We start from the raw sequence: 57,444 nt of genomic DNA on the forward strand, positions 1-57,444 counted from the left end.
GGCGGCGGGCGCCGGGGGCGGCGCGGACGCGCTGCCGCGGGCCCTGCCGCGCGCGAGCCACGCCGGGAGCACGCCCTCGGCGCGCGCGAGCTCCTCGGTGGAGAGGACCTCCGTCTCGACGGACTCTTCCTCGAAGATGTGCTGTTCCGCGGGACGAACCGGCTTCGGCGGCGCGGGCGGAGCAGCCTTCGCCGCGGGAACCGGCGGAGCGAGGGCCGGGGCGGCGGGCTGCGCGGCCGGGGCGGGCGCGGACGTCTTTTGCGGGGCGAGCGCGCGGATCAGCATCTGCACGTCGTCCCAGCCGAGCTTCTGGCGGAGGTTGCCCATCGCCACGAGGACACGCCCGCGCTCGTCGCGCGAGAGCATCGGCATCTGGCCCCGCCAGGTCACGGTGCAGAGGGCGCGATCCGTATCGATCCAGAGCGCGTCGCCGACGAGGTTGAGCTCCTGCGCCCCGCCGCGCGGTCGCTCGACGAACGCCTGCGGGCGGAGGCCCGGCAGGCGGGTCGTGAGGCGCGGATGATCGGGGTGGAGGTGCTCGAGGACGATCTCGAGATCGGGCGTGATCTCGGGGAGGCGCTGATCGGCGGGCGCCGCGTTGAAGTACTCGATCTCGATGTCGTCGGGCAGCGGCCGCGTGTGCCAGCCTTCGTGGGAAAAACTCCCGCGGTGGCGTCGGAGCCGGGTCTCGCGTTGCGGCCACCCGGCGGCGATGGGCCCGAAGCCCACGGGCGAGCCGTCGTCTTTCAGCGTGTGTTGCCGGCGCGCTGGGTGCAGGTTCGGCAAGGGCCCGGGCGCGACGGGGATGCCGACCGGGTTCATGGTCCCGGGCCCGCCCTGCGCGCGCTCGTAGCGCAGGGGCATGTGGGTGAACGCGGGGCCGTCGGTGATCTGCGCCTCGCCGGACCAGGTGCGGTCGGCGTGGACCTCGATGGCCTTGTCGAGCGAGCCCACGACCATCCGCGCGAGCAGCGACCGGCAAGGCTTGTGATGCGCCGCGAACGCGTGCCCGACGAGCGTGACGTCCGCGCCTTTGCGGAAAGGAACGAGGTCGCTCGGCGAGTAGACGCTGCGCCGGGCATCGTCGTCCCAGTGATTGTCGGCGTCGTTGATCGGCTCCTGGCCCGACGAGAGCCGGAGCTCGCCCGGGACCAGCTCGAACGTGGCCTTGCAGACGACGGTGAGCACCCACTCGCGGCTCTGCCTTTGCCAAGGGAGAGAGGCCACGTAGAACGGGCCGAGCGCGACGACCTCCATTCGGCCGACAGTACCACAACGGACGGAAGGGGTGAGGGCGAAGGCGGCGTGGCCCGGTCAACGTGCGGCGCTCGGCTTCGCCTCGGCCTCCGCGAGCGCCGCGCCCCGCTCCCGCGCGAGCAGCGGGTTCTCGCGGAGCGCGGATTCGAGCAGGGCCCTGGCCTCGCCCCTCGCGCGGATCGCGGCCTCCTCGTCGCTCGACGCACGCGCCTGCGCGAGCCTGAGCGCGCCTTTCGTCGCGAGCGCCGTCGCCATGCGAGGGTTTTGGGCGAGCGCCGCGTCGCACAGGGCGATTCCGCTCGCGAGATCTCGATCGGCGGGCTCTTTTCTCGCGGCGAGCCAGGAAGCGCGCATCTCGTGAAGCTCGGCGAGCGTCTGGTAGAGGTGCGGATCGGCGCGCTCTTCTGCGAGGAGGCGCCGGAGGGGCCCGATCACGTCCTCGAATGCAGCCGCGTCTGCCCGGCCCTTCGAGACGGCCCAGCGCAGGTCGAGGCGTTTTACGCGCGCCTCGTTCAGGCGAGCGTCGATGTCCCAGGGCGCCGCCGCGACCAGCGCTCGGAACGACGCGCGCGCCGTTCCGAGCGCCGCCGTCGGATCTTTTCCTTGCCCGAGGAGCCACGAGGCCTCCGTCATGGCGAGCAATCCCTGGATCTCGCGGCTCGCGGACGGCGGCCCGAGCCGCTCCATTTCGCGAACGAACGCCCCGGCGCGCTCGAGCGAAGGGCGCGGATCCCGGCCCGCGCCTTCGGCGTGTGTCGCCTCGATCCAGAGCGCCCACGCCGAGAGGTTCGCCGAATCGAGGGCGTTCGTCTCGTGGACGGCGGCCGCCGACGCGAGCGCGCTCGCCACGGCGTTCTCCGGCGAACGGCCTTGCCACGCGAGATATTGTGCTCGTCGGAAAAACGCGAGCGCCTTGTTGATGGCCGGGTACGTGAAGCTCGGATCCCGCGCGATGGCCTCGTCGCAACGCGCGACGGCGCGCTCGACCGAGGTGCCCGGATCGACGCCGCGTGAGGCCTCGATCCGGGCACGCTCCGCATAGGAAGAACAAACCTCGTTGTAGGGCCAGAGGAAGGCCGGATCGAGCCGGATGGCCTCCTCGTAGGCGGCGATGGCGCGGCCCATGGCTTCACGCGCGTCGAGCCCTCGGCTCATCAGGTAAAGAAACTTCGTCCTGTGCGCCGCGCCCACGAGGTAATGCGCCATGGCGTCGTCCGCACGGACCCGCGCGGCGTCCTCGGCGCGCGCGATCGCCTCCCGGATGATGGGCTCCGGCTCCGCCGTCTCCGGCCCGTACACGGTGCGGAATGCGAGGATGCTGTGCAGGAGCGCCATCTCGAGCCGCGCCGACGAACGCTGCGCGTCGGCCGAAATGGCCCGGTCGCAGGCGCGCCTCGCTTTCTCGAAGCTCGGACGGAGGAGCGCGGGCCGCGCGTCCGACGCGAGGACGACCTGGATCCAGAGCTGGCATTCGGCCTCGTGCACGGCCGGATCGCTGCGCGCGATCTCGGCCGCCGCCGCGTAGGCCGCCGCCGCCGGCTCGAAGGCCTGCATCATCCTGTCGAGATCGAACGCCGCGTCGCGCCGGAATCGGCTGCCCTCCGCGAAGAGTGCGTCCCCTTCGAGCTTCTTCGCCTCGTAGAGCCAGGGCGATTGCCGGAACGCCTCGCGCGCCTTTTCGAGCGCGACGTCGTTCTTGCCCTCGTGCAGCGCGATGAGCCCCTCCACGAATGCCAGCGACTCGAACCGCGCCCCGAGCGACGCGCGCAGGTGCGCGAGCGCAGGCTCCTTGTATTCGGCGGCGAGGGCCGCGATCCTCGCATTCCTGCGCTCGCGGTCCTGGATCCTCTTCGTCTCCTCGAGCGCCTTTTGATGCTTTTCCACGAGCGCGAGCCCCATCGCATACCGGAGCGCCGGCTGCGTGTATCCGGCGTCATGGGCGCGGCGCAGATGGGAGAGCGCCTCTTCGGGCTCGTGGAGCGCGAGATACCCTCGCCCGAGCGCATCGTGCCCCGGCCCCTCCGCGGCGGGGCCGAGCTGCGCCATTCGCCGCTCGATGCCTCGCAGCCGCTGCCGCACGATGTCCCGTTCGCGCTCGATGTCGTGCAGCGGCATCACCTGCGCGTGCCGCAGGAAGAGCTCCATCTCCTTCACCTCCTCGCCGAGCTCCCGCGCGATCGCGGTCCTCTCGGCCGCGGCGCGCCGCTCCCCGACCCAGAGGACGAGCAGGACCACGGCCGCCGCGACGAGCGCCGCCCCGAGCGCCACGCGCGCCTTGTGCCTCCGCGCGGTCTTCCAGAGGACGTATCCGAGCGACGCGCGGCGCGCCTTCACGGGGACGCCGTCGAGGAAACGCGCGAGATCGTCGCCGAACGCCCACGCGGATTCATACCTGCGCCCCGGCTCCCGTTCGAGGCATTTCATCACGACGGCCTCGAGGTCCTCCGGCAGCTCGGGGCGGACCTTCCGGAGCGGCGTGGGCTCGTCGAGGAGCAGGCTTTGCAAGACCTCCATCACGTTGCCCTCGAAGGGCGGCCGCCCCGCGAGCAAATCGTAGAGCGTGGCGCCGAGCGCATACACGTCCGTCCGCCGATCCAGCGCATGCGGGTCGCCCTCCGCCTGCTCCGGCGCCATGTATCCGGGCGTCCCGGCGAACGAGCTCGTCGTGGAGGGGCTCGCCTCGCCCAGGTCCCGTGCAATGCCGAAATCGGTGATGTAGGGCTTGCAGACCCCGTCTTCTCCCCGCTCGATCATGATGTTGTGGGGCTTCACGTCGCGATGGATGATCCCGAGCCGGTGCGCCTCGTGGAGGGCCGCGGATACATGCAGCATGACGCGGACCTTTTCTTCGAGCGTCATCCGGGCGCTCGCGACGTCGAGCGGCTCGCCGTCGATGTATTGCATCACGATGTACGGCCTGCCGCCGAGGGCGGCCGCCTCGTACACCTTGCAAGCATTCTCGTGCTCGAGCCTCGCCTGCGACCGCGCCTCGCGGAGGAGCTTTCGGTTCGTCTCCGCGTCCGACCCGTGCAGGAACTTGAGCGCCACGTCGCGCCCGAGCTGTTTGTCCCGCGCGCGATACACCGAGCCCATCCCGCCGCGGCCGAGGAGCACGAGGCCGTCGAATCGCGAGCGCAGCACGACCGGGACGCTCGGCGGATCCGCGGGCGAGGCGCACGACGTGAGGACGTCCTCGGTCTCCACCATGGCGTTCCTCGCGGCGTTACAGGGGCAGGTGGAGATCGCAGAGCGCCGCCGCTTCGAGCGTCGTCTGGATCGCCGGCTTGCCATTGCACGTGAAACGTCCGTCCTTGCCCGTGCAGGCGCTCGCCATGTCGTACCGGATCGAGACGCCGCACGTGTTCAGCAAGGTGCCGCAGAGCCGCGTGATCCAGGAGAGCTGGGTGCAGAGCCCGCAGGTCGAGAGCAGGTCGACGCGGGGCCATGCGTGATACACGGGGGCCTGGCCAGGGCCCGGGATCCGTACTTGCCAGAGCGCCTCCGTGACGGTGAATCCGAGATCGCCCGCGTTCTCCGTCCCGGCCACGCTGGGCCCCGAGAGGAAAATGGGCACGGGGAAGCCGAGGGGATTCAGGTGCGCGACGATGCACGTGAGCACGTCCTCCTGCGCCGACGTGGCGAGGCCGGTCGTGAGCCACGTGGAGGTGGTGCGCAGAATGCCCTCTCCCTCGTACGTCTTGTTCCCGCTCGCGAGGTTCGTCCCCGCGGGCAGGGCGCAGCGCGTCGCATAACGAAACACCTGGCGTCCGCCCGAGGTATCCAGGAGGCCCGTGGCTTCGATCGCGGGATTCACGGCCGATGGATCGGATGGATCCGCCGCGGGAACCGCGAGGGCCGCCAAGAGCTCCATCACGTTGGCGTGGTATGCCAGCGGGCTCGCGCCGTTGATGCCGCCGGAGCCCGCGGGGCCGCCGCCCTGCAGCTCGAACGCTGGGCTTTCCGCGAGCTCGAAGGCGCCCGGAGCCGCTTCGCCGCAGCCGATCGAGAAAAGGAAAGCGCCCAGGGCAAGTGCCCGCGCTCCTCGAACCAAGGACATGACCCCTCCCCTGGGGCGCTCTTGCTGCCCCGGACATCATGACAACGCAATGCGATCACGTTGAATCGTGTTTGCGGTGGTTGGGCGGCCTCGCCCGGCGCACCGCCGCGTTATCGGAGCCTAGCTTCGTGGTGGGAGGGGGCGCCATGAGAGATTGGTCCCCATGAGGCGTACGGCATTCCCTTGCGGTCATCGAGCCGCGGCGGAGGCACAGCGCTACGATGTGTAAAGAGAAGCACAACGGTTTGGAGCGGAGGCGCGTGCGCGTACACTTGCGGAGCCGTTTGTTGTTGCCCCCCTGCCCGGGCGCATCCAAAGCTCTGGCATGCACTTCCGTTGCTACCGGATGCGCGTGATCTGCGAAGAATGCGGCTCGAGCTGCCCCGTCGACCAGCCCGCGCTGGCCGTGCGTTGTGCAGCCTGCGGGAACGATGAAGAGCTCCCCGTCGACTATCTCCGCGACCACGTCTTCGGACTCACGCTGAAGCAGGTAATGCCGCTGGCTCCCGGCGAGGAGCGGCCCCTTCTCATGCTCAGCGCCGGCACCCAGTTCTTCGGCATGCAGAGCCTCCGCTCGCCCACCTGCAATGCGTGTGCGACGCCCACCGATCTCTCGTGGCTGCCTCTGGGTAGCACCGGCCAGGCGCCTTGCAGGGGATGTGGGGCCATGATGGCCACCTATCCAGCGCCGGCATGGCTTCGCTCGCTCGGGCGGCACGCCGCGCAGGTCTTCGTCCCCCTGGCCGCCGAGGCGCCCCGGTCTCTCCGACCCATCACGCTGGGTTGCCCCGAATGCGGCGCCAAGCTCAAGGTCGGCGCCGGCGATCGACGCATCGTGACGTGCGGCTATTGCGACTCCGATGTCTTCCTGCCCGAGGAGGTATGGCGAACGTTTCATCCGGTGAGGAGACGCGCGTCCTGGTTCATCTGGTTCGAGGAGTGATGGGCCAGCTTCCTGCCACACACTTCCCTTGACGGCTGAGCGTGCTCGGTCGTACTGTCCTCCGCAACTCCCATCCGGCTTCATCATTGCTCCAGGGAGAGAGGACCGACGACATGCAATTACCCGACGTGAACGCAGCGAGCGAGGTATACGAGAAACACACCGACCATTTCGGAGGCGCTGCCGAGGGGTGGGGCGACGCCGAGACGCTGACGGCAGCGCAACGCGCGGCCATCGTCGAGGCGGCTGCCGTCGTCGCGACGGCCGCGGATCTGCTCGGCGGCGCTGTCGTGATCGAGAGGGCTGCCCGGAGGGCCGCGACCAAGCTCCGCGCGCGTTATGGCATCCGTGACGTCGTCCTCGACCTGCGCATCATGGGCGTGAGCGACGCGATCTTGAATGGCCCCGCCATGCGGAGCCGTGACAATCCCATCTACAAGCACGTCTTTCAGGAGGGCAGCGCCGGGGAGATCACCGAGGCCAGGATCCGCGAGGAGCCCGAGCTCGCCGAGCGGATCCTGGAGCGGTTCGGGGGGATCGAGGACTTCCCGGGCAAAGCCGCTGCCTACGCCGGGCTCGAGCAAGCGCTCGAGAAGAGCTTCACGGCCCGCGACGCGCTCGACGCCGCCGAGACGGCGCAAAACAAAGCCGGCGATGCCGAGATCCAGGGCCGGCTCGCGGTCCGCGCGGCGCTGGAAAAGGCGTACGGTATGCTCCGCACGGCATTCCCGGGGCAACGCAAGCTCGTCGAGTCGTTCTTCTTGCGGCGCGAGCGCAGCGCCAAGAAGGGCGCCGGCGGGAGCGGCGGCGAGGGCGACGAGGACTGAACGCCGAAACGGCGCTTTCGTCGCTGGCAAATTCTGCCCCGAGATCGGGATCCCGTCTTCGAGCATGCTCGAACGATGCACCGGAGCCCCGGAACGACGCATTTGCCCCCTCCAAAATGCGCACGGGACCGCCGCGGCGCCGTTCGGGCTCCGAAAACCGTCGCGCCAGGCGCTGCCGGTGCTCTCGCGCGCGTCCGAACGGCCCGCCGGGGCTCCTGTGCATCGTTCGGACATCTTCAAAAGTAAACCACGCCACTCCTGTGCCTCGTTCGAGCATGTCCGAACGAGGCACAGGGAGACCGTCGCGAGGTTTGCGCACGCCCGAAAGCGAAAACCTGCTTTCAGGGCGTGATTTGCCGGCATCCGAGGGCATCTTCGCGAGCGCCGCGCTACACGTGCTCGATCCACTGCCGAACGACGTTCACGAAAGCAGCCCGTTTCGCCTCGAGGTCCTGCGCATCCCGGAACTTCACCGAGGCCCGGTCCTTGCCGAGCCATTCGAGCAGCGACGCCGGGTCGTCGATGGCAAACCCTGGGGACTCTCGCTTCTTCGCGCCGAGGTGCAGGATGACCTGCACGCCGTCTTTCGCTCGCAAATGGAACGTCGCGAAAAACTCCGACGTGCGGAAGCTCGGCGCGTTCCACTTGATGCCCTCGCCGATACGGGCATCGGCGCCGAGGATCGCCTGCCGGATCTCGCGAATCTCCTTCTCGAAAGGATGATCGAGCGACGCGAGGAACGCCTCGACGTCGTCGGGCGCGGGCGCGGACCGTTTCGTCGTCTTTTTGGGGGCGGCTTTCGTGGTCACGGGGACGCTCCTCGTCACAGATCGATGGCCGCGCCGCCCGCCGCCGTCCAGGCGGCGCGGGAACGGATTCGATCGCGGTACGCGGTCACGGCGGGAAATGCCTCCGGGGTATCGAGGCGCGTGCCGCGGAGGAGGTTCACCATCACGCCGACGCTGCAATCGACGAGCGTGAATTCGCCGAGCAGATAGTCGCGGGACGCGAGGTGCGTTTCCAGGACGCCGAGCGCACGGCCGACGTCGGTCGCGACCTGCCCCACGAGCTCCGGTCCGGCGGCGGGGCCGGTGCGCCCGGTCTTCGGGGTGAGCACGTCGGCCCACCAGAGGCGCCCGGCATACCCGAAATTCGCGGCGTCGAAGAAGAGCCATTGCAGCGCCTCGGCCCGCGCGGCCGGGCTCTTCGGCCAGAGCCCGGCTCCATACGTATCGCCGAGGTAGGCCACGATCGCGTCGGATTCACGGAGCACGAGCGCCCCGTCTTCGAGGACCGGGACCTTGCCGTGGGGGTTCCTGCCGAGGAAGGACGCATCCCGCTGATCGCCGCGGAGGAGATTCACCTCCACGGCCTCGTACGCGAGGCTGAGCTCGGCGAGCGCCAGGCGCGCTTTGAGGGCGTTGGGGGACGGGGGGAATGTATAGAGGCGCAGCATCGACTGTGGAGGCTAGCGGGAGGAGCCGCGGGAAGGCCAGGCCTTCGCACGGGGCCATCGCTCGCGTTGCTTCCGTCTTCCCGCCCGCCTTGCGCTCGCGTATCGTTTCGCACGCTGTCCCATGGAAAACCTAGAGCTTCGTTTCGCAGCGAAGGACATCAACCTCTCCGTGCGGAGCTTTTCGGTCGTCGAGGAGATGTCGACGCTCTTCGACGTCTCGCTCGTCGCGCGATCGGCGGACGAGGACATCGATCTCGACGCCCTCGTCGGAAACGGCGCGGGGTTCAAGGTCGCGGGCGGCCTCGCCTGGACCGGCGTCGTGCAGTATGCCGAGCAGATCGAGGTCGAGCCCGACGGGCTCTCGACGTACTTCCTGCGGATCGTGCCGGCGCTCTGGCGCACCTCGCAGCGCCGCAACCAGCGCATTTTCCAGCACCTGTCGATCCCCGACATCACGAAGAAGCTGCTCGCGGACTGGGAGATCGAGCCCGTGCTCGAGCTCGACGCGGGCACGTTCCCGAAGCTCGAGTATCGCGTGCAGTACGGCGAGACCGACTTCGCGTTCCTCTCGCGTCTGCTCGAAGAAGCGGGCATCAGCTACCATTTCCGCGCGCCGGATCCGGGCAGCGAGACGCCGAGCAAGCTCGTCCTCGTCACCGATCCCACCGTGCGCGAGGCCGGCGCGCCGCTGCTCTACGTGAACAACCTCGAGCACGCGAAGTCGCGCGACGCGATCACGCACGTAAAGGTCTCGCACCAGGTGCGGCAGGGCCGCATGACGCTGCGCGATCACGATTTCCGCAGGCGGCCCGACTTCCAGCTCATCGCCGAGTCGAAGTCGACGTTCGATCAGGAAGATCGATACGAGAGCTACAGCTACGTGCCCGGCGCGTTCGTCGTGGATCCGGGGCGCGTCGACGAGCGCGAGGCCAAGGCGCTCGCGGCGCGCAGGCTCGACGGCACGCGGCAAGGCCGCCGCAAGGTCCTCTTCCAGACGACCGCGCTCGGCCTTTCACCCGGCGACGTGTTCTGCATGGAAGGGCATCCGCGCGAGGATCTCGCCAAGGAAAAGCGCCTCCTCCTCGTGCAACGCACGCTCGAAGGGACGAGCGAGGGCGACTGGTCGAGCACGGGCACGGCGGTGTTCGCCGACGATCCGTACCGGCCCGTGTCCGTCACGCCGAAGCCGCGCATGGGCGGCCTCCAGAGCGCGGTCGTCACAGGGCCGCCCGGCGAGGAGATCCACGTCGACGAGTACGGCCGCGTGCGCGTGCAGTTCCACTGGGATCGCGAGGGCAAGTACACGGACGAGAGCTCGTGCTGGATCCGCGTGAGCCAGGTCTGGGCCGGGCGCGGTTATGGCAATGTCGCGATCCCGCGCGTCGGGCAGGAGGTCCTCGTCGATTTCCTCGAGGGCGACCCCGATCAGCCGATCATCGTCGGCCGCGTCTTCAACGGCACCTCGCCGCACCCGTACAAGCTGCCCGATCACAAGACGAAGACCTCGTGGAGGAGCGATAGCTCGCCCGGATCCGGCGGCTTCAACGAGATCACCTTCGAGGACGCCAAGGGGCGCGAGAGGGTGTTCATGCACGCGCAGAAGGACCGCGAGGAGGTCGTCCGGGAGAAACACACGCTCCAGGTCGGCACGGATCTCGACGTGCAGGTCGGCGAGCGCGAGACGCGCAAAGTGGGCGCGGATCAGACGCTGCACGTCGTCGGCAGCCGCACGACGCGCGTCGAGCAGAGCGACGTGCTCGTCGTCGGGGGCGAGTGCCACATCCAGGTCGGCGAGACGGGCGCGTCGCTGTCGAACGATCGGGTCGTGCTCTCGACGGGCAAGGCTTCGCTCACGCTCGCGGGCGGCGACATCTTCCTCGACGCGAGCGGCAGCATCAAGGTGAGCGCCGGCGGGCTCGCGGGGCTCGCGGGGCGCGAGGTGCACATCGACGGCGCGCCGAACGTCCTGCTCAACACCGCGGGCGCGAGCTCGCCCGTGCCGATGTCGCTCGGCGCGGCCGAGATCAACCTCGCCGATCTCTCGTTCCCCGAGGCCGTGAACAACGCGGCGAAGGCGCTCCAGGCGAAGATTTTCGACGAGATCCCGGGCGGCTTCGACGAACAGGCCGTCGAGGGAGCGCTCCGGCGCCTGCTCGAAGAGCCGCCCGCCTCGCTCGCGGACGCGCCGGGTTACTTGATGGTGCCCGAGGCCATCAACGAGCAGCTCCAGGGGGCGATCGACAAGGTGCTCGGCGTGCCGGGCGTGATCGTGGACGACATCCTCGATCGCGTGGCGCTCGAGCAGAAGAAGCTCCAGGAGCGCATCGATCAGATCCGCGCGCGGGCCGGCGAGATCGCGGGCGACGTGCAGGAGAAGATCCGCGGCGCGGTCGAGGATCTCCGCGCGCGGGCCGAAGCCGCGAAGCAGATGGCCATCGCGAAGTTCGAGGAGGTCAAAGCCAAGCTCGAAGCCGCCAAGGCGCAGGTGCAGGCCAAGATCCAGGAGCTCCGCGGCAAGCTCGAGGAGGCCAAGGCGCGCGCCGTGGCGATCGTCGAGGAGTTCAAGGGCAAGCTCGAAGCGGCGAAGGCGGCCGTGCTCGGCAAGGTGGCCGAGGTGAAGGAGAAGTTCGCCGAGGCCAAGGCGCGGGTGCAGGCCAAGATCGACGAGATCAAGGGCCGCATCGAGGCCGTCAAGGAGCAGGCCAAGGCGAAGATCGAGGAGATTAAGGGCCGCATCAACGACCTCAAGGAGCAGGCCAAGGCCAAGGTGCAGGAGATCAAGGAGCGCGTGATCGCGCTCAAGGATCAGGCCGTCGAGCGCTTCCAGGAGATGAAGAAGCAGGCGGGCGAGATCATCGAGATGGCCAAGACGCAGGTCGAGGCCGCGAAGGCCCGCGTGCAGGAGCTCAAGGCGCGGATCGAGGGCGCCAAGGAAGAGGTCAAGCAGAAGGTCCAGGAGTGGAAGGGCAAGGTCGAGGAGTGGAAGGCCCAGGCCAAGGCCAAGGTCGAGGAGATCAAGGGCCAGGCGAAGGCCGTCGTCGAGGAAGTGAAGGGCCAGATCGAGAGCGCGAAGGAGACGGTCAAGCAGACCATCGCGGACGCGAAGGAGGTGGTCGCCGACATCAAGGCCATCCCGAAGGAGTTCGTCGCCGAGACGAAGGCCGCGTGGAACGAGATCAAGACCGACGCGAAGGAGACCTGGAACCAGACCAAGGCCGACGCCAAGCAGACCTGGGAAGAGGCCAAGGAGACCTGGAAGCAGACCAAGGCCGACGCCAAAGAGACCTGGAACCAGACCAAGGCCGACGCCAAGCAGACGGTCGAGGACGCGAAAGAGGCCTGGAAGCAGACCAAGACCGAGGCGAAGGAGACCTGGAACCAGACGAAGGACGAATTCAAGCAGGCGGGGCAGGACGCGAAGGACGCCTGGAAGGACATCAAGGGCGACGCGAAGGACGCCTGGGGCGACATCAAGAACGAGGCCGAGGACTTCTGGGGTGACCTCGAGGGCCAGGGCAAGGACGCCGCCGAGGGCACGAAGGACGCACTCGGCGCGGCCCAGGATCAAGGCCAGGGCGCGCTCGGCGACGTGAAGGGCGCGCTGCAGAACGCGTTCGGCGGGAACGGTTCGAATGCGCTTTCGGGCCCGCAGGTGAACCTCGGCCAGGGCGCCGCGCCGGACGGCGGATCGCTCGGGCAGATCGTCTCGCGCGCCGGTGGTTTCACGGGCGACGACGTCGCCTCGGCGATCAACGGGGGTTCGAAAGGCGCGACGATCCTGCAGAGCCCCGGCGAGGGTCAGCTCTTCGTGATGAAGACGCAGGGCGCGGTGCCGGTCTCGGGCACCGAGCTCGAGGCGAACCTCGTCGAGGCGCAGATGAACGGGTTTTCATCGAGCGACGCGTTCATTCACACCCTCACGAAGAAGGGATACGTGGTCTACGAGCGGCCCTGGGGCGAGCTCGCCGAGGCCTTCGTGAAGCGCGCCGCGGTCATTTGAGGAGATTTGAGGAGCGAATGTCGCGATACGAGAGCCGAGACGTCTCCTTCGACGTACCCCGCCACTGGGAGGACCGGACGATGGTGGCGTTCGCCGCCACGCCGCGGCCTGGACAATCCACGGCGCCGAACGTGGTCATGACCCGCGACGTGCTCTCCCCCGAGGAGACACTCGTGTCCTACGCGGACAAGCAGCTCGCCGAGCTCGGCAAGCGCCTCGAAGGGTTCGAGCTCAAGGATCGGAAAGAGCGCACGCTCGGCGGGCAGCCGGGGATCGAGCTGCATTTCACGTGGCGCGCGCAGTCGGGCGAGCTCGAGCAGAGGCTCGCGATGGCGCTCGGCCGGCGGCGCACGGTCTTTTGCTTCAATGCGACCGCGGCCAAGGTCGACGCGGATCAGATGAACCCGCTCTTCGATCGGATCCTGTCCACGGTGCGTTTCCCCCGCCCGGGGGAGGAGGCGTGAGGGCGTAAATGACGACGGCGCATCTCGCGGCGAAGGTCGGTTCGAGGCTCGCGCATGCGGCGATGCCGCTCGTCACGCCGAGCCAGGCGATGGTCGCGGCGACGCTCGGCAGCGAGGTCGTGGGCCCGGCAGGGCTCGGCGGCGCGGGCGCGGCGAGCCTCGGCGCGGGCATCGGAGCTGCGCCGGCCGGGACGATGATCTCGATCGTGGACATGGTCCCGATCCTCACGACGGGCGTCGTGGCCACGGGCGCAGAGGACGTGATGCTCGGGCCGGGGCAGATGGCCGTGCTCGCCCCTTCCCTGCCCCAGCCATGCGGGCCGCACGTGGCGCAGCCGATCGTCGCGGGGAGCCCGAGCGTGCTCGTGCACGGCAAGCAGCTCGTGCGGGTCGGCGACAAGACGAGCTGCGGGGCCACGGTCTGCGACGGGGTGAAGACCGTCGTCGTGGGCGGCGCGGCCGCGGCGGCGAAGCCGGTCTCGCTGAACGATCTCGCGGGCTCGCTCGGCGCGGTCGTGCTCGGCGCGGTGCTCACGAAGACGGGCGCGATCGAGCGGATGAACGAGCTCGGCGCGGCGCTCGTCGAGGGCGCGGAGAAGGTCTCGGCGGCGGCCGACAAGGTCACGGGCGCGGTGTCGAAGACGCTGGACTTGGCGCAGGCGAAGGTCGACAAGGCGCTCGACAAAGCCCAGGGCAAGGCGAACGCTACGCTCGACAAGGTCGACACGAAGGTCAACGCGGCCATCGACAAGGTGACGGGCGCGATCGACAGGACGCTCGACAAGGCCGAGGCGAAGTACGAAAAGGCGCTCGAGAAGACGACCGGCGCGGTCACGGGCACGATCGACAAGGCCACGGGCGCCGTGACGGGCACGATCGACAAGGCCACGGGCGCGGTCGACAAGACGCTCGGAAAGGCCCTCGGCGCCGCGGAGAAGGCGGCCGACAAGGCGGGCGCGGCCGTGGACAAGGTCTCCGGCGCGGCGGGCGCGGCGCTCGGCAAGGTCGGCGATCTCGTGGGCTCGGTGGGCGGCGCGCTCGAATCGATCCTCGGCGGCGCGCTCCTCTTCGGCGGCGGAAAATAGGTCCCGTTCGAGTGCCCCGACGACGTGAAGCCGCTCGACCAGGAAAAAAAGTCCGGGCGCGGCGCATGGTGATGCTCGTCCTCGGGACGATCGTGGGGCTCTATCTGCTCGTCTGCGTGCTGCTCTTCGCGGCGCAGCGCCGCATGGTCTTCCCTGGCCCGAAGCTCGGCCTGCGCCCGGAGAGCGGCCTGGGCGAGCTCGTGTGGGTGGAGCGTGGCACGCCCATGCTCTTCCGGAAGCCGCCCGCAAACAAACCCGTGTTCGTGTTCTTTCACGGCAACGGCGAGCAGATCGCGGACGTGGCATGGCTGGCCGATCACCTGGCGCGTGTGAACGTGGGGTTCGCGGCGATCGAGTATCCGGGCTACGGGCTCGCCATGGAGCAGGGAACCCCCTCGGAAGCCGCGATCCTCGAAGCGGCCGAGCGGGGCATCCGCCACATCCTCGACAAGGAGAACGTCCCGCGGGACCAACTGGTCCTCGGGGGACAATCCCTCGGCACGGGCGTGGCCATGGCGATGGCCGCGCGTGGGTTCGGCGCGCGCGTCGTGCTCCTTTGCCCCTTCACGTCCCTTCCAGACGTGGGCGCGGAGATCTTTCCCTTCCTGCCCGTGCGCCTCCTCCTGCGAGATCGCTTCGACTCCGCCGAGCGCGCGAGGGACGTGAACGTGCCCGTCCTCATCGTGCATGGCGTGCAGGACGAGCTCATCCCCGTGGAGCAAGGACGAGCGCTCGCCTCGCGGCTGCCGAACGCGCAGCTCGTCCAGATCCCGTGGGGCGGCCACACCAACCTGTGGTCGTTCCCGGAGACCACGGCGGCGGTGCTCGCGTTCGTTCGGGGATGGAATCCGGACGTGCCGGCGCCGCGCTGAGAGCCTTTCAATCGTCGTCCGGCTCGACCGTGATCCGGAGCGGCATCCCGTACTCGCGCGCGTGCTCCTGGACGAGCTTCGCCTTCGTCTCGGCGACGTCCTTCGTGTAGACGCCGGCCACGCCGCGGCCGGTGTTGTGCACGACGAGCATGAAGCTCAGCGCCGACGTCTCATCCATGTGGAAGAAGCGGACGAGCACGTCGACCACGAACCATTTCGTCGTGTAGTTGTCGTTGTGGAAGACGACCTGCCAGCGCTTCGCCTTCTCGACCTTGCGCTTTTGCTCGGTGGCGAGGTCGGAATCCGTGTCGTCGCTCCGTCGCTTCGGGTCGTTCGCCATGCCGAGCGGGGATCTTATCCTCGCGCCCGCCCTCCACAAGCCTCGCCGCGCCGCATGCGCTAGGCTCGGACGTGGCCTCGTCGCTCTCCGCGTCTTCCAGCTCCGAAGCGAACGACCTCGCCCCCGCCTCGCGCCTCGCTCGCCTGCTCGACGGCCGGCGCATCGTCGCGCTCGCCGGCGCGGGCATGAGCACGGAGTCGGGTATCCCCGATTATCGAGGCCCCGAGACCGCGCGCCGCGCCCGCAATCCCATGCAAGCGCGGCAGTTCTTGCACGACCCCGCCTCGCGGGCGCGCTACTGGGCGCGCAGCATGAACGGCTGGCCGAGGATCGACGCGGCCCGGCCGAACGCGGCGCACGTCGCGCTCGCCGCGCTCGAACGGGCGGACCGGCTCGCGGGCACGATCACGCAAAACGTCGACGGGCTGCACCAGGCCGCGGGCAGCGAGCGCGTGGTCGAGCTGCACGGCGCGCTCGCCCGCGTTCGTTGTCTCGGCTGCGGGACGATCGAGCCGCGCGCCGCTTTGCAGGAGCGCCTCATCGCGGAAAACCCTTCCTTTTACAGGTGGGGCACGGCCCTCGCGCCCGACGGCGACGCCGACCTCGACCACGACGCCTTCGCCGATTTTCATGTCCCCGTTTGTCTCGGATGCGGCGGCACGCTCAAGCCCGACGTCGTCTTTTTCGGCGAGAACGTGCCGGCGCGCGTCACCGAGGCCGCGTGGGCGCTCTTCGACGAGGCCGAGGCGTTGCTCGTCGTGGGTTCGTCGCTCACGGTGTACTCGGGTTATCGGTTCGTGCGCCGCGCGAGCGAGCGGGGCGTGCCCGTGGCCATCGTGAACCTCGGCCCGACGCGCGGCGACGAACACGCCGCCGTGCGCGTGGACGCGCGGCTCGGCGAGCTCTTGCCGCACCTCGCGGCGACGCTCGGCGCGTGAGGCCCCGCGCGCCGGGTCTCCCTGGTAACGCCAAGAACCAGACCTGATAATTCGAGTGACCAAAACGCCTTGATCCCAGACGGCCTTCATGCATCATGGAAGGTTGGCACTGGAGGCGCTCACTCATGGCTTATGGTTCCGAACCGTCGAGAACCCCGTTGTCCCGGGGGTTGCTCCCCCTGTTCGTGGTGCCTTTCTTATTCGTGCTCCTGGCCTGCAGCCAGGGAGCCGACGATCTTCCTCCGCGCGGCTCGGACCCGTCGATGGGCGGCGACAATGGCGTGGGGGGCGCGGGAGAAGGCGGTTTTGGGGGCGAAGGCGGATCGGGCGGCGCGCCGGCGCTTTGCCAGGAGGGCCAGAAGAAGACGTGCACCGTGGAGCTCGGCGAGCACAACGGCGTGAAATCGTGCTTCAAGGGCGTCCACGTCTGCAAGAATGGCAAGTGGGGGCCGTGCCAGGAGGACAAGGCTTCCCTCGCCCCGGGCGGCGCGCCCAGTGAAAAACCCGCGCCTCCGGGCAGCAGCGTCCTCGCCGATTGCGCGAACAACCCCTGTGATCCCTCGTGCCAGGTCTTCGACGAGGATCCGCCCGGGGGGCTCAAGCCGTTCGCGCAGACGCCCATTTTCACGTGGCAGACGGGTGATCTCGGCAATTATCCGCCGGACCTCGTCGCGCAGGGCGTGGGCCAGCCTTGCGACGAGGGCGTCGATTGCCAGTTCAATCAATACTGCTCGGCGCCGGTGTTCGGCACGTGCAACCACAACAAGTGCGCCGTCGGCGCGCCGCTCGGGTACGGCTGCGATCCCTGCGTGGACGACATCTGCGCCATCGACCCGACGTGCTGCGAGACGTCGTACGGCGGGACGTGCGGCCACGATTACTGCGAGGTCGGCGCGAAGCTCACGGACGGCTGCGACCCGTGCGTCAGCGCGATCTGCGACGTCGATCCGAAGTGCTGCGGTCTGCCGACCTGGGGCACTTGCAGCCACGATTATTGCAAGACGGGCGGCTCGCTCACGACCAATTGTGATCCTTGCGCGGCGACCGTCTGCGCCGACGATCCGAAATGCTGCAACCTGGGCACGACCGGCACGTGCTCGCACGGGTATTGCTCGACGGGCGCCGCGCTCGTCCCGGGGTGCCATTCGTGCGTGGCCGACATCTGCGCCGCCGAGCCGAAGTGTTGCGACTTCACGCCGGGCACGGTCGCTTGCACGCACGATTACTGCATCACGGGCTCGAAGCTCAACGCGGCCTGCGATCCGTGCGTCGCCGCGGTGTGCGCCGCGCAGCCGAGCTGCTGCAACAATACCTGGAACTCGACCTGCGTGAACCTCGTCGCGTCGGTCTGCCAGCAGAACGACAAGTGCCCTTCGCCGAAATGGACGTCGTCCTGCGTGGACAAGGTCACGACCGTCTGCGGAAACTCGTGCACCGCGGGCTGGGCGCAGCGATGCGTCGACAAGGTCCCCGCCTTGTGCGGCAAATCCTGCGATCCGGCGAGCTGGACCGCGGACTGCGTGGACAAGGTCGGCAGCGTGTGCGGCAAATCGTGCGGGCCGTTCGCGTGGGACTCGGCCTGCGTGGGCATGGTCGACACCGTCTGCGGCGCGAAGTGCTACCAGGATCCGCCTTGCTCCCACAACAAATGCGACTCGGGCGAAAAGCTCGATCCGGCGTGCGATTCGTGCGTCGCCACGATCTGCCAGGAGCTGCCCGATTGCTGCAACGTCGCCTGGACGAACCTCTGCGTCGACCGCGTGAAGACGCTGTGCGGCCAGGGCTGCCCGGTCAAAGGCGACTGCGTGCCTTGGTTGCCTGGACAGACCGATCCGGAGTGCGCCGGCTACGACCTGTCGATCGGCGTGCCCTGCAGCGGGTCGGTGCCGGTGTGCAACCACGGAAACACCGCGGTCCCCGCGGGCGTGAAGCTCATCCATTACGCCGCGGGCTCCGGCCAGTTCGGCAAATGCAACCCGAACCAGGCGCTCGCCGGCGTCCAGAGCTGCACGACGCCGAGCCCCATTCCGCCTGGGAAATGCATCAACGTCCCGGCCGCGAGCTGCGGCCTCGGCGCCTCGAAGCGCGAGATCATGGTGAACCCGCCGAGCTACGGCGGCTACACGCAGCTCGACGAATGCCTGTGCCTCGACAACTGGGCGTCGTTCGCGCCGAACGTCGCCTGCGGCTCGCCGAGCTGCTCGAACACGACGACCGCGACGGTCAAGCGCGTGAACATGTTCGTCGCCCTCGACCGCTCGGGCTCGATGACCACGGACATCGGCGGCGGCGAGACGCGCTGGTCGGCGACCGTGAAGGCGCTGAAGAAATTCTTCCAGGATCCCGGCTCGGCCGGCCTCGGCGTCGCGCTCCGGTTCTGGCCCGACAACGCGCCGGTCTCGGGCTGCAACGACACGAGCTGCAGCGCCACGGCCTGCCGGTCGCCGCTCGTCGACGTCGGCATCCTGACGCTGCAATCGGCGCCGGCCGACGCCCAGGAGAAGAAGCTCGTCGACGCCGTGAACGGGAAATCGCCGAACGGCAACACGCCCATGTACCCCGCGCTCTCGGGCGCGACGCAATGGGCCATCAATTACAAGAATGCGAACCCGAACGAGGACGCCATCGTGGTCTTCGCGACCGACGGCGATCCGGTCGGCTGCAACGAGAACGAGTCGGACATCTCCGACCTCGCGGGCAATGCGTTCTCGACCAAGGGCATCAAGACGTACGCGATCGGCATCCAGGGCGCGAACCAGGCGTTCATGAACCAGATCGCATCGAAGGGCGGCACGAAAAAAGGCTTCTTCGTCGCGCCCGGCGGGAACGTCGAGAACGAGCTGCTCTCGGCGCTGATCCAGATCAAGGGCGATACGCTCTCCTGCGATTTCGTGGTCCCGAACGGCGGCGTTTACGATCCGAGCGCCGCGAAGGTCACCTTCACGCCGACGTCGGGCGCGCCGGTGGTCCTCGGCAACGTGGCCTCCGCGGGGGCCTGCGGGGCGGGCTGGTATTACGACGACCCGGCGAACCCGGCCCAGCTCAAGCTTTGCCCCTCGACCTGCCAGACGGTCCTGAACGACGCGGGCGCCAAGCTCTCCGTCGATCTCGGCTGCCCCGGCGGATACGATCCCGCGACGTACACGTACAAATACGAGGCAGAGTGTCCGCAGGGAACCAAGGTCCAATGGGGCTTCCTCGCGTACGACACGCTCACGGCCGCCGATACGAACGTCGTCTGGAAGGCGCGCACGGCGAACGCGGAGGCGGCCCTCGCCGCCGCGACGTACAAGACCCTCGCGACCGCGAAGGCCTCGCCCAACACGCAGGTTTGTCCGATGGGCGGTCCGGCGCCGTGCCCGATCTCCCTCTACGACAAACTGGGCCAGGCCGACGCGCAGCGGAGCCACCTCGAGCTCTCGATCACCTTGAATCCCGCGTCGAACAAGAGCGCGGCGGCCATCGTGAAGAGCTGGGACCTCAGCTACTCCTGCCCGGACTCCGAATGAAACGATCGATCCTCGTGCTTGGTCTCTTCGTGACGGCCCTCGCCGCGTGCGGCGAGGGCGCAGGCCTCCCGCCGCGCGGCAATACGGCTTCGAGCAGTTCGTCCGGCGCGGGACCGGGGGGCGCGGGTGGGCAAGGCGGAGCGGGCGGCGGCGCCGGCGGCGCCGGCGGGCAGGGCGGCGCCGGAGGTCAAGGCGGCGAGGGTGGCAAACCCGCGCCCATTTGCGGCGATGACGCGCTCGATCCCGGCGAAGAATGCGACGACGGGAACAGCGACGCCGGCGACGGTTGCTCGCCGGAATGCACCGTGGAGCTCGGTGAAATCGAGCCGAACGACACGCCCGGCCAGGCGAACCCTTACAAGGACCCCTTCCCGGCGAAAATGGACGCCGAAGGGGACGTCGATTTCGTCTCCTTCACGGTCGCGGCCGCGAATAGGAGCGTGATCGCGCGTATCCTCGACGTCGGCGACGGAGGGTGCGCCACGGGCGCGATCGACACGATCCTCGAAGTGCGCGGGGCGGACGGGACGACGGTCCTCGCGAGCGACGACGACGCCGGGGAGGGAGCTTGCTCGCGCGCCGTCCTGCCGAGCCTCGCGCCCGGATCTTATTTCGCGCGTGTCGTGGCCTCGGCCTCCGCGTCGAGCCCCACGTTCGTGTATCGATTGCGCATCGACCAGGTCGTCGACGTCTGCGGCGACGGGCAGAAGACGCCCGCCGAGGCCTGCGACGACGGCAATACGTCGCCGGGTGACGGGTGCAGCCCGACCTGCTCGATCGAGATCACGGAGACCGAGCCCAACGGCACCGCCGCGACGGCCGACGCCTTTTCGGAGCCGTGGAACGGGGTGCTCACGCCGCTCGGGGACGTCGACGTGGTGTCCGTGGTCCTGGGCGCGCCGGCGGCGAGCCTGACGGCGACCACGACCGATCAAGGCACGAATGCCTGCGCCGCGAAAACACTCGACACGATCGTCGATATCCTCGCGCCCGACGGCACGACCGTGCTCGCCACGGGGGACGACATCGTGGGCAACTGCGGATCCGCGCTCGCGAAGAACCTCGCGGCGGGCACGTATTTCGTGCGCACGCGCGGCGGCTCCCTCGCCGGGAACCCGAGCCCGTACGGCCTTCAGATCGTCATCCAGTAGGTTTTTCCGGCGAAGGCGTCAGCGCGGCAGGCAATCCCGGCAGCGCTCGGCGCCGTTCGCGGGGAGCGACGAGCAACGATCGCGGAGACGCGACACGAGCTTCGCAAATTCGGGGTCGTCCTTCAGCGCCGCGAGCGCGGATTTTACTTGCTCGGCGCGCGTCCGGTTTCTCCCCTGGAACCCGTCCGGGAGTGCGAACGCGAGCTCGTAGAACGCCTCGGCCTGGGCGAGGAGATAGGCGCGCGGCGGCGGGCCTTCGAGCGCCGCGTGGAAGAGGATGTCGTTCGTGATCCACTGCAGCCGCGTCGCGCGCCCGCCAGCGCCCTCGCGGGCTCTCTGCGAGTAGATCCGCGCCTCCTCGATGCGCCCGAGCTCCTTCTCGATCGCCGAGATCATCGAGTACCAGTAATGCGGCGTGTCCGAGCGCTCGGCCTCCGCCTTCAGCATGTTTCGAGCTTCGTCGTGCGCGCCCACGCGCCTGAGGAGGTACGACGCCGTCGAGACGACCGAATACCGCTCCTCGGGGGTCTTCGCTTCGCGATCGGCGCGCGCCACGGCGGCGAGGACGTCGGCCCGGAGCGGCTCGGGCACGGGGCCCTCGGGGTTTTCGTGCCGGAAAAAATCGATCGAGGGCCCCACGGCCGCGAGCCGGACGTCGACGGACGCGCCCTCGCGTGACCGGAGCGAAGCCGCGGCCGCGAGCCATTTCGTTTTCCACGTGAGATAGGCCGCGTCCTTGCGATCCGCGGCGAGCCAGGCCGCGAGGGCTTCGGCCCGGTGATTGACGAGCGAGCGCGCGGCCCACGTGGTCTCGGCGTTCGAGAAAATGAGATCGAGGTACGAAGGGGCGCTCGCGGCGGCGGCGCGAGTCTCGTCCGCGAGCGTCGGATCCCGCCGATCCGACGAGGCGAGCCCGAGGAGCGTGCCCGCGAGCAGGGCGCGCTCGCGGTTCATGGTGGAAGGACAAACCTCGATCGCCTTGCGCAGGGCCGCGAGGATCCGCGTCTGGCTCCACGTCTCCTCGGGCAAGAGCTCCCACGCCGCGTGGGCGAGCGTGCTGCAATCCTCCGCGCTCGGCTTGCCCTCGTCGAGGCGCGCGGCCGCCGCCCGGAAGCTCTGCGCCTTGCCGCGCACCGCCCCGAGCGCGCGATCGAGCTCGTCGATGTCGACGCTCCCGTTCAAGCGCAGGAGCTCCTCGCGCTCGGGGCTCAGCACCAGGATCGTCGGATAACTCGACACGGAGAGCGCCTCGCCCACGCGTTGCGCGTCTTCCGTGTCGCCGTCGAGGTGGACGGGCACGAAATCACGCATCATCTCGGCGAAACGGGGCTTCGAGAAGACCTCCGATTTCAGATCGTTGCACGGCGGGCACCAGGCCGCGCCCCAGTACAGAAAGACGAGCTTGCCCTCGGCGCGCGCCCGGACGAATGCGCGGTCGGGGGTGAGGTCGGCCCAGGGCCCGGGAAAAGAATGTGAGGCCGGGGCCGTCGCGGACGCCGTCGTCGCGGCCGCGGGACGCTCTTCCGGCGCAGGCGCGCGCTTGCTGCACGCGGCCGCGAGCGCGAGCGCCGCGAACAGAGAACCTCGAAGCGCAGCGCGGCCGTCTCGCATGACGTTCGTCCGATCCCGAGCGGAGCGTATCGCGGGCCCGAGAGGGCGTCCACGCGTTGCCCCGGATGACAGCCGCCGCGGCCGCCGCTACCATCGGCCGCGATGCTCCTCTCTCCGCTGGCCCGTGCCCGCGTCAAGGTCGCCCGTACCCTCGCGGACGCCATTCGCAGCTCGAAAGGGCTCTCCGCGCGCCTCCTCGGCTTCCGCGCGCGGCCGGTCGAGGGCTGCACCGTCGATCCGGACCTCGCGCTGATGCTCGCGCTCGACGACGTCCTGAAATCGAGCGACCTCCGCAGCTTCGCGCCGCACGTGGCGCGCGCGCGCATGGCCGAGTCCGTGTGCATGGTGGAGATCCCGCGCCTCGAGGGCGTCTCCGTATCCGACATGCGCCTGCGCGGCGATGCCGGTCCGATCCCGGCCCGGAAATATGTGCCGGAGGGCCTCGCCGCGCCTTCGCCGTGCGTGGTCTTCTACCACGGCGGCGGGTTCGTCACGGGCGACCTCGACACGCACGACACGTTTTGCCGGCAGCTCGCCGTCGAGGGCCGCGTGCGGGTCATCGCCGTCGACTACCGCCTCGCGCCCGAGCACCGCTTCCCCGCGGCCGTCGACGACGCGGTCGCCGCCTTCCGCGACATCGCCGCGCGCGCGGCCGATTTCGGCGTCGATCCGGCGCGGATCGCGGTCATGGGCGACAGCGCGGGCGGCAACCTCTCCGCGGTCGTCTCGCTGAAGACGCGCGGCGAAGCCCACAAGCCCGCGCTGCAGGTGCTCCTCTACCCCGGGCTCGACGCGACCTGCGCGCACCGCTCGCACGCGGTGTATGCGAACGGCTGGATGCTCACGAAGGGGATGATCGACTGGTATTACGAGCATTATTTCGGCCTCGATCCGGCGGTCCGCCGCCACCCCGACGGCTCGCCGCTCCTCGCGCCGAGCGTCGAGGGCGCGCCGTCGGCGCTCGTGTTCACGGCGGGATTCGATCCCCTGCGGGACGAGGGCGCCGCGTACGTCGAGCGCCTCACGGCCGCGGGCGTCCCCGCGCGACACGTCTGCCACGAGTCGATGATCCACGGCTTCGTGCTCATGGGAGGCGTCGCGCCCCCTTGCCGCGAGGAGACCTCGCGCATCATCCGCGAGGCATCCGCGGCCCTACGGAACGGTTTTTCCTGAGGAACCCGGGCGCACGTTCGTCTCGATCCATTCGGCGTCCTTCGCCGCCGAGAACACGGGCAGCCGCTTGTGCCAGCGCTCGCCGGCGGTGGGCCTTTCGAGCGTGATCCGGAGCGCCGCGATGAGCTCGAGCGGCGTGCCGTCCCGGCCCGCGTCGAAGCATGCCTTGCCGAGCCCCGCGAGCACGGCCTGCGCGAGCTCGTAGCCGATCGCCCATTGCGGCGGCGTTTGCTTTCCGGCCGGCGCTTCCCAGTACCGCTCGCAAGCGCCTGCGTCGTAGGACGTCCAGCTCCGGCACACGAGCGGCCGCGCCGCATGCACGCCGCAGCCGCCGTCCGCGTCGAGCAGCGGACAGGACACGTGCGCCGCGGCTCGCGCAGCGCGCGAGAGCCCGCGCGTCCGGGCGTCGGCCGCCTGCACGCGGCCGAGCAAGTCCGCGAGCTCCTCGGGCGAACGCGTGGCCCGGAGGTGCGCGGCGATGCGGAGAACCTCGGGCGCCACGACGAGCACCTTGGCCTGACAACACGTCGAGCAGCCGCGACGGCACGCGATCGGCGCGTCGGGCGGCTCGTGCGCGTGCGCGGTCGCCGTGAGCGCCTCCGCGCGCTCGCTCGCGATCCGCGCGGCCTCGATCGCGCGCTCCGTGCCCTCCGCGACGAGCGGCGCGAGCGCCTGGCTCTCGCCCTCCGCGATGCCGACGTAGATCTCGGGCGAATACCGGCTCGGGCGCGCGAGCGGCAAGGAGCGGCGTTCGTCCGTCATGGACCAGGGGATATCAGCACCACGCGCGTCCCGCCAAGTCGGGCAGATCCCGCGGCGGGCAAGCGCGGCCCGCACTTCCCGTGTAGACTGCCCCGTGGTACTGCCGCCATGACCCATTACCTCGACGCGATCATCTCGGCGATCCGGGACGCCGGGCAGCACCTCGACGCCGCCAAGGTCTGGCTCGGCCGCGCGGAGAAGGCCGCCGGCTCGACGTGGCAGATGCCGCTCTTCGGGGCCGCGGAAGAGGCGCACGCCGCGGCGCGGGCGCGGCTCGACGCGGCGGAGGCGTCTCTGCGCGAGCTCGGCCCCGCGGACAAGCTCCCGCCCGTCCTCGATGAGCTCCCGAGCCGCGTCTCGGCTTTGCGCCGCGCCCTCCACGCCTCCGAGAAGCGGCTCATCGACGCCGCGCTCCTCGCGGCCGCTCGTCCGCTCGGGCACGCCTGATTGCCGTTGGTGCACCAACGGCATCGTGCTAAGGCCCGCCGCCTCGCGCGGGATCGTGCCCCATGATGGTGACGGAAAAACGATATTCCTGGCTGCGCCTGCTCCTCAAGTACCGCGGGACGGCGCTGTCGCGGATCCGTGGCCGCATGGCCCTCACCACCTTGCTCGCCGTCGGGGTGACCGTCACCGATCTGAAGTACGGGTTTTTCCACCCGGACCTCACGACGATCCCGTTCACGCTCATCGGCCTCGCGCTCAGCATCTTCCTCGGCTTCCGGAACAACACGAGCTACGACCGCTTCTGGGAGGGCCGAAAGCTCTGGGGCGGCCTCGTCAACACGACCCGCACGATCACGCGCCAGATCCTCACGCTCGTGAACGATCCGGCCGATGGCGCCCCCGACAGCGACGCCGTCGCGGCGTTTCGACGGGAGATGGTCTATCGGATCATCGGCTACACGCACGCGCTTCGGCTGCACCTCCGGGATCAGGATCGGCTGGAGGAGATCGAGCCGTTCCTCGCGGCGACCGAGATCGACGGATTGCGGGGCGAGCTCAATCGACCCACGGCGATCCTCCAATCGGCCGCCTTCCGCCTGCGCGACGCCTGGCAGCGCGGCTGGATCCACCCCTACCACCTGTCCGTGCTGGAGCAGAGCCTCACCACCCTCACGGACCTCCAGGGCGGCTGCGAGCGTATCAAGAGCACGCCGATCCCGCTCTCGTACACCTCGCTCATTCACCAGCTCGTGGCCATTTATTGCTTCGCGCTGCCGTTCGGGATCGCGAAGACGGTCGGGGTGTTCACGCCGGTCGTGGTCGGGATCGTGGCGTATGCGTTCTACGGCCTCGACGCGATCGGCGACGAGATCGAAAACCCCTTCGGCACGGACGCGAACGATCTGCCGCTCTCGGGCCTCTCGCGCATGATCGAGGTGAACCTCCGGCAGCGGCTCGGCGAGACGGATCTGCCGCCCCTGCTCAAGCCGAAGGGCGGCCTCCTGACCTGATCGGCGCTTGCGTCTCCGCCGGTCCGGGGGCGACAATCGCCCGCGGATGCCCCCCTCGCCCTCCTCCCACCCAGCGGTCGCGAAGTACGCGGAGCACATCAATCCCGCCTTCGTGAAACTCCTCGGCGCCTTCGGGTACGGCCGCGTCTTCGTCCGCGCGAGTGGGACGACGCTCTGGGACCACGAGGGGCGCGAATATCTCGATTTCCTCTCGGGGTTCGGCGCGCAGAGCCTCGGGCACAACCACCCGAAGCTCCGGGCGAACATGGCCGCGTTCCTCGCGGACGACGTGCCGAACCTGGTGCACGTGGGCCCGCCGGTGCACGCCGCCGAGCTCGCGTCCGCGCTCGCGCGCCGCGCCGGGCCGCTCACGATGTGCCTCTTCTCGTGCACCGGCGCCGAGGCCGTCGAGGCCGCGCTGAAGCTCGCGCGCGCCGCGACCGGGAAGAAGACGCTCCTCTATTGCAAGAATGGCTATCACGGGTTGAACCTCGGCACGCTGTCGACGTCGGGCATCCCGCGCATGCGTGAGCTCTTCGAGCCGCTCTTGCCGGCCTGCCAGGAGGTCCCGTTCGGCGATCTCGACGCGCTCGACGAGGCCCTCGGAAAGACCCGCGCCGCCGCGTTCCTCGTCGAGCCGATCCAGGCCGAGGGCGGCATGCTCGTCCCGCCGAAAGGGTATCTTCGCGCGGCGCAGGAGCTCTGCAAAAAGCGCGGCGCATTGCTCGTCCTCGACGAGGTGCAGACCGGCATGGGCCGCACGGGCTCGCTCTTCGCTTGCGAGGCCGAAGGGTTTTTCCCGGACGTCCTCGTGCTCGGCAAGGCCCTCGGCGGCGGAATGGTGCCGATCTCGGCGACGCTCACGACGCCCGATCTGTGCAAGCGCGCGTTCGGCACGGCGGAGCGCTTCGATCTGCACGGCTCGACGTACGCGGGCAATGCCTTCGCTTGCCGCACGGCCGGGGCGATCCTCGACATCCTCGACGAGGAGGGGCTCGTGCAAGCGAGCCGGGAGAAAGGCGAGCGGATGCTCGGCGCGCTCCGGGATCGCATCGGCAAACACCCGCTCGTGCGCGAGGTGCGGGGCCGCGGGCTCTTCGTGGGGATCGAGCTCGGGCCGACCGAGAAGGGCGGGCTCTTGCATCGGGCCTTGCCGGGCCTCGTGGAGGCGGTCTCGCGGCGCATTTTCGGGCAATGGCTCAGCGTGCGGCTGCTCGAACATGGCATCGTGGCGCAGCCCGCGAGCCAGCAATGGAACGTGCTCAAGCTCGAACCGCCGCTCACGGTGACGGACGCCGAGATCGATCGCGTCGTGGATCGGATCGGCGCCTTGCTCGACGAATACCGCGAGGTGGCCCCGATCGTGCGCGACGCGACGGCGCGGCTCGGCCAGCAGTTCGCCGGCGGCTGGAGGTTCGGATGAGCTTCGCCACGTGGAAAAAAGAGGCCGCGTTCGCCGCGACGCTCCTCCGCAAGCGCCCGTTCTCGTGCCTGATCCAGGTCACGAACCGCTGCAACATGGAATGCAGCTTCTGCGATTTCTGGCCGAACCCCGCGCCGCCCAAGCAGGAGCTCTCGCTCGCCGAATACCGCCGCGTCGCGGACGAACTCGCCGAGCTCGGCACGTTCGTGATCTCGGTCGAGGGCGGCGAGCCGCTCGCGCGGCCCGACATCGTGGAGATCGTGCGGATCCTATCGGAGAAGCACATCACCGCGCTGTTCACGAACGGCTGGTTCGTGACCGAGGAGAAGGCCAACGCGCTCTGGGATGCGGGGCTCGTGCACGGCAACGTGAGCATCGATTACCCCGAGGCGAGCCGGCACGACGGAAAACGCAGGCTCGCGGGGACCACGGATCGCGCCTGGAAGGCGGTCGAGCTCCTCCGCGACACGGCGCCGCGCGGGGGCAAACAGGTGCACGTGATGACGGTGCTGATGGAGGACAACTGGCGCGATCTCGAGGCGCTGCTCCAGCAGAGCGAGGCGCGCGGGGTCGGCCATCAGCTCACGCTCCTCAGCATCGCGGGTTATCGCCGCGGCAAGGAGGGCCCCGACAAGCTGCCGCCCGTGGGCGTGTCCGCGCACGTGCTCGCGCTCTGGGAGAAGTACCCGCACCTGCGGTATTTCCGCGATTATTTCGCGCGCATGGACGCGTTCCTCTCGCAGGGCGAAATGCCCACGTGCAGCGCGGGCAAGACGGGGTTCAACATCGATCACGTGGGCAACGTCTCGCCCTGCATCGAGCGGATCGACGAGAGCGTGGGCAACGTGCGGGAGGCGAGCCTCGGGGAGCTTCATCGGCGGCTCGCGGAGAAGCAAGCCGAGATCGCGACGTGCCAGCAATGCTGGACCGCTTGCCGCGGGATCAACCAGGCGCTCGGCAATGGCGGGTCGACGCGCAGCCTCTTCGATCTCGGCACTAGGATGCGGACGAGCTGAACGCGATCGCGAGGCCGAGCGCGGCCGTCGCGGCGACCCGCACGCCCTCCCGCTTGACCGCGCCGTCGCGTCCGTCGAGGACCCCGCCCATCGTGGACAGGCCCCAGAGGACGACGAGCGCCCCGGCCGCGAGCTGCCAGAACGGATGCCGATCGCGTAGCCAGAGCAGGTGCAGCGCGAACGCGAGCGTCGCGGCGAACGCGAGCGCGGCATAAACCTTTGTACGCGTAGAAATCGCCGCGTCGGGCCGCGCAGGCGGGTGGCGCGGGAAGACGATGCCCTCGGGGGTCCAGCCAGGGTGGCGTACGAAGGTCCGGACCTTGTCGCCGAACGTCTTCGCTTGCCGGGCGACGGCGATGAGGTCGCGGAAAAACACCCATTGCGCCCGCGCGCCGTCGTGCGTCTGGTAGCCGAACGGCGTGCCGAGGACCGGCGGATCGGCCGGATCGACCTCCACGTGCGTGCCGAACATCCGGTCCCACACCGTGAACATCGCGCCGAAGTTCTTGTTCAAATACCGCCGGTTTCTCGAATGATGCACGATGTGCGTCGCCGGCGTGACCAGAAACCAGAGCCCCGGGCGGTGGAAGACGCGCGAATGGACGGTGAGCGCGTAAAAGGAGATGATGGAGATCGCCACGAAGAAATGCAGCGGCGGGACGCCGAGCATGGGGATGGGCGCGTAGAAGAGGAAGGCGTACGTGTCGGAGAACCAGGGGTGGCGTGTGGCGACCGAGACGTTGAAATGCTCGGACTGGTGGTGGACGCCGTGGATGGCCCAGAGCGCGGCCACGGAATGGCCGGCGCGGTGGTACCAGTAATACCCGAGGTCGCCGAGCGCGAACGCGAGGATCCAGGGGACGATCGAGCCCTCGGGCCAGCGCACGAGGGCGAGTTCGTCGTAGGCGAAATCGTAGAGGCCGAGGAGCAGCGGGCCGAGGAAGAGGCCGAGGACGATCTCGCCGAGCCCCGCCGAGAAGCTCCCGAGCGTGTCGGCGAACCCGTAGACGCGCTGCCCTTTGCGGCGCGAGAGCGCGATCTCCAGGGCGATGATGGCGAGGTAAAAAGGGACCCCGAGCGCGTAGTACCCATTCGTCTCGAGGCGGCTCATGCGCCGAGACTACGGAATCGCGCCCGGGGCGTAAAGGGCGGGGTTCATGACCATGGGAACACCTTTTTCAAGCCATCCGGTACGCTCGTGAGCACACGACGCGCCCTTGCCTGGCCCTTTCACGCGCCCCACCATGCATCCCCCATGCACCCCTTGTTCACGCTGGAGGGCCGCAAGGATCCTCACCCCATCTACAAACGCCTCCGGGCCGAAGAGCCCATCTCGAAGGTCATCGAGCCCTATCGGAAAGTGCCCTTCTGGCTGCTCACGCGGTACGCCGATTGCTCCGACATGCTGCGGGATCCACGCTTCGGCAAGGATTTCACCCAATGGCCCCCCGAGGAGCGTTCGCGCCTGCGCGTAGCGGGCGAATTCGACGTGCTCGGCAAGCACATGCTGGCGGCCGATCCGCCGGACCACACGCGGCTTCGCTCCCTCGTGGCCAAGGCCTTCACGCCGCAGATCGTCGAGGGTCTCCACAGCCGGATCTCCACGATTGCGGAGAACCTCGTCTCGGCCGCCCTCGCGCGCGATTCGAGCGGGATGGACCTCGTCTCGCAGTTCTCGTATCCGCTGCCCGTCACGGTCATCGCCGAGATGCTCGGCGTTCCAGCCGCGGACCAGGACGATTTCCGGCGCTGGACCACGACGCTCTTCACGCCCGCGGACACCGAGGAGCAGCTCGCGCACCTGCGCGCCACCGGATTCGAGTTCTTCCAGTATTTCATGGCGCTCATCGAGCGCCGCAGGGCCGAGCCGAAGGACGATCTCGTGAGCGGGCTCGTGGCGGCCGAGGAAGGCGGCGATCGTTTGAGCACCCAAGAGCTCGTGGGAATGCTCTTCCTCCTGCTCGTCGCGGGCCACGAGACCACGGTCAATCTGATCACGAACGGCATGCTCGCGCTGATGGATCACCCCGAGGAGCGCGAGCGCCTCGTCGCCGCCCCGTCGCTCCTCGAATCGGCCGTGGAGGAGATGCTGCGATATTGCGGGCCAGTGGAGACGACGACGTACCGCTTCGCGCTGGAGGACGTGGAGATCGGCGGGGTGACGATCCGAAAAAACGAGCTCGTGCTGGCATCGCTGCTCTCGGCCAATCACGACGAATCACGCTTTCCGGACCCGGACCGCTTCGACGTGGGGCGAAAGCCGAACAAGCACATCGCATTCGGCTACGGGATCCATTTCTGCCTCGGCGCGCCCCTCGCGCGGCTCGAAGCGGTCATCGCCGTGGACACGCTCCTCCGGCGCCTGCCACGGATGAAGCTTTCCGTCCCGCGCGAGACCCTCGAGCCGAGCTCGATGCTCCTGCTGCTGCACGCGAAGAAGCGATTGCCCGTCCAGTTCTAGTCCAGGCCTGAAGCCGCTGCGCTGGGGCGTTGCCCCAGGCCCCACCAGGGGCTATCCGCCCCTCGACCCGGACCAGCCAGGGGCTGGACCCGGGGTCGATGAACTGCGCGATGCGCAGTTCATCGAACAGGCCGAGTCAAGACCACCCACCACCCTGCCAACCAAGACAGCCGCGCTGCCCTTTCGACGGGCGAGGCGGTCCAACGGGCCCGTTGGAAGAACTGCGCGGAGCGCAGTTCTTCCACCCTCGGTCCAGGCCGTGCCTGGTCCGGGTCGAGGGGCGGACAGCCCCCGCGGGGCCCGGGGCGGCGCCCCGGCGCGGCGGCTCCAGATGAGAGACCCGTACTTCAGGTCTAGACCTGGTCGCTCCCTGGCGGCAGCGGGAGTTTTACGCAAAAGGTCGCGCCCTTTCCCTTCTCGCTCGAGACGGAGATCGTGCCCTTGTGCGCTTCGACGATCGCGCGGCAAACGAAGAGGCCCGCGCCGAGCCCGGCGTGTGCGTCCTGCCTCCGCTGGAACGGCTCGAAGATCCTCTCCTGCTCCTCCGGCGTGATGCCGACGCCGCGATCTCGCACCGAGACGACCGCGAAGCCCGGCTCCTGGCCGATCGATATCGTGATCGGCTGTTTGCTGCCGAATCGCGCCGCGTTCGACAGGAGGTTCACGAAGACCTGCTCGAGGTGCACCCGATCCCAGTGACCGTACACGGGGCCCTCGCTCTGGATTTCTGCGGTGCACCCCTCGGCCGTGAGCTCTGCCTGCATCTTCCGCGCGACGTTCCGTACGAGCTCCTCGATCTCCACACGCTCGAGGTTCAGCACCGCGTTGCCCGCGGCGACGCTCGACAGGACGAACATGTTGTTGATGACCTGCGTCATCCGGCGAAGCTCGCGCGTCGAGACCTTCAAGAATCGGCTGACGTCCGCCTGGCTCATCGCGGGCGTCGCGTCCTCGGGGCGGGGTCGAAGCATGTATTCGTAAAGGAGCCGCAGGCTCGTCAGCGGCGTGCGGAGCTCGTGCGACGCGAATCGCAAGAACTCTTCGCGCGCGTGAACCGCGCTCTCGAGCTCGCCCTCCACGCGCTGGAGACGGTCGATGCGCTCCTCGAGCTCGGTCCGGAGCTCCCGCTCCCGAGCCAAGCTGCGGCCGAGGGCCTTCGCGCGCTGCTGCAAAATGAGGGTCAGCACGAGCGTGATGCCGAGTCCGACGATGAACGTGCGCAGGACGACCTTGCGCGTCGCGGTGAGGGCACCGTAAGCCTCCGCCTTGTCGAGCTCGGTCGCGATCCCGAGCTGGAGCTCCGGATCCCATACCCAGGCCCCGATCACCTCCACGCCTCGATAATCACGATAGCCGTCGACGTCGATCCCGGATTTCCCGGTGACGGCGCTCATGGCCATTCTCGTCAAGGGCTGCCCCGAGCGGGGTACGTCGGAGCGAAAGCCGCGGAGCATGTTGCCGCCCGGATCACGCAGCTCGATCTCGTGGCTCGAGTGCTGGCCGGCCGCGAGCAACCCGATGTCGCGCAGGAGCGGCTCGAACCGGCTCTCCGTCGCGAGGCGCGCGTGACGATCGAATGCATACGTCTCGCCCGTCTCGCCGACCCGGCCCGACTGCGTGATGCGCGAGAATTCTCCGGTGGGATCGATACGGAAGACGAGCGCCGCCACGATCGCCCCGTCCTCGTCGCGCACGGGCGTCGCGACCAGCATCGTCGGGACGTCGACCTCCAGGTTTGGGTCGCGCATGAGAAAGGGCGCTCCGGTCACGGTCGAGCCACGAAGCGCCGCGGTGAGGGTCTCCGGATCCAGGCGGCTCAGCGTGTTCGTCGCGACGGCGTCGCCGTGATCGGAGGCGATTTCAATGCCATCCGGGGCGATGATGTCGAAGCCCATGTACTGCTTCTGCTGGACGACGTCCCGCAACAAGCGCCGCAGCTCGCCGAGGTACGGGCCCTCGTGGAGCGCCCCTCCGCCGCTCCGGCGCTTCGACTGCGCCAGGACCGCGCGCCGCACGCCGGCCTCGCCCGCCCAGCTCTTCGCCGTCGCCTCCATGTGCCGCTCCCAGGTCACCAGGCCCTCGCGGGTCGCTGCGAGCACCGTCTGTACGGTCGCCGCGGCCTGGCGGCGGTGAATCGCGTCGATCTGGGACAAGCCAATCCACGTGCTCAGACCGATTGGCACGAGCATGACCAGGAAGAGCAGCCAGTCCGCACGTTGGGTCTCGACTTTCACTTGATTGCCGCGGCGCGGGCGGGAGGCAACCAAGAAAGATGCCACGAGCGCCCTGTGTGGTTCCTGCCCGCCGAGGGGGCTCCACGAGGGAGCGGCGAGAAACCAAGCCGCCGGCCGCCGCAAGGACGTGTCGGGTGAGCCGCTGCGAGCGGACGCGTGTGCTAGCGGCGGAGCGCGAACGCAATGCCGCTCTGCAGATTGCTCCGCATGACGATTCCCTCGAAATCGGTGCCGATCTCGAGGAGCGTCCGCGCGAAATCGGGCCGCACGCCCGTGACGACCACGCGCGCGCCGAGGAGCCGCGCGGCGCGGGTCGCCGAGACGATCGCGGTCGCGACGTTCGTGTCCACGGTGCGCACGCCCGTGACGTCGAGGATCACGGTGTGTGCGCCGTGGTGGCCGACGCCGTCGAGGAGCGTGCTCATGATCCGCTCGGCGCGCACCTCGTCGACGCTGCCGACGATCGGCATGGCCACGACGCCGTCGGCGATCGGGATGAGGGGCGTGGAGAGCTCGCGCAGCGTCTCGTCCTGCGCGGCGATCACCTGCTCGCGCAGGTACAGGAGGCGGAGCGCCTGCTCCTTTTGCTCGGTGACGTCCGTGGCGATGCCGCAGACGCCCATGAGCGCGCCATAGCTGTTCAGGATGGGGAACTTGATCGTCACGTAATGGTGCGTCTTGCCCCCGAATACGACGGACTCCTCGAACTGAATGGGCTCGCCCCGACGCACCGCCTCCTCGTCCTTCTCCCGCATCGCGTGAGCGACCTCGGGCGGGAAGAATTCGCTGTCGGTCCGGCCGAGCAGCTCCTTTCGGCTCTTGCCGTACAGGCGCTCGGCGTCGCGGTTCAAGAGGATGTACCGACCTTCCGCATCCTTCACGAAAATGACGCCCGGCGAATGGTCGATGATCGCGTGGAGGAGGCGCCTCCGCTCGTTGTCCACGCGCTCGACCACCGCGGCGCGCATCGTCGCCATCCGGGGCGGCGCCTGGGCCCGCACGTCCATGAGCGCGCCCTCGAGCGCGATCACCTGCGCCTTCAGCGAGGCGTTTTCGCGCTGCAGCGCTGCGATCTCCGCCTCGAGCGCGGCGACGTCGACCGCCGCGCCCTCCGCCGTTCGTTCAGATCCCATGGTTCCCCTTCCGAGTATTTCTACAACCGGGGCCGAAACGCAAGCCAGCGCGTTCACGCTGCACTCCCTGGTTGAGTCGATGGTGGTGTTCGTGACACCCTCTCCATTCACCATGCAATCGAATGTCTTCACGGCCGTGTTCATGCCGCTCGCGCTCGGCGTCATCATGCTCGGGCTCGGCCTCGGCCTCGGGCTCGAGGATTTCCGCCGCGTCGTGGTGTATCCGCGGGCCGTCTTCGTGGGGCTCTTCTGCCAGACGGTGCTCCTCCCGCTCGCCTGTTACGGCATCGCGAAGGGCTTCGGGCTCCCGCCCGAGCTCGCCGTGGGGCTCATGTTGCTCGCCGCCTCGCCGGGCGGCGCGACGGCGAACCTCTTCAGCCACCTCGCGAAAGGCGACGTCGCGCTGAACATCACGCTGACCGCCACGAACTCCATCCTCAGCTTGTTCACCTTGCCGTTCATCGTGAACATGTCGCTCACGGCGTTCCTCGGGACCGAAAAGAGCATTCCGCTCCAGTTCGACAAGGTGATCCAGGTCTTCGCCGTGGTGCTCGTGCCCGTGGGGATCGGGATGCTCATCCGGGCGAAGCGGCCGGCCGCCTCGGATCGGCTGCAGAAGCCGGTGAAGATCACCTCGGCCGTGTTCCTCGTGCTCATCATCGCCGCGGCCGTGCTCAAGGAGCGGGCGAACCTCTTGACGTCGTTCCGACAGGTGGGCCTTGCCGCGCTCGTGTTCAACCTCGTCAGCATGGGGATCGGGTATCTGGTGCCCCTGCTCGTGCGGCTGCCGAAGCGGCAGGCGACCGCGATCGGGATGGAGATCGGCATTCACAACGGGACCTTGGCGATCGCCATCGCCTCGGCGCCGACGCTGCTCAACAATTCGACGATGGCCATTCCGCCGGCCATCTACAGCCTGATCATGTTCTTCACGGCCGCCGCCTTCGGGAGCCTCGTGGCCCGCGGAAACGAAAAAGACGCGCCGGACCCGCAGCCGAAGGCGGCGTGAAGCCCGCGGTTCAGGCGCGCGCTTTGGCCTCGCGTGGCTCGCGTAGGAGGTAGATGCCGAGCGCGAGCACGAGCGCCGCGGCGGCCCCGAGCCCGACGGACAGCCCCTCCCCGAAGAGCCTCTCCAGCCACGCAGGCTGCACGACGAGTATCGTCATGACGAGGGCATTGTTGATCCCGTGCACGAGGATGCCGGGCAAGAGCGACCGCGTCGTGTGGCGGGCATACCCGAGCAAGAGGCCGAGCGAGAACGTGGGGATCATTCGGTAAATCGAGCCGTGCGCGAGGCTGAAGAGCAAGGACGAGGCGATGAGCGCGACGGCGATCCCGGCGCGCGAGAGGCCCGAGAAAAGGAACCCGCGGAAGAGCGTCTCCTCGCAGAGCGCGGGCAGGACGGCGACGACGAGGATCAGCACCCCGAGGGGCTGGCCGTCGAGCAGGAGCGCGTCGCTGAGCTTGTCCGAGAACTCGCGGGGGACGGGCACGAGGCGGAGCGCGATCGCGCTGACGGCGACGCCCCCGGAGAGGCCGGCGAGGACGGCGCCGACGAGGGCGCGCGGGCGCGGCAAGCGCAGGCCGAGCGTCTCGCGCATCGAGGCGCCGGACACGGCAATCGCGGCGAGGGCGGGCAGGAAGATCAGGCCGAGCTGGGTGCTGGCGAGCTGCACGGTCCTGTTCGTGGTCTTCTCGAGGAGGACGCTCGCATAGAACATCACGACGAAGATGACGGCGAAGGCGCCGAGGGAATACCCGAGGCTCGGGGTCCCGCCTTTTTGCCGCTCGAACGTGAAGACGGCGCGGAAGGAGCCGCGGCCGCCGAGCAGGACGTCCTCGCGCTCGAAGACACGCGCGGCGAAGAGGAGCGCGAGCGCGGCGAACAAGGTGGACGAGCCGAGCGTGAAGAAGACGAGATCGGGCGCGACGTCGCCGAGGTAAATCGCCTTGATGAGGAGGGCGACATTGAGGAGCGGCACGAAGGACGTGGCGACGGAGAGCTCCATCCCGGGCAAGGACGTGAGCATCGAGAGGAGCATGACGGGCAGATAGACGGGCGTGAGCAGGTTCTGCGCGTCCTTGAAATCGCGGGCGAAGGCCGCGACGGCCAGGAAGAGGGCCGAAAAGAGGAGCGTGACCGGGATGAGGAGCGCGAAGGTGAGCGCGTGGGCCGAGAAGGGCACGTCCATTTCGCCGGGGAGGATGCGGCGGAGCGTGAAGCCGAGGCTCGCGACGTTGACGAGGGCCGTGACGAGGGAGACGACGAAGACGGCGAGGAATTTGCCGGTGATGATCTCGAGGGGCAAGAGCGGCGCGCAGAGCAGGGTCTGCATGGTGCCGCGCTCCTTTTCGCCGGCGGTCATGTCGGCCGCGCGGAGGAAGCCGCCGAGGAGGGACATGAGGATCAGCATCATCGGCATGAGCGTGCCGAGGACCTTGCCGACCCGACGTTCGTCGGGCGCGACGTTGCGCGAGACGACCTCGAGCCCGGAGGTAAAACCCTTGGGCAAACCCTTTTCGCCCTCGCGCGAGACGAGGAGGCCGTCGCGGGCACGGGCGAGCGCGTAATCGAGGCGATCGGCCGCGAAATCGGAGTCGCCCCAGACGGAGTCGTAATAAATGGTGACGCGGGCGGCCTTGCCGGCGCGGACGTCCTCGGAAAAACCCCGCCAGGGGACGAGCACGGCGTGCGCCTCGCGAGCGCCGACGAGCGCGCGGGCGGCGAGGGCGACGGCGGCGTCGGGCCGGCCCGTATCGTGTTTTTTCGTGTCCGTGCTCGGCCCAGCGCCGGGGTCTTTGCGGGGTGGCCCGGGCGGGCGCGGGGGCGCGGGCACGGGCGGCGGAATGGATCCGGCTTCGAGGTCCCGGCGGAGCGCCTCGGGGGCGCCGAGCCAGGGCTGGATTTCGAGTTTGTTTTCGCCTGCCGCGAGCGTCGCGGAGACGTCGGGGGAGAGCTCGCCCCAGACGGCGATCTTCGACGGGCGCGCTTCGAGCGCATCCATCTCCGCGCCCGCCATCTGGCTCATGAGGAGCGCGAAGAGCGGATAGAGCAACATCGGCAGGAGGACGAGGCTCACGAACGTGCGGCGATCCCGCAGCGTCTCGACGAGCTCCTTGCGCAAAATGACGAGGACGATGAAGAGCCTCACGCCGCACCTCCAGGAGCCGCGCCGTCCGCGCGGGGGGCGCCACGCTCGACGTGGTAAAGGAACGCATCCGTGAGGTTCTTCGCGTCGCCGGCGCGCGCGCAGAGGGCCGGGACCTCGCCCTCGTCGACGATGCGGCCCTCGTGGATGAGGGAGATCCGATCGCAGAGATATTCAGCCTCGCTCATGATGTGCGTGGAGAAGAGAATGGCGCGGCCCTTCGCGCGCTCCTTGCGGATGGATTCGACGATGAAGCGGCCGGAGAGGACGTCGAGCGCATTCGTGGGCTCGTCGAGGATGAGGACGGAGGGCTCGTGGAGGAAAGCGCGCGCGATGTTGGCGCGCTGCTTTTGCCCGGCAGAGAGGGTGGCCGAGGGCCGGTCGGCGAACGAGGCCATTTCGAGGTCCCGCACGAGGTCGTCGATCCGCGCGGCGAGGCGCGCCTCGGAGAGGCCGTGCAGGCGGCCGAAATACTGCAATGTCTCGCGCGGAGAGAGCCGCTGGTAGAGCTGGGTGTCGCCGGAGAGAAACCCGATCAAGGCTTTGGCTTCGAGCGGGCGCTCGGCCATGTCGATGCCGCCAATCCGGACGCGTCCCTGCGTGGGCCGGAGGATGCCGGCAAGCATGCGCAGCGCGGTCGTCTTGCCCGCCCCGTTCGGGCCAAGGAGGCCGACGACCTCGCCAGGACGAACGGCGAGATCGAGGCCGGCGACGGCGATGGTGGGGCCATAATGCTTGACGAGGCCCTCGGCGGCGAGGGCGGAGGCTTCCGAGGACATCGGGAGCACTCTGGCAGCGACCGCGCGTCGGTCAACGGGAGCTGCTGAGCATTGGTTTCATCTGGGGGCGCTTCGCTGGGGCGTTGCCCCAGGCCCCACCAGGGGTTGTCCACCCCTGGACCCGGGGCCTGCGCAAGCGCTGGACTCGGGGTCGATGAACTGCGCGATGCGCAGTTCGTCGAACAGGCCGCAGCTACCGCCCCGGCCGGTGCGTGGGGCAACAGTTCCGAGGTGCAGGATTTTGTCTCGGGGGACCGATGAGTTTTTCCTCGGCCCGGGGTCCAAGGACGTGAAGCACCTCCGCGGGGAGTTGTCGTACGCTCTCGACGAACCCGGCCGCTCCCGTGGTTCCTCCGTCACGTTGGCGAGAACAGCGAGAAAAGACCATGCAAAACAGGTTTCAGCGCATCACGCCGTTCCTCTGGTTCGACACGCAGGCCGAGGAGGCGGTGAAGTTCTACACGTCGATCTTCCCGAACTCCCGGATCATGATGGCCACCCGGTACAGCAAGGAGGCCGCGCAGCAGTCCGGCCGGGCGGAAGGGTCGGTCATGACCATGGGCTTCCAGCTCGACGGGCAGGACTTCACCGCCATCAACGGCGGCCCGCAGTTCACGTTCAGCGGGGCGATCTCGTTCGTCGTGCATTGCGAGAACCAGGAAGAGGTGGACCACTACTGGAACCGCCTCACCGAGGGCGGTGACGAGAAGGCCCAGCAATGCGGCTGGCTTCGCGACCGCTTCGGGGTGTCCTGGCAGGTGGTGCCGAAGCAGCTCGTCGAGCTGCTCTCGGATCCCGACCCGAACCGAGCGCGAAGGGCCACGATGGCCATGCTCGGGATGAAGAAGCTCGACATCGCCGCCCTGCAAAAGGCCGCGGCGGGCTGAAGCCCATCGACGCATCACCTCGGGGCGCACGCGGGCTCGACGAGCCGTAACGACGGCCCCGCCGGGTCGAGCTCCGCGAGCACGCCGAGAGGCATGACGAGCTGCGGATCCGTGTGGCCGAAATCGACGTTCGTGACGATCGGGATGTCGGTCCGGCCAAATTCACCCGCGACGATCGAGACGATTCGCTCTTCGAGCTCGCGCTTCTGCTCGGGCGTGTAGCCCCGGGCCCGCCCGAAGACGATCCCCGCCACCCGATCGAAGATGCCCTGCATCCCGTAGTTACGCAGGAAATACCCCACGCGCGCCGGAGGCGGCACCTCCTCGGAGGTCTCGAACAGGAGGATACGCCCCGTCCAGAAGGCAGGCTCGGGCCAGAAGGACGTGCCTTTCATCATCTCCAGGACCTCGATGCAGCCGCCGAAGAGCCGCCCCAGGGCCGGGCTCGTGCCCTGGAGCCGGCGAAAGCCGCCCGGATCGTCGCGGAGGGGCTCGACGAGGCCGACATGCGCGGGGTCGTTCCAGTCGGGATAACCTTCGACATACGCGCCATAAGGTCGATAGGTGCAGGCCGGGGCGGCCGAGAAGAGTATTTCACGCAGGTGCGCGGCGCAGGCGGGCGGCAAGGCGCGGAGCTGGGCAAAGCCGGCCATGACCGATGGGCCGTGGAAGGTGACGAGGCCGAGCTGGTTGGCGAATGTGAGCAGTGTGGTGGTATCGGAAAAACCCATCAGGATCTTGGGGTTCGTCCGGAGGATCTCCCCGTCGAGGTAGGGCAGGACGCGGACCGAATCCTCGCCGCCGATGGAGGCGAGGATCGCGGCGATTTCGGGGTCGGCGAAGGCGTGATGGAGGTCGGCCGCGCGGGCCCGAGGGTCGGCCTGGAGGGCCGCCGGGGTCATGCGGGCGGTCTTCATCTCCCGCACGCGGAGGCCGAAGTCCTCGCGCAAGACGGCGAGGCCTCGCTCGAAGACGTGGGGAAACAGAGCCGGCCCGCCCCAGGAGGGCGAAACGACGGCGACGGTATCACCGGGACGCAGGTGTCGGGGGCGAATGGGATCCATTGGTATGTCCTCTCCTTCGTCAATGCTCCGATGCCGACCGAGCTCCATCCTTTCCCGCGAGCCCGGGATGCTCCCGGAGCGCGTCGGTCCCCCCCGCGTCACCGTTTTGTCTTCCAATCTGGACACACGCGTGCGACATGGACGTCGGGTAGAAGACCATGATCCGTTCCGAAGAGACGCTCGATGAGTCCGGGGAGGACCACGCGCTCGTACGCACGCTCGAAGCGAAGGTGCGGGCGCTCGAGGACGAGCTGCGTTTTTTCCGCGCGCTCGCCGACGAGCTGCCGCTGAGCCTTTATCACAAGGACCGCGAAGGGCGCTGCGTCTGGGCCAACGCGGCGCTGCTCGAGAGCGTCGGCACCGGGCTCGAGGGCGCCCTCGGCAAGACGGTGTTCGATTATTACCCGCGCGAGCTCGCGGAAAAATACGACGCCGACGACCGGCGCGTGGTCGAGACGGGCGAGACATGGCAGGGCGTCGAGGAGCATCAGGCGCCCGCCACCGAGGGCTCGCGTTACGTGGAGGTCAAGAAGGTGCCCGTGCGGGACGCGGAAGGCGCGATCTCCGGCTCGATGGGCATCTACTGGGACGTCACGGGCGTGCGCCGCGCCGAGCGCCTGGAGGAGGAACGACGCGCGCAAGCCATCACGTTGCGCGAGCTCGGCGCGCCGCTCTTGCCGCTCGCCGACCGGGTCCTCGCGATGCCCCTCATCGGCCGCATCGACGGCGCGCGCGCCGCCCAGGCGCTCGATTCCCTCCTCCACGGCGTCTCGGAGCGCCAGGCCGCCGTGGTGCTGCTCGACGTGACAGGTGTCACCATGATCGACCACGAGGTGGTGCGCCTGCTCGTCGACGCCGCCGGAGCCGTGCGGCTGCTCGGCGCGCGCGTGGTGCTCACCGGCGTCAAGGCCGCCATGGCGCAGGCCATGATCGAAATGGATGCCCGTCTGGACGGGATCGTCACGCTGTCGACGATGCAGGCAGGCGTCGCATGGGCGCTCGCGCGGCGGGGATGACCCTTCTGCGGGCGGAGTCGCCTCAATCACCGCTGCCGTACCGAGCGAGCTTGCGATAAAGCGTGGCGCGATCGAGCTTCAGGAGCTCCGCCGCGCGCGTCTTGTTGCCGCGCACCGCCTCGAGGACCCGCAGAATGTACCGGCGCTCCACCTCTTCGAGCGGCAGGAGCTCCGCGGGATCGTCCGTGGCAACCACGACGTGCTTGGCCTCGTGGTTGCGAATCTTCTCGGGCAGATCCTCCGCGCCGATCTGCTCGTACGTGGCGAGCGCGACGGCGCGCTCGATGCAATTCGAGAGCTCGCGGACATTGCCCGGCCACGCATAACTCATGAGTTTGTCGGCCGCCGCAGGCGACAGGCCGGTGACGCGCCGCCCGGTCGCTGCGGCGAACTTCTCCACGAACCTCTGCGCCAGGAACAGGATGTCCGTGCCACGCGAGCGCAGCGGCGGCATCTCCACCTGGACGACGTGAATACGGTAATACAGGTCCTCCCGGAATCGGCGGTCCTCCACGGCGGCCTCGAGATCGCGGTTCGTCGCCGACACGATACGCACGTCCACGGCCACCTCGTCATCGCCGCCGACGGGCCGCACGACCCGCTCCTGCAAGACCCGAAGGAGCTTCGGCTGCAGGCCGAGCGGCATGTCGCCGATCTCGTCGAGGAAAAGCGTCCCCCCGTGCGCCTTCTGGAAGAGGCCCGTGCGCGCCACGCGCGCGTCCGTGAAGGCGCCGCGGACGTGGCCGAAGAGCTCGCTCTCGAGCAGCGCCTCGGGCATCGCCGCGCAGTTGATCGCGACGAACGGCCCGCCCCGCCGCGCGCTGCGCCGGTGCAGGGCGCGCGCCGCGAGCTCCTTGCCCGTGCCGCTCTCGCCCGTGATCAGCACCGAGGTGTCGAGATCGGCCACCCGTTCGAGCATGTCGGTCGCCCGCTTCATCGCCGCGCTCGCCCCGACCATCTCCTCGAATTCGCGCGCCTCCGCCGCCGCGTGCCGCAGCCGCTTCACCTCGTCGCGCAGCGCCCGGTGCCGCACGGCCCGCTCCACCGCGATGCGCAGCACTTCGAGCTCGAAGGGTTTGGGGAGAAAATCGTACGCGCCCGCGCGAATGGCCGCGATCGCGGTGTCCAGGCTGCCGAACGCGGTGATGACGATGACGGGCACGTCGGGCCGCGTCCCCACGATCCGCTCACAGAGCGCGAGACCGGTCATGCCCTTCATCTGGAGGTCGGCCACGACCACATCGAAATCCTCGGCCGCGAGCCGTTCGAGCCCCTCCTCGCCGCTCGTGCGGTACGACGTGACGAACCCGCGCTTTTTGAGCCCCGCGTCGAGCAGTGCGCAGACCTCGGGCTCGTCGTCGATGATCAGGACACGCCCGGGGATGCTCGGCCGCACAAGGGCAAATATACGCGAAACCGGCTGCCTTTGCCCACCTCGCTGTCGACACGGATGAACCCCTCGTGCTCGCGCACGATGCCATACGAAACGGAGAGCCCGAGCCCGGTCCCCTCGCCCACGTCCTTGGTCGTGAAGAAAGGTTCGAATATATGGGCCACGATGTCGGGCGACATCCCCTCGCCCTCGTCGCGGACCTCGATGCAGGCATACGTGGCAACGTCCCCGCCGATGTCACCGGGGGGCGCCGCGCGCTCTTCGTGGACCTCCACGCAGAGCTTTCCGCCCGCCTTCATGGCTTGGATGCCATTGACCACGAGATTGGTGAGCGCTTGCTGGATCTGCGCGGGGTCGGCGTCCGCCTCGATGGGCGCTTCGCCCGCCACGACCTCGATCGACACGTTCCGCTTATCCGCGAGCGGCCCGAGCAGCGACACGGTGCGCCGCGTGACGCCGTGGAGGTCGACGCGCGATTTCTCGACGCCGCGTCGGCGCGCGAAATCGAGGAGCTGGCGCACGATGCGGATGATGCGATCGGTCTGCTCGGCGATGATGCGCGCGTCCCTCTCGACCTCGTCGGGGCTCGCCCCGTCCTCGCAGAGCATACGCGCGCGACCCGAGATGACCTGGAGCGGCGCCCCGAGCTCGTGCGCGATGCCCGCCGCCAGCTTGCCCACGGTCGCGAGGCGATCGGCATGGCGGAGCTGCCCGAGCGCGGCGATGCGCGCCTCCGTCTCCCGCGCCGCGCGCGCGTTGGCCTCGGCGAGGCGGTCGCACATGAGGTTCATCTCGTGGGCGAGCTGGCCGATCTCGTCGCGCTGGGACAACGCGAGGCGCGCGGAGAGATCACCCGCGCCGACGCGGCGCGCCTGCGCGATGAGGCTCTGCATCGGCCGGCCGACGAACCATACGCCGAGGCCCGTGGCAATGAGTCCGCACACGAGCGCGACCGCGAGGTTGGCGAGGAACGTGTTGAAGAGGGCCGTCCGCACGTATCGCTTCTCGCCCGCCAAGGACTCCGCGAGCTCGATGGCGCCGAGGGATCCTCCGCCCTCCGCGACGACGGGCACGAACGTGACGAGGTACTCTTCGTGAACGTCGTCGAGGTGTGGGAGCCTGAGCACGAGCTCTTCGCCCCTCGCGACGGAATCGAGCTCGGCGCGGGGCGCAGCGGGGGCGTCGGGGCTCTCCGCGGGCACGTCGAGGGAGACCCAGCGGATGCGCACGTGGTTCTCGCGCTGGTTGGCGAGCTCCACGATGGCGCGGGCCCGCTCGCGCCCGTCGGCGTGGACCACCGCAGCGACGGCCCCGGCGAGGGCGCGGCCATAGGCGTGCGAGTCGTGGCGGATATCCGTCTCGAAGAGCGCGATCAGCCGTCGCACGCGGAAGTAGGCGTGCACGGCGACAACCGCGAATACGCCCAGGATGAGGGCGATGGCGAGCTTGCGGGCGAGCTTCACCGAGGGACCGTACCACGAGCGCGCCCTCGGGATGGCCGACGGGCCCGCCGCGAAACGGGCGTCATCATGGCGTAACCGTGAGCGTCGGAAGCTGGGTCACCTCGAAGAAGAGCCCTGCATTCGAGCCTGCGCCGTTCAGATCACAATAGGTCCACTTCGTCCCGTCGAGGCTCACCCGGTAGGCGTACCGGTACGAGCCCGAAACGGCGGGCGCGAGGAACGAGGCCTTGTATTCGTCGTCGTTGCCGATCTGCGTGTCGTAGGTGGCCGGGAAGAACTGCCAGCCGCTCTGGGTGGTGGGATTGATGCTGGCCGGGCCGAAGCCCACCTCGGCCTTCAACGTAGCGCTCGCCCCGGCGGCCTCGGTCACGCCCGCCTCGTAGACCCGACCGTAAATGACGGGCGTCATCGCCGACGCGGATACCGTCATCGAGGCCGGGGATTGCACATGGCAGGAATCGATCTCGTACGCCTGATCCGATTCGTTGGCCGTGATGTCGCCCGCGCAGGCGCACGCGCTCACCATGCTCGCCGAATTGCGCGGCGCGACCGAGGTCGCCGCGAAGTCGGCCTTGTTGTTGTCGGTGTCGGCGCACGCGCCGGAGAGGCGTTGGATCGATTGCGCGGCGCTCGACGCTCCGGGCGCCGCGCCGCTCCCCTCGACGCAGTTCGCCGTGCTTCCATACCCCACGAAGTCCATGATCTTTGCGCCGCTGGGGCAGCCGCCGCTGAGCGCCGTGGTGGTGTTGACCAGCGCGACCTTGCCGGCCGAGGCGCTCATGTTCGTGGTGCCCGTCGCGTCGGACATCGGCAATGCCGCGCCATTCGCGCCGCCGGCTTGCTGGATCAGGAAATAACCGCCGGGCGCGATGGTGCCGCTCAGGTTCGTCACGAGCCACGTCGTCCCGGCTGCGCTCCCGTATTGCACCGACCAGCCGGCGAGGCTCACCGAGGTGTTGCCGCGGTTGTGGAGCTCGACGAAATCGTTCTTGTACGTGGCGCCGGCGTTTCCGCCTCCGCCATAAATCTGGCTGATCACCACCGTGCTCGCGCAGGGCGCAGAGGACGGCGGCGCGACGGTGCCGAAGCCGACGCTCGACGTGTACACCGCCGCGAGCGCCGTACCGTCGGCGCCCTTGGCCGCCGTGGTGACGCGGACGCGGTACGTCGTGCCATACGAGAGCGCCGGCGACGGGGTCCACGTGGCCACGGCGCCATTGCCCGACATCACGGGCGAGGCAGAGGCGAAGCCGAGGCAGGTGACGAATCCATCGGTCGAGAGCTGGACCGTGCCGGCGCAAGGTCCGACCGTGGTCTGCGCGGTGAGCGACGTCGGATCCATGGCCCCACCGAACGTGACCGCCACCGTGGAGGTCACCGGAATGCCGGTCGCGGCGTCCTCGGGCGACGTGCCGACCACGGCCGGAGGCTCGCAGAGGCCGGCAGCGCAGAGGCCGCTCTTGCAATCCGCCGGCGCGAGACAGCTCTCGCCCACCCCGCAGCCGGAACAACCCGCGCCGCCGCAATCGACATCCGTCTCGGAGCCATTCTTCACGCCGTCGGCGCAGCTCGCCGCCTTGCACACGCCGCTCGCGCAGACGCCGCTCGGACATTGTGCGCCGGTATTGCACTGGACGCACAGGCCGCCGCCGTTGCAGATCTTGCCTCCATCCTGGTTGCACGCCGTGTCGGCGGCGAGCGGCGGATTGGAAGGCGCGCCGGACGTGCAGACGTCGGACGTGCAACCATTGCCGTCGACGGGCACGTCGCCGTCGTCGACCTCGGAAGAAGTCCCGCCGGAGCCGTCGCAGATCGTCTGCACGCAATCGCCGGCCATCTGGGAAGGAAGGGGCGTGCCCGCAGCCGCATACTCGACGCCGCACACCCCCATCGCGCACACGCGGGTCTGGCACGGGGTATCCTGCCCCGGGCAATCGGTGACGGTGAGGCATTCGACGCACGCGCCCTTGCCGTCGCAGATCGATCCGGCGTCGTCGCAGGCCGTGCCCGACGGGACGGGCGGGTTCGCACCGATGCCGCTCGTGCAGATGTCCTTCGTACACGCATTGCCGTCGACCGGCACGTCGCTGTCCTCGTGAACCGGGACCACACTTCCGGCGCCGTCGCATTGCTGCACCACGCAATCGCCCGGCTGCTGCTCGGGCGCGGGCGTGCCGGCCGGCTTGGGCGAGGTGCCGCAGGCGCCGTCGTCGCAAGTGGCTGTCACGCAAGGGTTCGCCGGGGCCGGGCAATCGTCGGGTTTCCGGCAGGACGCCCCCCCGCCCTGGCCGCCGTTTCCCCCTCCGCCGTCGGGGGGCGTCCCCTCCGCACACGCGCCGCCGAGCACAGCGAGCGCTCCCAACAAGATCGCCCTGACAATCCTCTTCTTCATACCCTCGTCTTTCATGGTACCTTCGCGTCGACCTCGATCACGCTTCCGGGCTTTCGCGGCTCCCATCGTAGCGAATCGCCGAGCAGCGTCGAGATTCGCTTCGGCCGCCCACCATCGAGGCGCATGAGGTAGAGCCCGGGCCCTTCGCCGGAGCTGCGCGTCGAAAAGAACGCCAGGATACGGCCATCGGGGCTGCACGCGGGATACCCATTTCGACGCCACGAGATCCGTGTCCTTGCCGCTGCCCACGGCGAACACCACGCGCACGCCCTCCGAATGAAACGGAGTTGCTTTCGCATCGGCGTACCTCCGAAAGGGACAGGGAATTCATCCGGATGTCGGGCCCACGGCGCCCGGGTGCCGGCCGGCGTTGAGCACGACCGTGCGCAGATCGTCGACATCGAAGGGTTTGTCGAACACCGCGAAGGCGCCCGCGGCGCGCGCGCGCGCGTGCGTCGCCGCGTCACCGAACGCCGTGGTCAGCACACAGGGCGTGCGCCACCCGACCTCGCGCAGGGAGGTGAGCACGTCGAGCCCGCTCTTGCCGGGCATGCGGATATCCGAGACGATGACGTCCGGGAGGCTGTCTTCGGGCGCGTCCCGCGAGAGCACGCGCAAACGTTCGAGGAGCTGCGTGCCGCTCTCGAACTCGATCACCGTATGCCCGTCCTTGCGCAGCGCGTGCGCGAGGAGACGACGCACCTCCAGGTCGTCCTCGGCGAGGAAGACGCGCAGCGGCTCGCGGCGCCGCAGGTCTTCTCCGCCGACCGAAACGTCCCACGCCGCGCTCCATGTGCGTTGCGCCATTCCGCTCCGCCCGACTGCAAACGGTGCGCCACATCGATCCCCGCCGAACGTCCGCCGATACGTGACGACGCGACGCGCGCGGGTGCCGTGTTTCGCGGCGCTGTCGCATTCTGCGACGGCGACGCGTTTCGTCAGTCGTTCTCGGGGAAACGAGCGAGCATCCTCACCGCCCCGCGATCCACCCGTCGAACGTCCCCTCGCCGCCCGCGCTCCCGGCATCGACCTTGATCCACAAATTGAGGAATGCCGTCCCCGCCGTCCGCTCGGGGTATTTCCGGTACGTCGCCGGCACCCGCGCCCCGAGCCCGTGGAACGTCACGATCCGCGTGCCCACGGGCGCCGCGTCGAGCGCCGCCTCCACCCGCGCCGTGTCCTCGCGAAAACGATCCTCGGTCAGCGGAATGGCGTCGTCGAGCCGCCTCGCCTCGGGGAAGATGTTCTCCTCGAAAGGATTGCAGAAGTAATAGGCTCGGTACACATCCCAATCGATGTCGTCGAGCGTGCCTCGACGCACCTCGGCCCGGCCCGCGAGCCCGAGCGCGTCGATCACCTCCATCGCGGTCTCGACGAGGGCCGCGCGATGCTCGATGCCATGGAACACCGCGTCGGTCGTGAGGGCGCCCGTGAGGCAGAGCTTGCCCACGCCGGCGCCGACGTCGAGCACGGGGCCGCCTTCCTCGGCGAGGAGGCGGCTCACCTTGCGGGCGACGACGAGCGGCGTCCAGAAGCGTGACGAGACGCGCCGGATGGGCTCGGGGAAGAGCTGATCGAAGGCGCGATCGGAGACGGGGCGCCCCGCGCGGAGATCGCCTATCACCTGGCGGAGATCGGCGTCGAGTTCGGGGCGCGTCATGCAGGGATCAGAAGCCGGTGTAGCGCAGGAACGCGTCCGGCTTCTTGCCGCCGTACGAGCCGTTCCAGTAGCCCTTCTTGTAGTTCGCCTCGGCCACACCCGTCGAGGTCTGCGAGCCGATGAACGTGCCCTGATCCGGATCGAGCACGATACCGATGTGCCCCGGCCAGTGGACGAGGTCACCGGCCTGGGGCTCGGTCACCTTCTGGAAGTAGGGCGAACTCCCGAAGTCGTTCGCCAGCATGTACGGAAACTTCGGGTTCACCGAGGCCCGCAGCACGGCGACGACGAACTGGTTGCACTTCATCTCGGCGTAGGAGATCTCGCGGCCTTGCATCCGCTCGTAGTTCCGGGCCACCTGCGCAATGTCGTATCCCATGGAAGAGTCCTCCCGCTTCGCGAAGAATGGTCCAAGTTTACACGCAGATGGCGCCGATGAAAACCCCCTTTTGGTACGTCCTCAGGGCAAAAGGCCGCGGAGCGCTGCGGCAAGCGCCGGCGCCGCGTCGGGCAAAGGGCCACGACAAGCACGACGCGCAGCGTCGAGGAGGACCTCGGGGCGTGATAACGCGGCGCGCGCGTGCGCTTCGTCGGTGAGCCGGACACCGAGGCCGAGCGCCTCGACGTCGTGGGCGAGGCGCACCGACTCGGGGCTGCCGAGCAGCGGGAAGACGGCGAGCGGCACGCCGGCAATGGCGGCCTCGGCGAGCGTCGAATAACCGGCCTTGGCGAGGACGAGGTCGCAGGCGCCGAAATAACTCTGCGGGTCGGGCGTGATTGCGGGGAAATGGACGAGGGGGCCGCGCGGCCGCGAATCCGGGGCGTGGGAGGGCGCGAGGAGCCGCACGCCGGAGGCCGGCGCGGAGGCCGAGAGGACGTCGTACAGGACGGCGTCGAGGCTGCCGCCGAGGCCGAGGCCGAGGAGAAGGTCGCCGTCGGAGACGCCGAGCTCGCGGCGGATGGCCGCGCGATCCCGGCGCGGGCGTCGGGCGAGGACGCCGTCCGTATCCTGAATGGCGGAGAGGCCCGCGAGGGGCATGGCGCCGAGGCGGAGGCGATACCCGAGGCACGCGCGGGCGTACGCATCGGCGAGGATGTCGTCGACGTCGGCGCCGAATCGGCCGGCATACATGTCGAGCCACGTGAAGTTCGAGCAAACGACGGCGGGAATGCCTGCGCGTTCGGCGGCGAGGAGCGCGGCGGCGGGGGCGTCGGCGACCACGAGCGCGGCGCCGAGGGACACGAGGCGCTCGGCCTCGGCCGCGACGAGGCGGGGGAGCTCGGCGCGCCACGCGGCGAGGGCCTCGCGGGAGCGGTCGAGGTCGAAGTCGAGGGCGCCCGCGCGCGGGGCGAGGCCGGGATCCAGCGAGGCCGCGGCGAGGTCGACGGGCGCGGCGAGGAAGGGCAAGGCGGCGCGGATCATGGGCGCGGCGGCGCCGGCGCAGAGCGTGACGGGGACGCGGTCCTCGGCGAGGCGGGCCGCGAGCGCGAGCATGCGGGCGGCGTGGCCGAAGCCGTGATCGGAGGCGTAGACGACGATACGCGCAGGGTGCGCCGCAGGCATGGCCCTCTGGTAGCGCAAAAGGGCGCGGCGTGGGCGGGCTTTGTGATAAGAGCGGAGATCATGCGCCTGTCCGACGTGCTCGCCGTGTTCGAATCGATCGCTCCGCTCCGGCTCGCCGAGGGCTGGGACAACGTGGGCCTGCTCGTGGGCGACCCGGCGGCGGAGATTCGCGCGGCGCTGCTCTGCATCGATTACACGCCCGGCGTGGCGGCCGAGGCGCGCGAGAAGGGCGTGGATCTCGTGTATTCGTACCACCCGCCGATCTTCGAGGCGATGAAGCGGGTGGTTTCGCCGGGGCCGATCTTCGAGGCGATCCGGGACGGGATCGCCATTTACTCGCCGCACACGGCGCTCGACGTGGCCGAGGGCGGGACGAACGATTTCCTGGCCGACCTCCTCGGCCTCGGCCGCGGTCTGCCCGCGCGCCGTCCGATGCGCGCGCCGGGCGCGAAATTCGGTCCGGCGCCGGAAGGAGAATCGCTCGGGCTCGGGCGCATCGGCGCGCTGGAAGCGGAGGCGTCGCGGGAGGAGCTGTTCGAGCGAATCAAGCGAGGTCTCGGGATCGAGGCGCTGCTCGTGGCAGGTCCGACGACAGGAATGGTGCGCACGGTGGCAGCGAGCGCGGGGGCGGCGGGGGCGATGGTGGAGGACGCGCTCGGTCAGGGGGCAGAGCTCTACCTGACGGGCGAGATGAGGCACCACGACGCGCTGCGAGCAGCGAAGCTCGGCATGACGGTGGTGTGCGCGCTGCACTCGAACAGCGAGCGAGCCGTCCTGCCGCGCATCCGGGAGCGAATCGCCGGGTCGCTGCCGGGCCTCTCGGTGTTCGTGAGCGGGGCGGACCGGGATCCGTTCGTGGTGAGGTAACCAAACTCACGCCCCGACCCGTCTCGCGCCGATATCGGAAGGTCGAACCGCCGGACGACCCTTCCTCGCCGGAACAACGGTTCCGTTTTTTGTCGCCCGACCCTTCCTTCCCAAAAAACGGAAGGCTCAGCGGCGTCACGACCCTTCCTTTCCGGACCGCGCCTCCCCTCGGCGCGCCGCGGACCGGTCTGGCGCCGGTTCGGCCTCCCTTTTTTTCGCAGGCGACCCTCCGGCGGCGGATTTGGCAAAGGCCTTCCGCACAAAAGACGGGTCGCGAGGCGATTCAGGGAACCGTTGTTTCGTCGAGGAAGGGTCGAACGCGGGATCGGGAGTCCGATATCGGGCGAAGACGGGTCGAAACGCTTCTCGAGTCCCCTGCCCCCCGTCCTCAGCCAGCCTTTTCAGGGGCGGCGGGAAGAGGCGGAATGCCGAGCTTGCCAAGCACGATGTCGGCGGTCTGCAAGGCGCCCTCCACCCATCCCTGGGCATCGGAATAAGCCTCGCCGCAGATGTACACCGGCGCGTCGCCGACCGGCTGGGTGATCCGATCGCGCACATCCGCGCTCTTCACCCCGACGTTCCAGCTGTTCCAGCCGCCGCCATAAGGATCGTCGCCCCAGTCCATGTACGCCGCCTCCTGGACCTCTGGCGTGTACGAAAGTCCGTGCACCACGGCGAGCTGGCGCTCGATCTCCTTCACCATGCCCTCGGGCGCCGCGTGCGCCTTCCACTCGGGCTCCATATCGTCGCCGCGCCCCGCGCTCTCGCGTACCCCCTTGAACTTTTTCTTCTCCGGCACGAGCTTCGCGAGCTTCTGCCAGCCGCGGCCGCGCTTGTCGCGGAAGCTATCCCAGAAGCCAATGTTGTTTCCGTCGTCGTAGCTCGCCAGGAGCATCGCCGGGCCCTGCTCGACCGCCTTGCCTTCGCGGGTCGGCCAGTAATACGTCTGCCGCACCGGCAGATCGGTCGTCGTGCGGCCCGTTTGCACGCCGGCGGGCCGCCACCACGGGTACTGGTACGTGGTGAAGAGCTTGAAGAGCGGTTGCGGGGTGACGGAGCGGATCAGCTTGTCCACCGATTCCCTCCGCAAAAACTCGCTCCCCTCCGCGAGCAGCTCCAAGGACCGGCGCGGCATGGCCAGAATCAACGCTTTCGCGGTGATCGGCGGGCGGTCGCTGAATTCCACCTGCACGCTCCCGTCCGTCACCTCGAAGCCTTTGACCCGCGCCCCGAGCTGGATCGTGCCGCCCGCCGCCTTGAACCGCTCGGCGAGGGTCAAAGGCACCTGCTGGAAGCCTTGCTTGAACCCCTCGTAATGGGGCGTGATGCCGAAATCCGTCAGATACCAGGGAATCGCGTCCGCCGCGTTCCAGTTGTTGATCGTCGACTGGTATCCGCCGGCGGCGAGGGCAAGCTGATAAGCCTCCCCGCTCATCACGCGGGCGAGCACCTCCCAGAACCCCTGCTCGTGGAGCGGCTTGCCGTCGAAGGTGGCCCGGCGGGCCATCTCGTGGCGCTGCTCGTCGTTCAGATCCGGATTCGTGATTCCAGGCACGATTTGTTCGATCGCGCTGACCACGATGGCCCCGGCGGTCTTCCCGTGCTCCTGAAAACGCAGGCGGTAGGGCACCTTGGCCGGCTCGACCTCGAAGTCGTCGAGCCGCAGGTGGGTGCCGCGAAGGTAAGCGATGTTCGCGGGGGCGTCGACGGGGAAGTCATAGGTCTCGATCTTCTGCTCGGCGTCCTTGTTGAGCTCGTAGAGGAGGTTGACGATGCGCTTCTGCACCGAGGGCAGGATACGCATGCCCCCGAGCTCGGCCTTGGCAAGGCCGGGGGCTCCGGGCGGGGTTACCGAGAGGAGGCGGCCGCCAATGCGATGGCTCGCCTCGAGCACCACCACGCGCTTCTGTTTCTCGGTCGCGAGTCGCCATGCGGCATACACGCCGGAGACGCCTCCTCCCACGATGGCCACGTCGAAGATGGAATCACTCATGCCACTGTCCTTTCTCGATGTTACGCTGTACGGCGGGTTCAGGAGACGAACTGGGGTCCGTGCCGCCTCGGGCCAGACGTGTCGCTCGGGTCGCGCCCTCACCGCGGCTGCCGAGGACTGCGGCGGCGTCGGGGCGATGTGGACATCGAACACGGGCGATCGACGGAAGCCTCCGGCGCACGACGATTGTCGCACGATTCGCGGAACGCGGGCGGACGCGGCCGACACGTCCCGCCCGTGGGCTCAGGCTTTTTTGCGCAAGGTGTTGATCTGAATGTGGGGCCAACGGGTGGTCTTGCCGCTCGAGCCGAACATGAACTCGAAAAACGTGATTTGTTCATATTGCAGCTGGAGAATTTCCTTACCGTCTTCGACCACGGTTTCGATCCACAGACGCAGCTTCATGTCGGCGGCGCGGGCGAAACGTTGGATGAACGGAGTATTCAAGATCCCGCCTTGGGGGCCGCCGTCATGGTTGGTGGAGAGCTCGATCAAGGTGTAGCCCTTGATGTTTTGGTCTTTGATCGCGTCGCGCAGGCGCAGGTCCGGGCGGGCCGAGTACGGGTAGTGGCTGTCCGCCAGAATCCGCTGGATGTAGGTGCGATTGCCGTCGGGGTCGATCACCGGCAGCGATTTGTCATGCACCCAGTCCGGTGCCGGTCTGTCGAGGTTGATCGGATCTTTCTCGGATACGCCCATGCTGGACGACATCGAGAGAAACGGGATTTGCCACGCGGCGAGGCCGCTGGGGAATTCGGGTTTACCGTTGTCCACGACTTGAAAGCCCCCGGTGAGCAAAATCGAGCTGCCGTGCGGAATCGTGCCGCTACGTGCGATGGAGTAGGGCGGCACGAAATTGGGGCCGTTCGCGCCCGCGCCGATCGAAATGCCGGGATAGCCGTTGTCTTCCAGCACGGATTGTTCGTCCGCCGGATGGTTGTACATTTGATTCAGCCACAAATACATCCCGTCTTCTTCGTGGATGCCGACCCCGTCCCTGACCCGCTGGATGCTTTGGTTGTATTTGACCGCGCCGACGAATTGTTCATTGGTCCCGCCGCGATTACGCACGCCGCCGTCCACCAAGGTAAAGGTGAGCTCTTCCGTATAGTCTTCGCATAGGAAGTGGAAGATGCCGAAAATGGTCTCCGTGTTGGTGCCGGGAGAGGGCATGCAGGTGGTGTGGAGTCCCCAGCCGATGTTGCTCTTGGTCGGGTTGTCGTTGACCCAAGTGCCTTCGAGTTGCGCCAACACGCCGTAGTTGGCCGGCTCGCGCAGAACCGCATCGGTGTAAGTGGGATAGGGGGGCTGGGGGGTCGTGGGAATCGACATGGGTTGACCTCATTACTTTCGAATGAACCAGCGACAGTAAGCGACAGTACGCGAGCGAAGCGAGGCATGTCAAGTCGACTGGGGTTCGGAACAACGTTTGAGGCGCCGTGCCGGCCTCCCCCGCCAACGCACCCAACACGGCCGAAGATGCAGAACCCGCTTCGAGCACCAAGTCGAAAGAGCTTGACTTTGATCGTTACATGCGTCTCGCCGATGCGGCGCGCGCTGCGGGCTCTAACGAGATGGCGCTGCGGGCGTACCCGCACGCCCTGCGGGTTCGGCCGGGCGAACCCACGGCGCTTGGCCGGCTCGGGCTTTCCGCGGCAGCGGCCGGCGATTGGGTGATGGCCACGCGCTACCTCTTCGAGGCAATGTTGGACGATGGCGGCGCAACCCCGGAGGAGGCGCAGATATTCTCGAGCACCTTCACGCGTGCTCGAGGCGAGGTCGCCAAGGTCAACGTGACGGCTGACACGCTCGGCGCCTCCGTATGGCTCGACGGGAACGAGCCGCCGATCCCGAAAGGCTGAACCGCCCGCCGCGCCGGGGCTCTGCCCCGGGCCCCGCGGGGGCTATCCGCCCCTCGACCCGGACCAGCGCAAGCGCTGGACCTTTAGGGGAAGAACTGCGCGATGCGCAGTTCTTCCCACAGGCCGGTGCCAAGACCAGGGACGGTGTTGCCGGCCACGGCGACCTCAGTTGGCAGGATCACAACTTGTCTTGCCTCGACCTGTTCGATGAACTGCGCATCGCGCAGTTCATCGACCCCGGGTCCAGCGCTTGCGCTGGTCCGGGTCCAGGGGTGGACAACCCCTGGTCGGGCCCGGGGTGAAACCCCGGCGCTACGGCTGCCCGATGGGGCCTCAGGGCTGCTTGGGCCAGGCGCGGACGAAGGTCGAGAAGAATGGCAATGCGTGGGCGGAGGGGTGGGGGTCGACCTGGGTGTCGACGCCGCTCCGCGTGCTGGAGAAATCTCCTTCCCACACGATGGCGCCCGAGGTTGTATCGACGATCGACACCTTCCCTGAAAGCGTGGATTCGACGGCGTTGCCGCCCATGCTCCCGGCGCCGTGGACGGTTTGCTCGTAATGCAGGCGCGCCAGGACGAAGTATCGCGCGTCGAGGGAGGCCTTGAGCTCGGCGAGCCGGCTCGGGTCGGTGCCTCCTTCCTCGTAGACACGCAGGTACTTGGACTCTTCTTGGAGTGCACCCTGGAGGGCTTGATCGTGCTCGGCGTTGCTGACGATCGGGATGTCTTGTCGGTTCTGCCGGGTCGCGCGAATGAACTGCGCGACCACCAGCGAGCGCTCCCTGGGGCCCACGTGGGTGGTGTCGAACTTCACGGGCATGATCGCGATCCTGCCCGTGACGAGCTCCTTGGAGGTGAATGCGGGATCCACGCGGAGGTTCGTGGGCTGCCAGGCGCAGCCTGCGACGACGCCGAGCCCGAGCATGGGCATCGCGGCGATGAGCAACGTGGAGGCCGCGCGCTTGATGCGACCAAGGTATTTCGATGACTGCGAGGAGTGCATATCGTTCACGGAAACCCTCGCTCTCTGGATCGAGCGTCCGAATCGTGTGTGTTCGTGCCAAACAACACTAACCGGAATGACAGGATGATGTCAAGCGGAGGTGATGGGTCACGCGATCGGCGTGTCGTCTTCGCGCACCAACCATTCATCTCGTAGCGATTGCTCCTGAACGAGCCGATCGGCTATCGCCTCGAGCGTGGGTCGGTCCGCGACGTCGACGATGAGGTCCGGACCCACCGTGAAGACAGGAGCCGAGCGCTCCTCGTGCAGCTCTTTTCGTAGCTGCTCGACGAACGCGAAGGTCCACACGTTCAAGGCGTACTCTCGGCCGTCGTGGAGCCGGATCATCATGTTGAAGAAATCGGGCACCTCGTCCGGCGGCTCCCATTCCTCGAATTCGAGCCACAAGGATGCGATTTGGGGGGTCATGGCCTCACCTCTCAACGGTCTCTGCTGGGCGCGTGGCGAAACGAAAGCGTCGCGACGACCGGACGGTGATCGCTGCCGCCGTCGCCTGGACCGAGCCGCGCGTCGATCGTTTCGAGTGCGTTCGAGTGAAAGATGTAATCGATTCGCACGAGCCAGGTCGGCACGGGCACGCCGAGGAGGACCGGGCGTGAGCCGCCGCGCTCGGGCGTGGGTTCGCCCGGGAACGTGTGCCCGAAGCCCCACCCCGCGTCGCGAAAGGCGTCGCGCATCACGCGGGTGACGATCGCATGCGCCGCGTTCTGATCGGTCGCGTTCAGATCACCCGCGAAGATCAAGGGGCCCACGTGCGCGGCCGCGAAGTCGGAGAGGGCCCGCGCTTGTTCGTCGCGCGCGCGCGCATTCGCGGGCCCGGCGACGGTGTGGAAGTTGACGAAGGTCACGTGTTCTGTCCCGATATCGAGCTCCACGACCATCGGTGTACCTATCCACGCGATACGATCGAGGGGGCTCGCATCGACTTTGCGGAGCGGATGGCGGCTCAGAAGGCCGCTGCCCGTCACGCCGGGTCTCGCATCGAGCAGGCGGTAGGGATACCTTTCGGAGAGCGCTTGCTCCAGCGCGGCCGCATGCTCGGGGGTCACCTCCTGCAGGGCCACGATGTCGGCATCCACCTCGCGGATCACGCGTATCGTCGCGGCCGTGTTCGGATTGAAGCCGAGGGTATTGTAACTCATGACGCGGAGCGCGTTCTCGGTTGCCTGCGCGGTTCCACCGCGCGGCACGAAAAGACCGCCCCAGAGCCACGCGAAGAGGAGCGCCGAAAGGCCGACGATGGCATACCCCTCACGCCGGCGACGAAGCGCGACCGCCAGCAGAATCACGGGCGCTGGCAAGAACGCGTAAAGAAGCAACGCGTTCGCCGCGAAGGACCACCAGGTCCGATCCCCGAGCCCGTAACGCGTGATCAGCACGGCGACGAGGACCAGGCCGTAGGACCAAACGAGGGCGTCGAGGAATCGGTCGCGCCAGGACCGACGGTCGCTCGAACGAGGAGCTTCCTGGGTCGGTGTGTCGGCCGGGGGCATATCGGGAGGTTTAGCACTCGGAGACGAGAGGAACGAGCCGTTCCCGTGGCCAGCCGAGGGCCGAGACGCGCGTCATCTGCAGTAACGCTGGCCGACCCTGCACATCACCGTCGCGGGATACGCCGAGTCCGTGTCGATCCAGGAGCCGTACCTCCACAACCAGCTCCGGCCGGTGTCGAGGTTTCTCAGCCTGATCGATTCCATGCACCAGCCGTCGGTGCCGCTCAGGTTGATGCGCAGCCACCGGAGGACCCCGATGTTCGACGCCGACACCTGATACGTATCCACCTGATTGCGCCGGAAGTCGTTCCTCTCGGGCGATGCAGGCCGAAAACCCTGGACCCTCCCCCGATCACCGACGATGTCGATCAGCACATCCGAGTCGGTGCCGGCATCCTCGCGATCGCAGGTCCGGGTCTCGATCTCGTAGAGATCGGCAAACGCCGGAAGCGAAAAGAGGAAGCAGACGGCGAAGGTGGGAAGCATCTGTTTCGCAATGATTCCATTTCTCATGACGGCGCCCCCTTTTTCACGATGATCACCCTTCGCGAGCATCCGCTCGCGTGCCTCGGGTTGCAGCAATGCCTGGGCCACTTCGGCGCGTGCCGTGGGTGCGGCGCGCCCGCTTTTCGGTCATCCTGACGCGCGTCATGCCGCGGAGACCCCAGGA

Annotated in this window: 48 protein-coding genes (1 of these 48 only partly in view); 21 read left to right on the forward strand and 27 right to left on the reverse strand. The window is 68.6% G+C overall.

Annotation, left to right across the window (positions count from 1 at the left end):
- From QHF83_RS13340 to QHF83_RS13350, 3 genes are all read right to left on the reverse strand, one after another.
- The coding region (locus QHF83_RS13340) for a DUF2169 domain-containing protein (protein ID WP_282418188.1) at nt 1-1,257 on the reverse strand (1,257 nt) is incomplete at its 3' end.
- 57 nt (nt 1,258-1,314) lie between these two features.
- Complete coding sequence (locus QHF83_RS13345) at nt 1,315-4,464, reverse strand: serine/threonine-protein kinase (protein WP_282418189.1); 3,150 nt, start codon at nt 4,462-4,464, stop codon at nt 1,315-1,317.
- Between the two features lie 16 nt (nt 4,465-4,480).
- Nucleotides 4,481-5,314, reverse strand: coding sequence for a hypothetical protein (locus QHF83_RS13350; RefSeq protein ID WP_282418190.1), 834 nt, complete (start codon nt 5,312-5,314; stop codon nt 4,481-4,483).
- A 325-nt stretch (nt 5,315-5,639) separates the two neighbouring features.
- Here QHF83_RS13350 and QHF83_RS13355 point away from each other — a divergent pair, with 325 nt between their 5' ends.
- Complete coding sequence (locus QHF83_RS13355) at nt 5,640-6,257, forward strand: hypothetical protein (protein ID WP_282418191.1); 618 nt, start codon at nt 5,640-5,642, stop codon at nt 6,255-6,257.
- Between the two features lie 113 nt (nt 6,258-6,370).
- Nucleotides 6,371-7,084, forward strand: a complete 714-nt coding sequence (locus QHF83_RS13360) for a hypothetical protein (RefSeq protein ID WP_282418192.1) — start codon at nt 6,371-6,373, stop codon at nt 7,082-7,084.
- 389 nt (nt 7,085-7,473) lie between these two features.
- Here the strand turns inward: QHF83_RS13360 and QHF83_RS13365 are convergent, their stop codons facing one another.
- Nucleotides 7,474-7,893 carry a DUF1801 domain-containing protein gene (locus QHF83_RS13365; protein WP_282418193.1) on the reverse strand — a complete coding sequence of 140 codons (420 nt, stop codon included), beginning with the start codon at nt 7,891-7,893 and terminating at the stop codon, nt 7,474-7,476.
- Between the two features lie 14 nt (nt 7,894-7,907).
- Nucleotides 7,908-8,540 carry a glutathione S-transferase family protein gene (locus tag QHF83_RS13370; RefSeq protein WP_282418194.1) on the reverse strand — a complete coding sequence of 211 codons (633 nt, stop codon included), beginning with the start codon at nt 8,538-8,540 and terminating at the stop codon, nt 7,908-7,910.
- Between the two features lie 121 nt (nt 8,541-8,661).
- On the opposite strand from QHF83_RS13370, the gene tssI reads away from it, so the two are divergent.
- The 4 genes from tssI to QHF83_RS13390 all read left to right on the forward strand — a co-directional run bounded on the left by tssI (nt 8,662) and on the right by QHF83_RS13390 (nt 14,961).
- Entirely contained in the window at nt 8,662-12,540 is a 3,879-nt protein-coding gene (tssI, locus tag QHF83_RS13375; protein ID WP_282418195.1) for a type VI secretion system tip protein TssI/VgrG, read from the forward strand.
- 17 nt (nt 12,541-12,557) lie between these two features.
- Complete coding sequence (locus QHF83_RS13380) at nt 12,558-13,004, forward strand: DUF1795 domain-containing protein (RefSeq protein WP_282418196.1); 447 nt, start codon at nt 12,558-12,560, stop codon at nt 13,002-13,004.
- 8 nt (nt 13,005-13,012) lie between these two features.
- Nucleotides 13,013-14,089: a PAAR domain-containing protein gene (locus QHF83_RS13385; RefSeq protein ID WP_282418197.1), complete on the forward strand. Its 1,077-nt coding sequence runs from the start codon at nt 13,013-13,015 to the stop codon at nt 14,087-14,089.
- 65 nt (nt 14,090-14,154) lie between these two features.
- The gene (locus tag QHF83_RS13390) at nt 14,155-14,961 is read left to right on the forward strand and encodes an alpha/beta hydrolase (protein ID WP_282418198.1); all 807 of its coding nucleotides are present in this window, start codon (nt 14,155-14,157) and stop codon (nt 14,959-14,961) included.
- Nucleotides 14,962-14,968: 7 nt separating this feature from the next.
- Here QHF83_RS13390 and QHF83_RS13395 read toward each other — a convergent pair whose 3' ends face one another.
- Complete coding sequence (locus QHF83_RS13395; RefSeq protein ID WP_282418199.1) at nt 14,969-15,301, reverse strand: ATP-dependent Clp protease adaptor ClpS; 333 nt, start codon at nt 15,299-15,301, stop codon at nt 14,969-14,971.
- 143 nt (nt 15,302-15,444) lie between these two features.
- Between QHF83_RS13395 and QHF83_RS13400 the strand changes: the two genes are divergently transcribed.
- The 3 genes from QHF83_RS13400 to QHF83_RS13410 all read left to right on the forward strand — a co-directional run bounded on the left by QHF83_RS13400 (nt 15,445) and on the right by QHF83_RS13410 (nt 20,899).
- On the forward strand, nt 15,445-16,239 hold the full coding sequence (locus QHF83_RS13400; protein ID WP_348980444.1) for an NAD-dependent protein deacetylase: 795 nt from the start codon (nt 15,445-15,447) through the stop codon (nt 16,237-16,239).
- A gap of 188 nt (nt 16,240-16,427) precedes the next feature.
- Nucleotides 16,428-19,748: a vWA domain-containing protein gene (locus tag QHF83_RS13405; RefSeq protein WP_282418201.1), complete on the forward strand. Its 3,321-nt coding sequence runs from the start codon at nt 16,428-16,430 to the stop codon at nt 19,746-19,748.
- Nucleotides 19,745-20,899 carry a DVUA0089 family protein gene (locus tag QHF83_RS13410; protein ID WP_282418202.1) on the forward strand — a complete coding sequence of 385 codons (1,155 nt, stop codon included), beginning with the start codon at nt 19,745-19,747 and terminating at the stop codon, nt 20,897-20,899. Before QHF83_RS13405 ends, QHF83_RS13410 begins: the two co-directional genes overlap by 4 nt.
- Before the next feature lie 18 nt (nt 20,900-20,917).
- Here the strand turns inward: QHF83_RS13410 and QHF83_RS13415 are convergent, their stop codons facing one another.
- Nucleotides 20,918-22,510 (reverse strand): thioredoxin family protein, encoded by a 1,593-nt coding sequence (locus tag QHF83_RS13415; protein ID WP_282418203.1) that lies wholly within the window; start codon nt 22,508-22,510, stop codon nt 20,918-20,920.
- A gap of 102 nt (nt 22,511-22,612) precedes the next feature.
- Between QHF83_RS13415 and QHF83_RS13420 the strand changes: the two genes are divergently transcribed.
- Nucleotides 22,613-23,683, forward strand: coding sequence for an alpha/beta hydrolase (locus QHF83_RS13420; protein WP_282418204.1), 1,071 nt, complete (start codon nt 22,613-22,615; stop codon nt 23,681-23,683).
- Here the strand turns inward: QHF83_RS13420 and QHF83_RS13425 are convergent.
- The gene (locus tag QHF83_RS13425; RefSeq protein WP_282418205.1) at nt 23,663-24,445 is read right to left on the reverse strand and encodes a YkgJ family cysteine cluster protein; all 783 of its coding nucleotides are present in this window, start codon (nt 24,443-24,445) and stop codon (nt 23,663-23,665) included. The two genes, QHF83_RS13420 and QHF83_RS13425, sit on opposite strands and share 21 nt — an antisense overlap.
- 108 nt (nt 24,446-24,553) lie before the next feature.
- Between QHF83_RS13425 and QHF83_RS13430 the strand changes: the two genes are divergently transcribed.
- From QHF83_RS13430 to QHF83_RS13445, 4 genes are all read left to right on the forward strand, one after another.
- Nucleotides 24,554-24,892 carry a hypothetical protein gene (locus QHF83_RS13430; RefSeq protein ID WP_282418206.1) on the forward strand — a complete coding sequence of 113 codons (339 nt, stop codon included), beginning with the start codon at nt 24,554-24,556 and terminating at the stop codon, nt 24,890-24,892.
- A gap of 62 nt (nt 24,893-24,954) precedes the next feature.
- Nucleotides 24,955-25,902 (forward strand): bestrophin family ion channel, encoded by a 948-nt coding sequence (locus QHF83_RS13435; protein ID WP_282418207.1) that lies wholly within the window; start codon nt 24,955-24,957, stop codon nt 25,900-25,902.
- A gap of 46 nt (nt 25,903-25,948) precedes the next feature.
- Nucleotides 25,949-27,325 carry an aspartate aminotransferase family protein gene (locus QHF83_RS13440; protein WP_282418208.1) on the forward strand — a complete coding sequence of 459 codons (1,377 nt, stop codon included), beginning with the start codon at nt 25,949-25,951 and terminating at the stop codon, nt 27,323-27,325.
- On the forward strand, nt 27,322-28,341 hold the full coding sequence (locus QHF83_RS13445; RefSeq protein ID WP_282418209.1) for a radical SAM protein: 1,020 nt from the start codon (nt 27,322-27,324) through the stop codon (nt 28,339-28,341). The genes QHF83_RS13440 and QHF83_RS13445 overlap by 4 nt, the downstream gene beginning before the upstream one ends.
- Here QHF83_RS13445 and QHF83_RS13450 read toward each other — a convergent pair.
- Nucleotides 28,322-29,452: a sterol desaturase family protein gene (locus QHF83_RS13450; protein ID WP_282418210.1), complete on the reverse strand. Its 1,131-nt coding sequence runs from the start codon at nt 29,450-29,452 to the stop codon at nt 28,322-28,324. The two genes, QHF83_RS13445 and QHF83_RS13450, sit on opposite strands and share 20 nt — an antisense overlap.
- 144 nt (nt 29,453-29,596) lie before the next feature.
- Between QHF83_RS13450 and QHF83_RS13455 the strand changes: the two genes are divergently transcribed.
- Entirely contained in the window at nt 29,597-30,802 is a 1,206-nt protein-coding gene (locus tag QHF83_RS13455; RefSeq protein WP_282418211.1) for a cytochrome P450, read from the forward strand.
- Between the two features lie 353 nt (nt 30,803-31,155).
- On the opposite strand, the gene QHF83_RS13460 is transcribed toward QHF83_RS13455, so the two are convergent.
- Both QHF83_RS13460 and QHF83_RS13465 read right to left on the reverse strand, forming a co-directional pair.
- The gene (locus QHF83_RS13460; RefSeq protein WP_282418212.1) at nt 31,156-33,036 is read right to left on the reverse strand and encodes a sensor histidine kinase; all 1,881 of its coding nucleotides are present in this window, start codon (nt 33,034-33,036) and stop codon (nt 31,156-31,158) included.
- 161 nt (nt 33,037-33,197) lie between these two features.
- Nucleotides 33,198-34,169, reverse strand: a complete 972-nt coding sequence (locus QHF83_RS13465; protein WP_282418213.1) for a PAS domain-containing protein — start codon at nt 34,167-34,169, stop codon at nt 33,198-33,200.
- Between the two features lie 112 nt (nt 34,170-34,281).
- Between QHF83_RS13465 and QHF83_RS13470 the strand changes: the two genes are divergently transcribed.
- On the forward strand, nt 34,282-35,178 hold the full coding sequence (locus tag QHF83_RS13470; protein ID WP_282418214.1) for a bile acid:sodium symporter family protein: 897 nt from the start codon (nt 34,282-34,284) through the stop codon (nt 35,176-35,178).
- Between the two features lie 10 nt (nt 35,179-35,188).
- On the opposite strand, the gene QHF83_RS13475 is transcribed toward QHF83_RS13470, so the two are convergent.
- Together QHF83_RS13475 and QHF83_RS13480 are read right to left on the reverse strand one after the other, a co-directional pair.
- A complete protein-coding gene (locus QHF83_RS13475) occupies nt 35,189-37,321 on the reverse strand; it encodes an ABC transporter permease subunit/CPBP intramembrane protease (RefSeq protein ID WP_282418215.1) in 2,133 nt (710 codons plus the stop codon).
- The gene (locus tag QHF83_RS13480) at nt 37,318-38,097 is read right to left on the reverse strand and encodes an ABC transporter ATP-binding protein (protein WP_282418216.1); all 780 of its coding nucleotides are present in this window, start codon (nt 38,095-38,097) and stop codon (nt 37,318-37,320) included. The genes QHF83_RS13475 and QHF83_RS13480 overlap by 4 nt, the downstream gene beginning before the upstream one ends.
- 386 nt (nt 38,098-38,483) lie before the next feature.
- Here QHF83_RS13480 and QHF83_RS13485 point away from each other — a divergent pair, with 386 nt between their 5' ends.
- Nucleotides 38,484-38,984, forward strand: a complete 501-nt coding sequence (locus tag QHF83_RS13485; protein ID WP_282418217.1) for a VOC family protein — start codon at nt 38,484-38,486, stop codon at nt 38,982-38,984.
- 14 nt (nt 38,985-38,998) lie between these two features.
- Here QHF83_RS13485 and QHF83_RS13490 read toward each other — a convergent pair whose 3' ends face one another.
- Entirely contained in the window at nt 38,999-40,048 is a 1,050-nt protein-coding gene (locus QHF83_RS13490; RefSeq protein ID WP_282418218.1) for a S66 peptidase family protein, read from the reverse strand.
- A 158-nt stretch (nt 40,049-40,206) separates the two neighbouring features.
- On the opposite strand from QHF83_RS13490, the gene QHF83_RS13495 reads away from it, so the two are divergent.
- A complete protein-coding gene (locus tag QHF83_RS13495; RefSeq protein ID WP_282418219.1) occupies nt 40,207-41,064 on the forward strand; it encodes a PAS domain-containing protein in 858 nt (285 codons plus the stop codon).
- A gap of 22 nt (nt 41,065-41,086) precedes the next feature.
- Here QHF83_RS13495 and QHF83_RS13500 read toward each other — a convergent pair whose 3' ends face one another.
- From QHF83_RS13500 to QHF83_RS13530, 7 genes are all read right to left on the reverse strand, one after another.
- Nucleotides 41,087-42,448 carry a sigma-54 dependent transcriptional regulator gene (locus tag QHF83_RS13500; protein WP_348980445.1) on the reverse strand — a complete coding sequence of 454 codons (1,362 nt, stop codon included), beginning with the start codon at nt 42,446-42,448 and terminating at the stop codon, nt 41,087-41,089.
- Nucleotides 42,430-43,920, reverse strand: a complete 1,491-nt coding sequence (locus QHF83_RS13505) for an ATP-binding protein (RefSeq protein WP_282418221.1) — start codon at nt 43,918-43,920, stop codon at nt 42,430-42,432. Before QHF83_RS13505 ends, QHF83_RS13500 begins: the two co-directional genes overlap by 19 nt.
- Nucleotides 43,921-43,984: 64 nt before the next feature.
- Nucleotides 43,985-46,147, reverse strand: a complete 2,163-nt coding sequence (locus QHF83_RS13510; protein ID WP_282418222.1) for a lamin tail domain-containing protein — start codon at nt 46,145-46,147, stop codon at nt 43,985-43,987.
- Between the two features lie 492 nt (nt 46,148-46,639).
- Complete coding sequence (locus QHF83_RS13515; RefSeq protein WP_282418223.1) at nt 46,640-47,119, reverse strand: response regulator; 480 nt, start codon at nt 47,117-47,119, stop codon at nt 46,640-46,642.
- Between the two features lie 163 nt (nt 47,120-47,282).
- Entirely contained in the window at nt 47,283-47,972 is a 690-nt protein-coding gene (locus tag QHF83_RS13520) for a hypothetical protein (RefSeq protein ID WP_282418224.1), read from the reverse strand.
- A gap of 7 nt (nt 47,973-47,979) precedes the next feature.
- Nucleotides 47,980-48,351: an NlpC/P60 family protein gene (locus tag QHF83_RS13525; protein WP_282418225.1), complete on the reverse strand. Its 372-nt coding sequence runs from the start codon at nt 48,349-48,351 to the stop codon at nt 47,980-47,982.
- A gap of 81 nt (nt 48,352-48,432) precedes the next feature.
- On the reverse strand, nt 48,433-49,536 hold the full coding sequence (locus QHF83_RS13530) for a hypothetical protein (protein ID WP_282418226.1): 1,104 nt from the start codon (nt 49,534-49,536) through the stop codon (nt 48,433-48,435).
- A 60-nt stretch (nt 49,537-49,596) separates the two neighbouring features.
- Here QHF83_RS13530 and QHF83_RS13535 point away from each other — a divergent pair, with 60 nt between their 5' ends.
- A complete protein-coding gene (locus tag QHF83_RS13535; protein ID WP_282418227.1) occupies nt 49,597-50,403 on the forward strand; it encodes a Nif3-like dinuclear metal center hexameric protein in 807 nt (268 codons plus the stop codon).
- A 388-nt stretch (nt 50,404-50,791) separates the two neighbouring features.
- On the opposite strand, the gene QHF83_RS13540 is transcribed toward QHF83_RS13535, so the two are convergent.
- Entirely contained in the window at nt 50,792-52,396 is a 1,605-nt protein-coding gene (locus QHF83_RS13540) for an NAD(P)/FAD-dependent oxidoreductase (RefSeq protein ID WP_282418228.1), read from the reverse strand.
- A gap of 243 nt (nt 52,397-52,639) precedes the next feature.
- Nucleotides 52,640-53,728: a peroxidase, FMP-type gene (locus tag QHF83_RS13545; protein ID WP_282418229.1), complete on the reverse strand. Its 1,089-nt coding sequence runs from the start codon at nt 53,726-53,728 to the stop codon at nt 52,640-52,642.
- A 107-nt stretch (nt 53,729-53,835) separates the two neighbouring features.
- On the opposite strand from QHF83_RS13545, the gene QHF83_RS13550 reads away from it, so the two are divergent.
- A complete protein-coding gene (locus QHF83_RS13550; protein WP_282418230.1) occupies nt 53,836-54,258 on the forward strand; it encodes a hypothetical protein in 423 nt (140 codons plus the stop codon).
- Nucleotides 54,259-54,591: 333 nt separating this feature from the next.
- Here the strand turns inward: QHF83_RS13550 and QHF83_RS13555 are convergent, their stop codons facing one another.
- From QHF83_RS13555 to QHF83_RS13570, 4 genes are all read right to left on the reverse strand, one after another.
- On the reverse strand, nt 54,592-55,269 hold the full coding sequence (locus QHF83_RS13555; protein ID WP_282418231.1) for a hypothetical protein: 678 nt from the start codon (nt 55,267-55,269) through the stop codon (nt 54,592-54,594).
- A gap of 99 nt (nt 55,270-55,368) precedes the next feature.
- Nucleotides 55,369-55,689, reverse strand: coding sequence for a hypothetical protein (locus QHF83_RS13560; protein WP_282418232.1), 321 nt, complete (start codon nt 55,687-55,689; stop codon nt 55,369-55,371).
- An 11-nt stretch (nt 55,690-55,700) separates the two neighbouring features.
- Nucleotides 55,701-56,774 (reverse strand): endonuclease/exonuclease/phosphatase family protein, encoded by a 1,074-nt coding sequence (locus QHF83_RS13565; protein WP_282418233.1) that lies wholly within the window; start codon nt 56,772-56,774, stop codon nt 55,701-55,703.
- Nucleotides 56,775-56,846: 72 nt separating this feature from the next.
- Nucleotides 56,847-57,287, reverse strand: coding sequence for a PLAT/LH2 domain-containing protein (locus QHF83_RS13570; protein ID WP_282418234.1), 441 nt, complete (start codon nt 57,285-57,287; stop codon nt 56,847-56,849).
- A gap of 137 nt (nt 57,288-57,424) precedes the next feature.
- Between QHF83_RS13570 and QHF83_RS13575 the strand changes: the two genes are divergently transcribed.
- Nucleotides 57,425-57,444 carry the start of an alpha/beta hydrolase gene (locus QHF83_RS13575; RefSeq protein ID WP_282418235.1) on the forward strand. Its footprint extends 1,018 nt past the window's final position, so 20 of the gene's 1,038 nt are visible here — the first part of the coding sequence; its start codon is at nt 57,425-57,427; the stop codon falls past the right edge of the window.

Source organism: Polyangium sp. 15x6 (assembly GCF_029960785.1).
In the GTDB taxonomy this organism is placed as follows: domain Bacteria; phylum Myxococcota_A; class Polyangia; order Polyangiales; family Polyangiaceae; genus Polyangium.

Coding starts and splice junctions, on each gene's coding strand:
- QHF83_RS13350 (WP_282418190.1), bottom strand. CDS start 5,314: ATGTCCTTGGTTCGAGGAGCGCGGGCACTTGCCCTGGGCGCTTTCCTT.
- tssI (WP_282418195.1), top strand. CDS start 8,662: ATGGAAAACCTAGAGCTTCGTTTCGCAGCGAAGGACATCAACCTCTCC.
- QHF83_RS13570 (WP_282418234.1), bottom strand. CDS start 57,287: ATGAGAAATGGAATCATTGCGAAACAGATGCTTCCCACCTTCGCCGTC.
- QHF83_RS13370 (WP_282418194.1), bottom strand. CDS start 8,540: ATGCTGCGCCTCTATACATTCCCCCCGTCCCCCAACGCCCTCAAAGCG.
- QHF83_RS13560 (WP_282418232.1), bottom strand. CDS start 55,689: ATGACCCCCCAAATCGCATCCTTGTGGCTCGAATTCGAGGAATGGGAG.
- QHF83_RS13360 (WP_282418192.1), top strand. CDS start 6,371: ATGCAATTACCCGACGTGAACGCAGCGAGCGAGGTATACGAGAAACAC.
- QHF83_RS13565 (WP_282418233.1), bottom strand. CDS start 56,774: ATGCCCCCGGCCGACACACCGACCCAGGAAGCTCCTCGTTCGAGCGAC.
- QHF83_RS13520 (WP_282418224.1), bottom strand. CDS start 47,972: ATGACGCGCCCCGAACTCGACGCCGATCTCCGCCAGGTGATAGGCGAT.
- QHF83_RS13345 (WP_282418189.1), bottom strand. CDS start 4,464: ATGGTGGAGACCGAGGACGTCCTCACGTCGTGCGCCTCGCCCGCGGAT.
- QHF83_RS13450 (WP_282418210.1), bottom strand. CDS start 29,452: ATGAGCCGCCTCGAGACGAATGGGTACTACGCGCTCGGGGTCCCTTTT.
- QHF83_RS13525 (WP_282418225.1), bottom strand. CDS start 48,351: ATGGGATACGACATTGCGCAGGTGGCCCGGAACTACGAGCGGATGCAA.
- QHF83_RS13355 (WP_282418191.1), top strand. CDS start 5,640: ATGCACTTCCGTTGCTACCGGATGCGCGTGATCTGCGAAGAATGCGGC.
- QHF83_RS13470 (WP_282418214.1), top strand. CDS start 34,282: ATGCAATCGAATGTCTTCACGGCCGTGTTCATGCCGCTCGCGCTCGGC.
- QHF83_RS13485 (WP_282418217.1), top strand. CDS start 38,484: ATGCAAAACAGGTTTCAGCGCATCACGCCGTTCCTCTGGTTCGACACG.
- QHF83_RS13435 (WP_282418207.1), top strand. CDS start 24,955: ATGATGGTGACGGAAAAACGATATTCCTGGCTGCGCCTGCTCCTCAAG.
- QHF83_RS13480 (WP_282418216.1), bottom strand. CDS start 38,097: ATGTCCTCGGAAGCCTCCGCCCTCGCCGCCGAGGGCCTCGTCAAGCAT.
- QHF83_RS13380 (WP_282418196.1), top strand. CDS start 12,558: ATGTCGCGATACGAGAGCCGAGACGTCTCCTTCGACGTACCCCGCCAC.
- QHF83_RS13545 (WP_282418229.1), bottom strand. CDS start 53,728: ATGTCGATTCCCACGACCCCCCAGCCCCCCTATCCCACTTACACCGAT.
- QHF83_RS13395 (WP_282418199.1), bottom strand. CDS start 15,301: ATGGCGAACGACCCGAAGCGACGGAGCGACGACACGGATTCCGACCTC.
- QHF83_RS13410 (WP_282418202.1), top strand. CDS start 19,745: ATGAAACGATCGATCCTCGTGCTTGGTCTCTTCGTGACGGCCCTCGCC.
- QHF83_RS13455 (WP_282418211.1), top strand. CDS start 29,597: ATGCACCCCTTGTTCACGCTGGAGGGCCGCAAGGATCCTCACCCCATC.
- QHF83_RS13540 (WP_282418228.1), bottom strand. CDS start 52,396: ATGAGTGATTCCATCTTCGACGTGGCCATCGTGGGAGGAGGCGTCTCC.
- QHF83_RS13465 (WP_282418213.1), bottom strand. CDS start 34,169: ATGGGATCTGAACGAACGGCGGAGGGCGCGGCGGTCGACGTCGCCGCG.
- QHF83_RS13430 (WP_282418206.1), top strand. CDS start 24,554: ATGACCCATTACCTCGACGCGATCATCTCGGCGATCCGGGACGCCGGG.
- QHF83_RS13390 (WP_282418198.1), top strand. CDS start 14,155: ATGGTGATGCTCGTCCTCGGGACGATCGTGGGGCTCTATCTGCTCGTC.
- QHF83_RS13440 (WP_282418208.1), top strand. CDS start 25,949: ATGCCCCCCTCGCCCTCCTCCCACCCAGCGGTCGCGAAGTACGCGGAG.
- QHF83_RS13515 (WP_282418223.1), bottom strand. CDS start 47,119: ATGGCGCAACGCACATGGAGCGCGGCGTGGGACGTTTCGGTCGGCGGA.
- QHF83_RS13385 (WP_282418197.1), top strand. CDS start 13,013: ATGACGACGGCGCATCTCGCGGCGAAGGTCGGTTCGAGGCTCGCGCAT.
- QHF83_RS13425 (WP_282418205.1), bottom strand. CDS start 24,445: ATGACGGACGAACGCCGCTCCTTGCCGCTCGCGCGCCCGAGCCGGTAT.
- QHF83_RS13445 (WP_282418209.1), top strand. CDS start 27,322: ATGAGCTTCGCCACGTGGAAAAAAGAGGCCGCGTTCGCCGCGACGCTC.
- QHF83_RS13530 (WP_282418226.1), bottom strand. CDS start 49,536: ATGCCTGCGGCGCACCCTGCGCGTATCGTCGTCTACGCCTCCGATCAC.
- QHF83_RS13415 (WP_282418203.1), bottom strand. CDS start 22,510: ATGCGAGACGGCCGCGCTGCGCTTCGAGGTTCTCTGTTCGCGGCGCTC.
- QHF83_RS13420 (WP_282418204.1), top strand. CDS start 22,613: ATGCTCCTCTCTCCGCTGGCCCGTGCCCGCGTCAAGGTCGCCCGTACC.
- QHF83_RS13490 (WP_282418218.1), bottom strand. CDS start 40,048: ATGGATCCCATTCGCCCCCGACACCTGCGTCCCGGTGATACCGTCGCC.
- QHF83_RS13535 (WP_282418227.1), top strand. CDS start 49,597: ATGCGCCTGTCCGACGTGCTCGCCGTGTTCGAATCGATCGCTCCGCTC.
- QHF83_RS13495 (WP_282418219.1), top strand. CDS start 40,207: ATGATCCGTTCCGAAGAGACGCTCGATGAGTCCGGGGAGGACCACGCG.